This is a genomic window from Oceanobacillus luteolus, assembly GCF_023715655.1.
Classification (GTDB): domain Bacteria; phylum Bacillota; class Bacilli; order Bacillales; family Amphibacillaceae; genus Oceanobacillus; species Oceanobacillus luteolus.
In genome coordinates, this window is sequence record NZ_JAMBON010000005.1 from 57,672 (window position 1) to 115,342 (window position 57,671).

The window sequence follows — 57,671 nt, forward strand, 5'->3', positions numbered from 1 at the left end:
TATCGCCCGAAGCCCATCGGCAATTGTAGTTGATACCGGGATCTCCGTCAGCTCCCCATTTTTTAATGATAGATACGTATCATTTGCTGTTTCTGGTTCTACACCGATTACTTTTACATTTGGCTTACTCTGCTTTATTGCAGTCAATACGCCGGAGATCAATCCACCTCCGCCAATTGGAACGACAACCACATCTGTCTCTGACAGCTGCGCTAATATCTCTAAACCGACTGTACCCTGCCCTGCCATGACAAGTGCGTCATTATATGGAGGAATAAACACACCATGATTCTGTTCTGCTACCTCCTCAGCCTTTATCAATCTTTCTTCGGATGTTAGACCATGTTTTGCAACCGTTCCACCATAGGCGTTTATCGCTTTCAATTTACTTTCCCTTACATCTTCAGGCACTACAATAGTTGCCGGCACCCTTAATTGATTTGCAATATAGGCAACTGCCTGTCCGTGATTGCCGCTGGATGCCGTCGTGATAAATCTAGCTTTCCCCTTTACTGCCTTTTTCACTTTATTCGTCGCGCCACGGATTTTAAAGGAGCCAGTCTTCTGAAGATGTTCCGCTTTAAAATACATGTTATTGCCACAGATTTCACTTAGCTGTGTGGAATGCAAAATTGGCGTTTCATGGATAACATCTTGTATCTCCTGTTTAGCTTCTAGGATCTCTTTTAAACCAATCATTAGTAAGCCTCCCTTTGCCAATAAGTAATTCGTATTTTTACCCTCTTTAAATCTATGTTTCTAAAATAATGATATTGTATATGTCACTCAAATAATTTTTGAGTCGTTTATATCAATCTAACATATAATCTTCTGAAAACAGCCAAAAGTGATATAATAAAGAGTACAGCTTCATATTATTCCTAGAAAGGGGTTAGGTAACAATGAATGAAAAGATTACCGTACTTAACTTTGATAACACATATCAAAAACAAGCCTTTCTGCACAAGGAAAATGTTGATTGGGTGGACCTGCAATCGATTGCCAACACAAATCTTTTTTGTGAACGAGCTACATTAAAGACAATTGAACATAAGATTTCCCACCTGAGAAATAACATCACTCTGATTGGAAATGGAAACTACCACTACATCACCTATCTGCTGTTAAAACAAGTTCAAAAACCTTTTACCCTAATTTTATTTGACCATCACACCGATACATTAAAAAGCCCTAGTGAGGATCTGATTTCCTGTGGTTCATGGGTACTTGAATCCCTTGAAACTAATCCCTACTTGCAAAAAGTTTTGATTATCGGGGTCAGTGAAGAAGGAGAAACACAAATCCCCCCTTCCATAGAAGGAAAAGTACGTCTTTATACAAAACACCATCTCCGCTTGAATTTCAAGCGTGCACTCCACTCCATCAACCAAGAAATTCAAACCGACGAAGTTTACCTTAGTATCGATAAAGATGTCCTCGATAAAAAAGACGCAATAACTGCCTGGGATCATGGGAATATGCGTTTACGTGAGCTCTTGAGAGTCGTTAAGGAAATTATTAAAAACAAAAACATAAGTGGAATCGACATTTGTGGGGAGTATCCTTCAAATTCAGATGAGTTCGGACTAGAAACTAAAGAAGCTAATGATAAAAACAGTTTTGCGAATCGATTTATGCTGGAGTATATAATCCGATGGCTGCGGCAGGCAAACCATTCTTCTGAGGTTTTACATGCTTAATCATTTAGTGCTGAGAACTAAATATAATTCTTAACCGACTTTAATACCTGATTATTTCCATTCTCAAAAATAAAGGATTTCCCTCCAACAAAGAGAATCTATACTTTAAAGGAGGGTTACAATTGGAACAGGAAATAATAAACAAAGGACAAAAAAAGAGACTAACCAAAAGGAAACTATTCTTGTTTATTATCGGAGGAATTATTTTAGTTTTACTCTGCATGCTCTTATTCGCAAATATATACTTAAATCGCTCGGTAGCACAGGTTAAAGGCACGATTAATCTTCCAATTTTACAAGATGAAGTCACCGTGTTGACGGATTCACACGGAGTACCTCATATACGTGCTCAAAATGAGCAGGATTTATATATAGCACAAGGGTATGTTCAGGCGCAACATCGAATTTTCCAAATGGAATTATCCCGAAGACAAGCATCTGGAACGCTAAGTGAAGTAGTCGGTGAGGCCACAGTAAATCAAGATAAATATTTCCGGACATTGGGCCTAAGGCGTGCTGCTGAAGCGTCGTATGAGATTTATTCAGAAGAAAGCAAGCAAGTCTTACATTGGTTTGCTGATGGTGTGAATATGTACATTGAAGATGCGAAGAAAGCAAACCGTCTGCCAATTGAATTTCAGTTAATGGATGCCGAGCCTGCAGAATGGACACCGATTGATTCACTTACAATTGGAAAGTTTATGGCGTTCGACCTTGGCGGGAACTGGGAACGGCAAGCATTTAATTACTATGTGCTGAGCCGTTTCTCGGAGGAGAAGGCGTACGAGCTGTTCCCTGTTTATCCCGAAAACCGCCCAACAATCATCAAGGATGAAGAAATCGACATTGCCAAGAGCTTTGAACATGCGGTGATTCCTCATGAATTCAATGGGAGTAATAATTGGGTCGTAAGCGGAGAAAAATCTGCATCGGGCGAACCGATACTTGCAAATGATCCGCATTTAGGATTGGCGACCCCTTCCATTTGGCTTCAAATGCATTTGCAAACAGATAATTTAAATGTGAGTGGAGTAATTTTTGCAGGTGTACCTGGAATTATTTTGGGACATAACGAGGACATTGCATGGGGCGTGACCAATACAGGACCAGATGTACAGCAGCTCTATTTGGAAAAACAAAATCCAGAAGCACCAAATGAATTTTTGTTTGAAGATGAATGGGAAGAAGCGGAAGTAATTCCAGAACCGATTCACGTTAGAGATGGAGAAACGATTGATTATGAAGTTGTCGTGACACGGCATGGACCTGTCATCTCCGAATTTGCAGAGGAAAGTGGTTGGGGGACGGTTCTGTCCTTACGCTGGACGGCACTCGAACCGACAACGGAACTCGAAGCAATTTTAGAGATGAATAAGGCGACCAATTGGCAGGAATTTGAAAAAGGGCTCGAAAAGTTCCTTGTGCCGGCGCAGAATTTTGTATTTGCTGCAAAAGATGGAACAATTGCTTATAAGGCAAACGGAAATATTCCACTTTATAAAAACCCTGGAGATGCCCTCCTCCCTCTTGAAGGTTGGCTTGCAGAAAATGAATTGAACGAGTACATCCCATTTGATGAACTGCCTACTGTGGTAAATCCGGAGAAGGGTTATATTGCTACAGCGAATAACAAAGTTGTAGGTGATGACTATCCATATCATATCAGCAACGTCTGGGCACAGCCGTACCGCTACGAACGAATTTCCGAGGTGCTGGAGGAGAGAGATAAACTGACAATAGAAGATATGCAGAATTTACAAATGGATCAAATGAATCTACAAGCAAGGGAATTTGTTCCTTCTTTTTTACAATTAATCGAGGATAATGATTTATCGGAAAATGAAGAAGCAGCTTTGGAAATTATTGCATCTTGGGATTATGAGGATGATGCTGGTGAAGCAGCACCTTTAATTTTCCACCAATGGATGTATGAAGTGGAAAATGTATTATATTCGGGACATTCGGGATTTCCAAGCTCAATGATGAATATGTTCACTGCGAGAGGACAAACGACGGATAAGATCATAAGAAAAGGAATCGTTGGAGAAGAGTCGATTTGGCTGGATGAAAATGGCGGATTGGAACATGTGTTGATTGAATCTTTAACCCAAGCCGTCCAAAAGCTCGAAGTGGAATTTAGAGAAGATTTTTCTGCTTGGAAATGGGGAGATTTTCACCAGGTGGAATTCCGACATCCGCTATCAAGCATTCATCCAGTATTGGAGTTTTTCTTTAATCGAAAGGACCCTTTGCCGATCGGAGGAAGTGCAATAACCCCGATGGCAGCAGCTCATAATCGTGATACAGGAGAAGTTGAGCACGGTGCTCCTTGGAGATTTGTAATTGATTTAGCTAATATTGAAACTGGATATCACATCAACGGCCCTGGACAAAGTGGTCATTTCAGAAGTGATGCGTATCATGATAAAATTAACGATTGGGTGAATGGTATGTTTTATGAAACCCGATTGAATGAGGAAGAAGGGAAAGTATTGCGGTTTGCAAAATAATGCCATTGGAAAAGGGATACTCCTTCAATCTGGAGTATCCCTTTGATTTTCAGTAACATATAAGTTTATTTTTATTAATCCCGATTGTTTCGGGTGGGAAATTCTTAAGATTATCAGCTATAATGGATAGCTTTTAGAAAACGCAGCATGTATTCAAAGTTAAAGAATTTCACTTTACCGCGGTATATGTTCCACTGGATGTTCTCTGACTTAAGCAACACAAGCCCTACCTGCTCTTGCGTCCTTGCGACCCCTTAGTCGCTCCAGTTTGAATAAGCATCAACAAAAACATTGTAGAATGCCAGAATTACTTAGTTGTTACTAGACTATTAATAATATCATTCACTATATCATTTGTCAAATTAATCTTAGATACTCTTTTTTTCTAGACAAAGTAAATCATTCCATCAACCTCCCGGCAGATGAAAATGATCTAAGCATTGGCTTTTCATATGAAAGTTTTTTATGCTCGGACGATATGGATGAGTGGACATATGACCTTGAGCAACGGGAAGCCTTTGAAAATGACAAGATAGAAAGATTTTATGGACACGTGGAATACGCACACAAACAGATGGTATTAAAACATAATGATATTTGTTACAGCACTTCTATTTTCACAGAGGATGGGTACCATGAATCTGATAAAAGACTGTTTGAATTGTTGGCAAATACGTTTAAGACAGAAGAAGAAGGAGCTTATGACCCTATTTATTCCGGGGTCGGAGGCAAGAGGCTATCAAGGCGGAGATAACCGTTCAAAACTGCGGGAATTGCAAATTACGAAGCTTGATATTTCTTCTAATTCAAGTTCCAGAGGGCACGTGAGAACCCCTTGCGTTACCCCTCACTTCTGAATCCTACTCCAGAGGGTACATGAGAATTTCTTACGTTACCCCTCACTTCTGAATCATGCTCCAGAGGGTACATGAGAACTTCTTACGTTACCCCTCACATAGAAATATTGTTCCAAAGGGAACGTGAAAACTCCTTGCTTACCTCTAACTCCAAAATTCTGTCCCAGAAAAAGATCTGGCTCCAGAACATCATAAAATATCAAACCAAAATCCCTGCCCTCTCCAATTCCCTGCAAGCTGCTTCAATCTTCTCTATTGAATCCGCTTCTAACGTATGAAGATGCAAACCTTCCGTTAACGATGATAAATGAGAGGCTTTTGGATCTTGCAGTTTTTCATAAAACAAGTCTACCTCTTTTCGATTGCTCACCATGATCGAGGCTGTTAAGTCACCATATACCGGATGCTCCACACTCACATCCTTGACCGTAACGCCATGATCAACAATCATATACAACTCTTCTAGTGTTTGCTCTGGAGTATGTCGGACCACAATCGTCCGTCGTTGTACACTATCCTCGGCCTTCTCCCTTAAATAAACATATCCTTGACTCGTAGCGATAATTGGTTCGTTTTTCGCTTTTAGGATGGAAACATCTTGAACAATAACTTGTCTGGAGACATTCGCTTTTTCAGCAAACTCTGAAGCTGTAATTGGTGTGGATGCACTTTCTAACGTTGTGATAATTAACTTTTGACGTTCTTGGGGCGACATTTTTTTCATATTTTTACACTTCCTTATGGTTATGCCATTCTAAAATTCTACCATGTGCATGTAAAATTTTACTTGATATAATATTAAATCTATGTAAAGATAGTTGTCAAGACATCTAAATATACACCCAAATAAACACCCATGATTTCATTGTGAAAAACTTCACAACTAACTCGATTTATAAGGAGATATAAAGATGAATCAACTAAAGTTAAAGAAAATGCTAGAATCATTTTTACTAGAAGATATTGGTGATAATGACTTAACAAGCAACTCTATCTTTCCTATCGAACAACAAGGTAAAGGGATTTTCATTTCGAAAGAGGATGGAATTATTGCAGGACTTGAAATCATCCAAGCTGCTTATCATTTGCTCGATCCACAAATCGAAGTTAAATTGCATTTTGCTGATGGAGATAGGGTCAATCAAGGAGATACGATTGCGGAAGCTTTTGGTCCAGTAAGACCTATCCTGACAGGCGAACGTGTCATTTTAAATTTACTCCAGCGGATGAGTGGAATCGCCACATTAACGAAAACATGTGTAGAGACTTTAAATGATCCCTCCATTCAAATCTGTGATACAAGAAAAACAACGCCTGGCCTAAGGATGCTGGAGAAATATGCAGTCACCGTTGGCGGTGGGAAAAATCATCGTAACGGCTTATATGATGGTGTCATGATTAAGGATAATCATATTTCTTATTGCGGATCCATTACAAAAGCAGTTGAGCGAGTACGTGAATCTGTGGGCCATATGGTAAAAATCGAAGTTGAGACGGAAACGCGGGATGAAGTGTTAGAAGCCGTTGAAGCAAATGCAGATGTCATTATGTTTGATAATCGCAAACCTGAAGAAGTGAGGGAATTTGCCAAACTTGTTCCACCTCAAATTATAACCGAAGCTTCTGGAGGGATTAATCTATCAAATCTAGCATCTTATGCCAATACCGGAGTTCGATATATATCTTTAGGTGCATTGACGCACTCGGTTAAAGCGCTAGATATTAGTTTACAAGTCAAAGAAGGAAACAAAAAATAATTTCCGACTTACAGGAGAGCTAGAACATGAACAAAAAAACATTCATATCTATTCTTTTACTGCTATTCCTATCTATTCTAGCTGGCTGCGAAGAAGAAACAGAAGGTTCTGATTCGAACGGCATCACTACTACTATCAAGGGCGGTCGGACAGGTGGTGCATGGGCAGTATTTACAGAAGGAATTGCCGAATCGGTCCGTCGTGAAAATGATTCCTCCTATATTACAGTGGAACCTGGCAGTATAGTAGAGAATCCTCCCATGGTAGGTCTCGGCAGGGTTCCATATGGTTTGTCTTATGCGATGACCGCCTATGCTGCTTATCGAGGAGTAGAGCCATACGATCAAGCTTTTGAAGATATTCGTGCGGTTAGTGTTGTTATTCCAGCTAATTATTATCAATTCTTTGTGAGAAAAGATGTGCCATACGATTCACTTCATGACATTGTGGAAAACCAAATACCAATTCGTTTGGCTGTGAACCAAAAAGGATCAGATGCTGAGCTGATCACCCGGGAAACATTCCATCATTTTGGGATAACCTATGAAAATATCATTTCATGGGGAGGGTCAGTCGATTATCTGTCCGGGTCAAAGGCGTTTGAAATGATGGCGGATGGAAGAATTGACGCTGCTGGAAATGCCGAGTCTGCACCTTCAGGTAATATTATTGAAGCCTCTACAACCATCGATTTAAAAATGGTTTCCTTGGATAAGGAAACTATTGAAACGGTATCCGAAAAACTCGGAATGGAGCCCAACACGATTCCTGCTGGGACCTATGACTTTCAAAAAGAAGACATTGATACGGTCAGTACCCCAGCAATTCTTATCGTTCATAAGGACGTTTCTGACGAAGAGGTGTACGCAGTTACAAAGAGCATCTACAACAACTTGAATTATTTACAAACCGTACATGATGAATTTAAAGAATTGACAGAGGAAAGTATGATAAACGTTGGAGAGCTCCCTCTCCATCCAGGAGCCGAGAAGTTTTATAAAGATATCGGAATACTTGCTAAGGATGAATAAACATCTTATTTTGCCAAGAAGGAGTTAGTTCCTTATGAACATAAAAGGATTTGTTGTAGGTTGGTTTGGTTATGGATACCGACGGCAATTATCATCATTCCACATAAAAATATTCAGCTGCACGGCCTTCATTTTATCTATATACCAAGTCTGGTCTGTAATCTGGGGAAAACTAGATCCGTTGAACCAGATGGCCATTCATCTATCTGTAATATTGGGCCTGACATTTTTGATGTACGGCTATTCAAGAAAACATAAAATCAAGCAAGCACCCACTCTATATGACTATGCCGCTGCACTGTTAGCATTATCTTCAGGAGTGTATTTTTCAGCTCAAGCAGAACGGATTTCAGTAAGGATTCCTATCCTAGACCCATTAAGTACACTTGACCTCTTTTTTGGCGTTATTTTTGTGGTCTTAACGATAGAAGCTGCTCGAAGAACGATGGGATTTCCAATCATTGCAATTGTGTTTATTGGCCTTGGTTATAGTATATGGGGACATCATTTTTCAGGTTTATGGCACCATCGTGAATTTTCCATTTCAGAGATCATTAATGATGTAGCCTATACCTATAATGGAATTTGGGGATCTCCACTCTCAGTTGCTGCAACATTTGTGTTTATGTTCCTTTTATTTGGTGCATTTTTGAAGCATGCCGGTGCGGGTCAATTTTTCTTTGATCTATCGGCCGCCATTGCAGGAAGAACAAAGGGAGGTTCAGCTAAAGTAACAGTCTTAGCCAGTGCATTCTTTGGTTCCATTTCCGGGAGTCCGACAGCCAACGTCGTTACGACTGGGTCCTTTACTATTCCAGTACTCAAAAAAAGTGGTTACAAACCCTCCATGGCAGCAGCAATTGAAGCAGCTGCATCAACAGGAGGGAGTATTTTACCGCCAATCATGGGGTCTTCCGCTTTCTTGATGGCGGCAGTTACACAAATCCCCTATGGAACAATCGCGATAGCTGCCGTCATCCCTGGGATCCTTTATTATGTATCCTTACTTGTGATGGTCCATTTGGAAGCTGTACGATTGGATTTACCAACACCTGAGGAAGAAAGTATTCCACGATTAAAAGAGGTATTGATAGAAGGTTGGTATTATTTTATTCCATTAATTGTTTTAGTGTATTTTCTCATGAGTGGATACAGTGCATCAAGGACAGGATTTTACAGTATTCTTGCAGTTATTCTTGTCAGTTGGTTCCGTAAAGACACACGGATTGGATTCAAAACAGCATTCCACGCGATGGTCGACGGCGCAAAGTCTTCCATTCCGGTAACCGCTGCCTGTGCCGCAGCAGGAATGATTATCGCAGGAATCATGTCTACAGGTCTCGGTGGAAAGCTGACAAGTATTGTTCTAGGGTTCACCGACGGACTACTCGTCCCTACCCTATTTTTAGTGATGCTCATTTGTATTGTTTTGGGGATGGGAATGCCAGTAGCAGCTGCCTACATATTGACAGCCATGTTGGCGGCTCCAGCTTTAATCGGATTAGGTGTCTCACCACTTGCAGCACATTTGTTTATCGTGTACTTTTCTATTTTTTCTGCAATAACACCACCAGTTGCAGTTGCAGCCTACGCAGCTGCAGGAATTGCAGATGAAAATCCGAATACTGTCAGTATCGAGGCTGTTAAGCTAGGAATTGTTGGTTTTATTATCCCATTTATGTTTGTTTTGAAACCAGCTCTACTGATGGAAGGTTCATGGACGGAAATTATAATAGCAACATTTACCGCAACACTAGCAATTATTGCACTTGCAGCAGGAACAATCGGATTTCTGAAAACAAGCACTACCATCTGGGAACGGATAATATTAATTGTAGCTGGCTGTATGTTCGTATACCCTAGTTTCTTATTGAATGGAATCGGAATCATTTTATTGATTACAGTATTCTTGTTCCAACTGAAACGAAGGATCGGAAGTTCAGTTTCTAAAGGAGCACAAAATATACCAAGAATTTAACAAGATGTGTTTTTAAGCTGAGAGAAATTCCAGCCTCTCCTCAAAATCCCACCTCAGTTCGTTTAGTTTACGAACAGGTGGGATTATTTTTCATAATATGACCATATACAACGAACATCCATCTCCCCCTAACTATCCTTTTTATTCTTCTAAATTCTTTTATCTATTTTACAAAATTAACTTTACACGAAGGAACAAACGTTCTATAATAATGTTAATGTTTTCTGATTCTTTCATAACTTCTAGTTTTTACGCCCCCTTTTATGGAGTTCATTCGATTATGATTATAAGGACCCATAAGAGGAGGAGTGTATATTCTTGAAAAAGCAGAAATTTACCTTCGAAGAGATATATGAACAAAATGAGCGGAGGATCCATTACCATTTGCACAGGTTGAACATACGAGATCACCATCAAGAGTTTTATCAGGAGGGGCTTATTGCTATGTGGAGTGCATATAAAAACTATCAGCCAGATAAAGGTCCACTATCCACCTACTTCAATTATATGATCCGCAATCGTTTAATCGATCTCATTCGAAAAGAAAGTCGCAGGTTGGAAAATGAGAAACTGGCAACATCGGAGGACGAAGGTGCAAATGATACGGCTACGTATCATCAAGTAAGCGAAACGACTCAGTCTCACATAACCACTCATCTAGACAGCAACATGGATGATTATATGTGGAAGCAAATAAGAAACATACTGACGGAAAAACAGTGGAAATGGGTACGATATTACATTATTGAAGATATGACACTAAAAGAGATTGCTGAGAATGAGGGTGTTTCCATCGAAGCGGTAAAAAGTTGGGCAAAGGAAGCAAAGAAAAAACTGCGGAATATCGATATGAAAAAGATGATTACAGAAAACCTGAATTCCTAGTTTCACAAATTGATATTCTCCAACAGTCCCTTTTGCCTATTTCTTAGTATCCAATACGGGAAAACAACCTACTACATCCTTACCCATTATGTACATTTACATTTACATCCAATGTTGTTAATATTTCAAATAATAATGTTTATATTGGGGGAAGAATATACCTTTTTCAGCAAATATCCGACAAACAAATAAAAGGAGAATCAGCATATGGCAAAGCTTGTAAACATAGGGATGATCCAAATGAATGTAACACTGGGTGATGTTCAAGGAAATTTAGAAAAAGCAGCTCAATTCGTTGAGGATGCTGCTGAAAAAGGAAGTCAGATTATCTGCCTGCCAAAACTATTTTCCACTGGTTATCATTTGAATTATCTAGGAGAAAAAACAGTGGAACTGGGTTTAACATATTTTCAGGATAGTGTGCAATTTTTATCCAACGTAGCACGTAAAAATAAAGTATACCTCATAGCCCCTATCCCTGAAGAAAGGGAAATAAAAGGCGTTCTTTATAACTCAGCTTTATTATTTAATGATGAAGGCGACCTGGAAGGATCCTATGCTGCACCCCATTTACAGGGGGAAGAAGCGATATATTTTCGGGAAGGCAATGAATTCCCAGTATTCGAAACGAAGTATGGAAAGATTGGAATTGCTATGTTTTACGATGTTGGATTTCCAGAAGTGAGTAGAATCCTCAGCCTAAAAGGAGCCGAAATGATTTTTATTCCTGGAGCTTGGAAGGCCCAAAACATGGATATGTGGGATTTGATTTTGCCGCAGCGAGCACTAGAGAACTTAGTATATACTATTGGTGTGAATCATATATCTGATGATCACGGACTGGAGCTATTCGGCAAAAGTAAAATATGTAATCCGAGAGGTAAAGTGATTAAAGAATTACCTGTGAATGAGGAATTTATATCAAATACGATGATAGATTTAGATGAGGTATACAAACATCGGATCAAGATCGATTATTTAAAGGACAGAAAACCATATCTTTATGAAGAATTAACACATACACAAAATGAGTAAAACGCTTGAACCATAAAGAGCCGAGTCATTTAATTCTCGGCTCTTTAATTTGAATGGATTAGTTTAATAGCCAGCCAGAGACGGTGTTCAACTCCAGTCTAACAGTTTATTATACATATACTATTTTTCTTAGAGAGAGAAATATGTTACTACCCATTATTTTAGAGTCTTATTTTATATCCATGTATTTAACGAAATCTTTTGTTTCGGCTACATAATAACTGGGTAACGATAATTAATCTATTCTAAACTAATCTGAGGTGAATCAATATGGATGAGCATAAAGAGATTGAAAGAACGGAAAAGAAAACGGATTCAAGCAGAGTTGCAGTTGCCTTTATAAAATATGCCGCAATCCTGATCATCTTCTTTGGCATTCTATGGTTTGTTATTAACTATATATTATAGTTTCAAAAAATCACCACTATTAAACTAGTGGTGATTTTTCGGAACTTGTTGAGATAGAATGCACCTATACTTAAACAATTTGATAAACACGCGCTTCATAAGGACGAAAAGTCATTGCATCAAATGTTTCAACACCAAGTTCCATCTCATAGTTACTTAATAACAGTTTCCCTTGTTTCCCAACCAATTTCTTAGGGGGTTCAACTTCTGCATTATGTCCAAATAAATTCGTTAGGATCACATAAGTCTGTTCTTTTGAAGTGCGCAAATAAGCAAAAATCTCATCATGTTCCTCTAAAATGAGCTTATAGCTGCCATATATAAGAGTTTGGTTCCCTCTGCGCAATTCTATTAACTTTTTATAGTAATGAAAAATAGATTCAGGATTTTTCAATTCCGCTTCTACATTAATTTCTGTATAATTTGGGTTTACTTTCAACCATGGTGTTCCGGTTGAGAAGCCACCGTTCATCTCACGGTTCCATTGCATCGGTGTTCGTGAGTTATCACGGCCACTCTTCCAAATGATTTTCATTACCTCTTCATGACTCTTCCCTGCAGCCCGCTCCTCTTTATAGAGGTTTTTAATCGCAACGTCATTATAATCTTCGATAGATTCAAAACTAACATTCGTCATGCCAATTTCTTGTCCCTGATATATAAACGGTGTCCCTTGCATCAAGAAATACATTGTTGCAAAGCTTTTCGCTGATTTTTCCCTTAACGTTGTATCATTTCCCCATGTTGAAACGGAACGAGGTTGATCATGGTTCTCCAGAAATAACGCATTCCATCCAATGCCATCGAGACCTGTTTGCCATTTGCTCAGAGTTTGCTTGAGACCATGAATATCGAGTCCCCCTGTTGCACTTTTCCCCCATAGATCTAAGTGTTCAAATTGGAAGATCATATTAAAATAACCATTTTCTTCGCCAACCCATGCGTCAGCCTGCTCTACAGAGACTCCGTTTGCTTCTCCAACGGTCATGATGTCATACTTGTCGAATGTTTCTTTTTTTAATTCTGTTAAAAACACTTCAATTCCAGGACGATTCATGTGGCCTTCATAGGAAGGGACATACTTCTTCTTATCAGGATTCGGCATATCAGGGAAACCGGGAATTTTTTTTATATGTGATATTGCATCTACACGAAAACCATCTATCCCTTTATCCAGCCACCAATTCACCATTTTGTACAAATCTTGACGTACACTCGGATTTTCCCAATTTAAGTCAGGCTGTTTACGTGAGAAGACATGCATATAATATTCTCCCGTCTCCTTATCATATTCCCAAACAGAGCCGCCAAATATGGACTCCCAGTTATTAGGTGCCTTGCCATCCTTTCCAGGGTGCCAAATATAATAATCACGGTATGGATTATCCTTGGATGACCGAGATTCGATGAACCACTCGTGCTCATCCGAAGTATGGTTGATGACAAGATCCATAATCAATTTCATCCCACGCTTATGAACTTCATCCAGTAATTCGTTAAAATCCTCCATCGTTCCGAATTCAGGTGAAATTCCTTGGTAATCACTTATATCGTAGCCATTATCATCGTTCGGTGACGGGTAAATTGGTGATATCCAAATCACATCAATTCCCAACTGCTGCAAATAATCCAGCTTGGTTATGATCCCTTGAATATCTCCAATACCGTCTCCATTTGAATCCATAAAGCTTCTTGGATAAACTTGATAAGCTACTGCTTCCTTCCACCAATTACTTCTCATGGTTTTCCTCCTAAAGCTGTACTGTTTATTATTTTTATTACTCGGTAAACCAACAGCTAAATGCGTACCTTAAGGTCGTTTATACGAACTTACCGAATCCCGGTAAATCACCTTATGCGGGATGATGATTCGCTTTACCGGTTCTGATTTGTCTACCGTCTTTTCAATTAGAGCCTTAGCTGATTGTACCCCAAGTTCGTATATTTGAATATCAATCGTTGTTAATGCAGGTCTGGTGATCTCCGATAAATAAACATTATTAAAACTTACTAATGAAATATCCTCTGGAACACGAATTCCCGAATCTTCCAGCATGCCCAAAACTCCTAGGCTGATTAAATCATCACTGATGACAATTGCTGTCGGACGCTGTTTCAATGCGAGTAAACTTTCCACTGCTTCCCGTCCTGCTGATTTAAGAAATTCAGTATGGATGTGATAATCTTTTACGTCCTCTAATCCAGCTTCCTGCAGAGCGGTTTCATAGCCTTTCTCCCGATCTATCGTTACAAACAAATCACGCGCCCCACCGATAAAAGCAATCCGTTGATGACCTTGTGCTATAAGGTACTCTGTAATTTCCTTCCCTGCAGAAAAATTGTCGTTATCGACATGTGTTATCTCGTTCATATACTCGTACGGCTTCCCAACAATGACAAAAGGAAATTCGTTTTCCCTCAGGAAGTTGGTTATACGATCATCCATCCGTGAGTAGAGTAAGATCATGCCATCAACATATCTGCCATAGACCATCCGCTCTACTTCTGCAAAAATCTCATCCTCAGTTTGTCCGCTGGATAGCATCATCGTATATTGCTCTTTGTGAGTGACGGATCCAATCCCACGTAGTATTTCAGGGAAAAATGGATTTTGTAATGCCTTATCAGCAGACGATGGCAGAATGACACCAATCGCTTTGGTCGACTGGGCAACCAAATTCCGTGCGTGGATATTCGGATGATAACCTAATTCCTTCATCGCTTTCCGTACTTTCTTTTTCGTATCTGAACTTATCCTTGGATTATCGGCAATCACTCTAGAAACCGTAGAGGGTGACACACCTGTTGCCTTTGCTATGTCTTTAATTGTTACCATTATTCTTTACACCCTCCTTTCCAAATTTCACTCTGTGTCATAAGCATTCCTGGCTCGAATTATCCTTTCGTTGCCCCTGATGTTAAACCGGAGATCAAATAGCGTTGTAGCAGAAGGAAAACCAATGCAATCGGAATGGCAATTAATATGGCTCCTGCTGCAAAACGGGTAAAGTTTGTTGAAAATTGATCATTGATAAAACTATATAGTCCGAGTGCCAACGTATAGTTTTCCGGACTTGTAAGTACAATCCTTGGTAATAAGAAGTCCATAAAAGGTGCCATAAAGTTAAACAAAGCAACGACCGCTAAAATAGGCTTTGCTAATGGAAGCATGATGGTCCAGAAAACCTTCAAATGCCCAGCCCCATCAATCTTCGCCGCTTCATCCAACTCTTTTGGTATCGTATCAAAGTAACCTTTTACTAGCCATGCATTAAATGGAATTTGACCACCGAGATAAACTAGCAGCAATCCCCATAGTGAATCCGTCAAGCCAATCGTATTCAACAGAATATAAATCGCTACCATCCCCATTAATGCCGGGAACATCTGCAATAATAAAAACAGGTATAAACCATATTTACGCCCTATAAATTTATATCGAGAAAAGGCGTATGCAATAAGCGACGTTATAATAACTGATCCAAGTGAATTTAGAATGGCAACGATTAAACTATTTTTATACCAGAGTAAATAATCACTCCGTGGATCCGTAAACAGCCATATATAGTGTTCTAATGTTGGATTAGATGGAAATAAATCTGTCACGAGCATATTTGTCCCGGGGTTTACACTCATCATAATAGCCCAAAATAATGGATAGCCGATAATGATAAACATAATCAGGAAAAATAAATAGATTAACGTTACTTCAATTTTAGATTTAGTTTTTCTATTCATCAGTAACGTTCCCCCTCATCTTTAAATGCTGCCGTTCTTCTAAACTGGAAGAATGCAAAGCCCATCACGATAAGTCCCATGATAATTGTAATCGCTGCAGCCATATTGTAATTATTTGTTTCAAACGTCAATTTATAAACCCATGAAATTAAAATATCTGTACCTCCAGCATTTTGTCCACGAACAGCTGGATTTCCTTCATTGAACAGATAAATAATATTAAAGTTATTAAAGTTACCTGCATATTGCATGATAAGAAGAGGTGCAGTGGCAAATAGAACATGTGGAATCGTAATAAGTCTTAGCTTCTGCCATCTGGTTCCGCCATCCACATCTGCTGCTTCGTACATATCAGCAGGAACACTTTGAAGTACCCCGGTAAATAATGCAAAGATAAAAGGAAAACCTAACCAGGTTTGAATCATGATTAATGCAATCTTTGCCCAAAATGGATCGGACAGCCAAGGTATCATTATTTCAAAATGACTTAGTATATCTCGGTTGATCGCACCAAATGTGGGATTGAAAAGTGCTGAAAAAATTAAGATAGAAACGAATGCAGGCACAGCCCAAGGTAAAATAAGTACGGTTCGAATTGTTCGCTTAAATTTAATTCGCTTATCATTAACGAGTAAAGCTAAGAAAAAGCCGAGAATGATTTGTAATGTCGTTGCAACGACTGTCCAAACAATCGTCCAAGTAAATACACTTAAGAATGTATTCTTCCATATATCGATATTAATGAGATCTGTAAAATTAGCAAACCCTACCCAACTCAATAGGTTCCTAGGTGGAGAATTATACTGATTATAATCAGTAAATGCTAATGCAAGCATAAATAATAGTGGCAGTACAACGATGAAAAGAAGCATTACCAAACCAGGCAAAATCAAAAAGTATGGAAAACCACGATCATAAAAGTTAGAAATCCCTTCTAACAAAGTGGGAATAGGTTTTCCTTCTTCTCTAGTTTTTGCATCTTTTCGTGCATCTAAAATATTGTATGCATAAATACATATCCCAAAGAAAAGGACTATCAATGAAATGAGACCTTGCAATAATAATTGAATGGAATGATGTTCACGAGGTATGGTTCCAAGAGTAAATAAACCCCAAATCCCGATATCTATATAGTCCCAAGTAGTAACCAAGAAAGAGATTGAAACGATCAGCAGTATGAATCCCTTTAATAATCTTCTATTATATAGTTGGCCTAATCCTGGAACCAAGACGGATAATAACGTAGCAATATTTCGAGGTGCGCTTAGCCCAGTTTTCTTCTCCGCTTGATTATTCGTCATTTCTATTTCCCTCCTAAAACGAGTAGCTTAAAGACAGCAGCATTTCTCGAAAATAGTATATGGGAGCAAAGAGCCCCCATATACCAGATCCATGTACTTTACTGGTTCGCACCAGATGCTTCAATATTGTCATTTATGGATTGGACAGCCTCATCTAGTACTTCGTCCACCGGCTCCCCTTTAGAGATAAAGCTTAAAGCATCATTGAATGGAGTCCAGACTTGCTGCATTGCCGGTACATTCGGCATCGGCTCACCATAGTTTGTTTGCTCTGCAAATGCGGAATAAATTTCATCATCGGCAATGACTGGATTTTCAATTGCATCATGTCTTGGAGGCATTTCACCTGCCACTTCATAATAAATCATCGAGTTCTCTGCATTTGTAATGTATTTCATTAGATCCTGTGCCCATTCTTTATTCTCAGAGTAGTATGATAGCATGTAAGATTTTACTCCAACAAAGGATTTAGGACGCTCTCCATTATCAAGGACTGGTAATGGAACAACACCGAGATCATCACCTAATGCTTCAGCATATTCACGAGCCATCCAAGGTCCATTAATTACCGTCGCTACTTTTCCTTCTTTAAATAATCCATTCATAATATCCGGTGTTAAATCTTGTGGAATGTAACCTTCATCAAACCATGTCTTGACTAAATCTCCACCCTGCTTTGCACCTTCATTCGCAAGCCCAATATCGGTAATATCGTAGTTTTCTCCGTCATTTGCAAAGACGTATGCTCCATATCCGGAGAAAAATGGGTAGACGAAATATAGATTAGCAGCTTCCATCAAGAAACCATATTTATCTTGTGATGCATCTGTAAAGTCAGCTGCGAGGGACATGATCTCTTCCATCTTTTCGGGTTCTGTTTCAACTAAAGATTTGTTATAATACATCGCATATGTTTCCATGACAGCTGGGAATCCCCAATAATCACCGTCAAATGTAACAGCTTCTTTTGCAATATCTGTATATTCGGATTCTGCTTCACCCAAATCAACGGGGTCAACTAATCCACGAAGTGCTAAATCTCCAATTCTATCATGCGGTTGGAAAATGATATCTGGACCATTACCAGCTGGACCTTCCACATCTAATTTTTCAACTTGTTCCAACATGTCCACTGGGACAAGCTCAACTTCTATTCCTGTTTCTTCAGTATATTTATTTGTAATTTCCTCCATCGCCGTTTGTTGCTTCTCTTCTGCATTCATCCAAAGCGTTAATGATTCAGGCTTCTCCGGCATGTCCCCTTCTGATGCGCCCTCTCCACTGGTATCTCCATCAGTCGGCTCTGCGTCGTCTGGACCGCATGCTGCAAGTAACCCAACAATCAACAATAAAGCAAAAGCATAACGTAACCATTTACTCATTTCATTGACCTCCCCAAAGTTTTGATATCTCAATGACGCATGCAACATTAGGCAATCGTTTGCACAATCATTGTACTTTAAATTATACACACCTTTACTGAAAGCGCAATCATATTTTCGTTTTTTCATAACATTTTCTTACCTACTATCTATAATGACGGTTACAAACCTATCAAATTAGTGTTAAACTATTAAATAACATCGATGATTTATCAGGAACTAGAAATATAACTCTATCTAATCAAATGCACAGATACGTGCAAACGTTTGAATAATATAGGAGGTATCTTCATTGTTAAAAGAAGCAATCTATCACCGTCCAAAAGATAACTTTGCATATGCATATGACAAAGAAACATTACACATTATGTTGCAAACGAAAAAGAATGATATGGATTCTGTTGGACTTATATTTGGGGACCCTTATGATTGGGCTGATGGAAAGTGGATGACTAAAACAGTAGAAATGATAAAGACAGGATCATCGGCTTTGCATGATTATTGGTTCGTCGCTGTAAAACCGAAATTCCGCCGAATACGGTATGCCTTTCGTTGTATGGATGCAAATGAAACATGTTATTACACGGAGAGTGGTATTTATTCTGCCGCACCTGAGGATATATCTCATTATTTCTGTTTCCCGTATATGAATCAGGTTGATGTCTTTCAAGCTCCAAGCTGGGTAAAGGAAACGGTATGGTATCAGATTTTCCCGGAGCGATTCGCAAATGGAGACCCTTCCATAAATCCTGAAGGCACGCTGCCTTGGGGCTCAACAGCACCTACACCAACCAACTTTTTCGGCGGGGATTTCCAAGGTGTTATCGATCATTTGGATCATCTCGTTGAATTGGGAGTTAACGGCATATACTTCACTCCAATTTTCAAAGCATATTCGAATCATAAATATGACACCATCGATTATATGCAAATCGACCCACAATTTGGTGATAAAGAGACGTTTCGCCGGCTTGTAAAAGAATGCCATAAACGTGGAATACGTGTTATGCTTGATGCGGTGTTTAATCATAGCGGCTATTATTTCCCACCTTTTCAAGATGTGTTGAAAAATCAGGAGAAGTCAGCTTATACAGATTGGTTTCACCTTCGGGACTACCCTGTAAAACCAGAGCCGATACCAAATTATGATACTTTCGGTTTCGTTGGTTCGATGCCTAAACTGAATACAGAAAATACTGAGGTAAAAGCCTATCTGTTAAAAGTTGCACGCTATTGGGTGGAAGAATTTGATATTGACGGCTGGCGCCTCGATGTTGCGAATGAAGTCGACCATCAGTTTTGGAGAGATTTCAGAAAAGAAGTAAAGGCTGTGAAGCCAGATGCTTATATTTTAGGAGAGATTTGGCATGACTCGATGCCTTGGCTTCGTGGCGACCAATTTGACGCAGTGATGAACTATCCCTTTACAAATAGTGCCATCGATTTTTTCGCTAAGCGTGAAATGACAGCCGAAGACTTTGCAAATTCTATAACCAAAGTACTTCATATGTACCCAGCTAATGTAAATGAAGTGCAATTTAATTTACTGGACAGCCACGACACACCACGTATTCTGACACTAGCAGATGGGGACATCGATAGGGTGAAACTTCTCTATCTATTCCAACTATCTTTTATCGGAACGCCATGTATTTATTATGGAGACGAGATTGGGATGTCTGGTGGTCAGGATCCAGGTTGCCGAGCATGTATGATTTGGGACGAGACGAAACAAAACAAAGAATTATTTACATTTGTTAAAAACTTGATTGAACTGCGTAAAAACGTTCCTGCTTTTGGTAATGACGGTACTTTCAAGATTTTAGCTTTTGATAATCAATCCAATACGTTAATTTACCAAAAACAAAGCCATAACCGAAAGATCCTTTTTGCCATCAATAATAGCTCGAAAAAACAAGCTGCACATCTACCTGATTTTCAAAAGTCTTCTTGCAGTGAACTGCTCATAGGAAAAGATAGTGAAGCTGCTTATCATAGAGTACCGTTTGAAATGGAACAGATTGAAGTTCCCTCTATGGGCTTTCGGATATTTGAATATCGACTATAAATAAAAGTTCAATATCAACAATAAAACACCACCTCTAGGATACTGAAACCTCGAGGTGGTGTTATAAGAAACATAATTTCTACAATCCGCTTATTTTTTATTTAGAGTGATTAGTATCTCAACCCGTCTATTCTTCTGACGGTTTTCTTCCGTTGAATTTGGAACAGCTGGTTTATACTCTCCATATCCTTTCGCACTAAACATCGTCGGATCCAGTTTTTCATTTTCAAGCATAAGCTTCATGAAATTGACGGCCCTAGCGACACTAAGCTCCCAGTTCGAAGCATATGAGCTGTTCGAGATCGGAATATCATCCGTATGTCCACTAACAATGACTTCATGCGGCGGATCGAAGTAAAGAAGCTCTGCAACCTCTTCCGCTGTCTGCTTTGCATGCTCTTTTACTTCGGAACTGCCTTTATCGAAAAACACATCGTCGACAATAGTCAGCTTCAAGCCTTCCTCTGAGAGTGCTGTTTGGAATTTTTCTTCCAACTCATGCTCCTCGATATAGGTGTCGATGCTCTCTTTCATTTGCTCTAATGGTGGTCGATCAGAAGTCCCTTCATCAGGAACCTCGCTTTCATCAGAATGTTCTTTTGGAATAGGTTTTTCATCGGATTCATTATCGTTCACCGGTGTCTTTCTAGGTAACTCCTCTTCCAGTATTCCAGCACCACCTAGCGAGAACTCACCACGAAATACTTGTGCCAGCTTCTCATATTTTTGGGAATCCACTTCACTGGCGGCAAACAAAATGATAAATAGTGCGAGTAGAAGGGTGAGCATATCAGAATAAGGAAGTAGCCAGGATTCACTAATTTCCGTCCGCTTTTTCTTTTTTCTCCTACTCATATGAATTCTCCTGTTTCAACTCGCCCGCTTCCTTCTCAGAAAGGAAAGCGTTCAGTTTCTCCACCATCATGGAACGGGAATGACCATAAGCCAACGAAACGATACCTTCTATAATCAACTCTTTTTGTTGTACTTCCTTTTTAGACTTCTCCCGTAATTTGTTCGCAAAGGGATGCCATAACACATACCCCGTAAAAATCCCCAACAACGTCGCAATGAATGCAGAAGAAATCGCATATCCCAAAGCATCTGTATCAGACATATCAGCTAATGCCGCAATAAGTCCTACTACTGCACCTAGTACCCCTAATGTTGGAGCATATGTACCAGCTTGCGTAAACACGCCTGCCCCTTCCTCATGCCTTTCTTCCATTGCTTCTATTTTCTTTATCAGAACATCTTTTATGTACTCTGTTTCCTGTCCATCCACCATCATTTGAATCCCACTGGATATGTAAGGGTCATTGATGGATTCTATTTCTCTTTCCAATGCGAGCAAACCTTCTTTCCTTGTCAGATCAGCCCACTCACCAAATTGTTGAATCAATGCTTTGTTGTCCAATTTCTGTTCTGTAAATAATATCCGAAAAAATGACGGGACTTTTCGAATCGTGCTTGCAGGGAAAGCTATCATTACTGATGCTACTGTTCCGAGAATAATTACAAGGATAGCCGCCAGATTGAATAAGGCTGATAAGCTCACACCTTTTAATATCATCCCTAATCCAATTGCAAGTAAACCAATTAGCAATCCGATTATCGTCGTTAAATCCAAAGATATCCACCTCAATTGCGATATATTTTAAGTTTGATTGTTTTCCAATTAACAACCCGGTCTTTTGCCCTATATCTTTTATCGGGATAATTCGGTGGATATCAAGGTATATTTTAAACGTAGAATGTTCTGTATTTTGAGAAGTATATCGATGCAAAGTTTATTTGTCTTTATTTAAGACTTTCACTTACATGAAATGGATAAAGAACACCAACTAAAAAGTTGACGTTTCCTTAACCTACTTTATAACTAGATCAGCAATATGTTTTTCTAATCTGTTATTAAAGTCTTCCATTACTTCGAGCCATACTCCGGTTATACAGTTTCGTAACAACAAGTAACCCAAGCATAGCACCGGATACACTACTGACTAGAAAAGCTGGGATAAAAGCAAATGCACCAACAGAAGAACCCATAAAAACATGGGCAAACGGAACCGCAAACAATGCGCCAATTATGCCGCTTCCGATACCTTCACCTACAGCAGCAAGTGACCTCTTCTCCGTTTTTTTATAAAGTACTCCAGCCAAGAACGCCCCAACCATTGCACCTGGAAACGCCAGGAATGTTCCAAGTCCGAGCATATTGCGTAATAAACTGATCATAAACGCAATGACAACAGCCGGGCCCGGCCCCAATGCAACAGCCGCCATGACATTGATGGCATGCTGCACTGGATACGCTCTTGCCACTCCTGCCGGGAACCAAATCAATTGCGCGCTGATTGTGCCAATCGCAATAAAAACTGCCATGGTAGTGATCAAACGTGTTTTATTCATCCTTTCACCTCCACTTTATAGGGAACCAAAGAAATAAAAAAGCCAGATCCATAGGACCTGACGGCAGAAAAAAGTATGAGAATTTACCTCACTACTTCCCTCCGCTGGTACTAACCAGATCAGGTCGATAAGAGTCGGAAAGAATAGCCTTTCCTCTCAGCCCGCATTGTAGGCACCCCTAGTAGTTTTAAAGCTTATTAGATTCGTGATAAGCTTACCAAATGTAGTGAGTATGTCAACTATGAAAATTCGCATATATTAGATTAATGGTCGTCTACTCGAGTAAAAAGTTCTCATCATAATAAAAATACAAAACTAGCTAAAATCATTAACCTTAATTACACTTGACAGATATAATAATCTTCGTTAAATTATAAATAATAAAATAATATGAGCTGCTTAATCTAATTGACTCTGTTGCATAAACAGAGCAACCCATTAGATAAAACCAGTAATATTGTGTGGATGTATGGCATGAAATGCTGTTCTTCTTCCCTTATTACTGGTTTTTTTATATTTTGTATTTAATCTAGGAGGTATCAAAATGGAGTTACAAAAATTAATTGAATTAGACAAGAAACATTTTATCCACCCAACATCATCTATTCATCAACAACAAGCAAATGGTCCGAAGGTGATTATCGAGAAAGGTGATGGAATTTATTTAACGGACAAAAATGACAACGTTTACATTGATGCAATGTCTTCACTTTGGAATGTGAATGTTGGACATGGGAGAGAAGAATTAGCAGAAGCTGCTGCTGAGCAAATGAAGAAACTAGCATTCAGTTCTACTTTTTCCACCTTCAGTAATGAACCTGCGATATTACTAGCAGAAAAAATTAGCTCGATCGCTCCAGAGGGGTTAAATGCAGTCTTCTTTACTTCCGGAGGTTCGGAATCGAATGACACCGCAATTAAACTAGTAAGGCATTACTGGAGAATCCAAGACAAACCAGAAAAACGAAAAATCATTGGACTTAACCGCGCATATCATGGGGTGGCAGCTGCATCGACTAGCGCTACCGGTATCCCTGAGTTTTGGAGCATGGCCGGTAAAATGATGGTTGATATTTATCATGCCGATAACCCCTATGGAAATGGAACAGCAAAAGCAATAGACTCCCTACGTGCAGTAATTGAAAAAGAAGGACCTGAAACAGTCGCTGCTTTCATTGCTGAGCCGATTCAAGGAGCTGGTGGAGTACTTATCCCGCCGAAAGAATACCTTAAAGAAGTTCGGAATCTTTGCAATGATTATGGAATATTATTTATTGCCGATGAAGTCATCACTGGATTCGGACGAACTGGAAAATGGTTCGGAATTGAAAACTTCGGTGTAACGCCTGACGTCATTTCTTTTGCAAAAGGGGTTTCCAGTGGCTATATCCAACTTGGAGGAGTGATTGTATCTGACCATATCCATGAAGTTCTGAAAGAAAAATCTGCCGGAACATTATTCCATGGTTACACCTATAGTGGTCACCCTACTGCAGCAGCTGTAGGACTTAAAAATATTGAAATTATAGAAAAAGAAAAACTTGTAGATAATTCAAGAGCGATGGGAGAAGTCATGCTTGAAGGGTTTAACAAGTTGAAAAAAGAACTGGATATTGTCGGAGATGTCCGTGCTGTTGGTTTACTTGGTGCCGTGGAACTTGTTGAAGATCCTGCTACAAACAAACGTTTTTCCAGTGATTTACAAGTAGCACCTAAGGTCATTGAAGCATTGCATCAACGTGGCGTCATCTGCCGGGCCGTAACGTATGAAGGAACAGACATCATTTGCTTCTCCCCTCCATTAATCATAAACAAAGAACAGGTAGAAACAATGATCGAAAAACTGCATGAAGCAATTAAAGAAGTTAGAAACGAACTGTCAGCAACATTAAATTAAAGAGCATTTTATGGGAGGAATATCATGGGTAACTATCGTGTTGCAGTAGATGTCGGAGGCACCTTTACAGATGTATTTGTTTTTGATGAGAAGTCGAAAGAAATTTTAGTCGCAAAGACTGCTTCAACTCCTGCCAACCCAGAAAAAGGAGTCATTAATGGAATCGAAGCTGCCAATATTTCCGGAGAAGATATATCCGTTTTCTCCCATGGTACAACAGCTGGTACGAATGCCTTAATTGAAAGGAAACTGCCTAAAACTGCTCTAATCGCCACAAAGGGATTTCGTGATGTTACTGAGATTCGCCGAGGTACAAAACTAGATTTATGGGATGCTTATAAGGACGTGGCAGAACCTTATATAAAAAGACGAGATCGCTTTGAAATTAATGAGCGGATCGACTATTCGGGAAATATCCTTGTTGAAGTTGATGAGCAAGAAGTAATTGAGCTTGCGAAAAAGCTAAAAAAGAGAAATGTAGAATCGATTGCAATTAGCTTTATGAATGCTTATGTCAACGGAGATAATGAACGGAAAGCAAAAGAAATTTTGCAACGTGAACTCCCAGACGTATATATTTCTACATCAAGCGAAGTGTTGCCGGAGATTTTCGAGCACGAGCGGACAAGCACTACAATTATCAACTCTGTCCTTGGACCGAAAGTAAGCAAGTATATTGATGTTTTGCAGAATCAAATTAAAGAAAAAGGCTATGACGGAGAGATTTTAGTGCTTCATTCTGGTGGCGGAGTGATGACATCGGAAAACGTGCAAAAATACGCAGGTCGCCTTGCCAGTTCTGGAATAGCGGCAGGAGCGATAGCAAGCAAACATATTGCAGAATTATGTGGTTTTAAAAACGCGATCGGGTTGGACATGGGAGGAACGAGTACAGATATTTCCCTCGTCTATGATGGCGAACTTAAAACTACAAAAGAATGGTATATCGAATATGGCTACCCGATTGGTTTCCCTAGTATTGAAATCATGACAATTGGTGCTGGTGGCGGCAGTATCGCGCGAATTGATGAGGGTGGTTCATTACGCAACGGACCTGAAAGTGCAGGTTCTGAACCGGGGCCGGCCTGTTACGACTTAGGTGGAACAGATCCAACGAACACAGATGCCAACTTAATTTTAGGCCGTTTAAATGAATCGTTACTAGATGGCAAAATGACGTTAAATAAAGAAGCTTCCAAAAAGGCTATTCAACCAATTTGTGAAAAGTATGGTTATAGCGAGCATGAAGCTGCAGATGCCATCCTAAAAGTCGCTAACGCTAACATGTCTGATGCACTCCGGCTTATTTCCGTCCGTAAAGGATATGACCCGCGAGATTTTGCGTTAGTTGCTTTTGGCGGAGCAGGTGCTCTCCATAGTGCTTACTTAGCTAAGGAACTCAGCATTCCAAAGGTAATTGTTCCAGCACATCCAGGTGTTGCGGCAGCACTCGGTTGTTTACTTGTCGATTTCCGTCATGACTTAACAAAGACATATGTAGCAAACACAGATGATGTTGATATAGATACAATCGAACAGGAATTTTCGAAAATGGAAATCGAAGCTATTAAATTATTAGAAAAAGAAGGCATTGGAAAAGAGTCTATGAATCTAATTCGCCATTTGGAAATGCGTTATATCGGACAATGGCGCTCGTTAGAAATCACGGTTGGTAGAGATCTTACTTCTTTAGAAGCTGCACTTGAAAGTTTCCATAAAGAACACGAGCGTGCGTATTCTTTCTCCAATCCAGATCAAGGTGTTGAAGTTTATGGGTTCCGAGTTGAGGCAGTCGGAGTAGTGCCAAAGCCGGAATTACCAAAAGAAAAACCAGTTGGCTCCTTGAACGAAGCATTGAAAGAATATCGGGATGTGTACTTTGAAGAAGTTGGAGGATTCATAAATACACCGATATATGACCGTCCAGCTGTACCAGTTGGTTCACATTTAAATGGACCGGCAATTGTGGAGCAATTGGATTCCACAGTGGTCATTCCTCCAGAATTTACAGCTGAAGTTGATGAGTATAAAAATATAATTATTTCATTGAAAAGTGTGGTGGAATAAATGGAAACAGTATTTAAGACAAAATTGGATCCTGTGACGTTTGAAGTATTGAAAAACGGCTTTGTAAACCTAGTTGACCAAATGTCAGAGCAGATTCTTCGCACTTGTTATTCCTTTGTTATTTATAACCGTGACTTCAGTTCAGCACTATGTGATGCTAATGGCAATACAATTATGCAAGGTACGCAAGATATCGCTGTCCACGTTGGAACACTTCATTTGACTGCGAAAGCTGTTATTGAAGATTTCGGTGATGATATTCATCCAGGGGATGTTTTCCTAGTAAACGACCCGTATCGTGGTGGTACACATTTTAATGATGTTCGCGTCATCCGCCCTGTTTTTCATGAAGATAAACTGATTGCTTTTATGCAGTCTAATGGACACTGGGCAGATATGGGCGGATCCGTTCCAGGTTCTTTTGATGTAAGTTCAAGAGACCATTATGGAGAAGGTGTACGTATCCCACCAGTACGTGTTTGGAGTAAAGGTGAATACTTGCACGATGTGGCAAATTTACTTATCTCCAATATGCGAGTTCCGGAAGAAAGACTTGGAGACTTGCGTTCACAGGCTGAAGCTACTAAAGTCGGCGAAACAGAGCTGATCCGCCTTGTTGAAAAGTATGGAGTCGAGACAGTCTTGACTGCTTTTGATGAAGTTCAGGATTATGTCGAACGTCTGACACGGGCAAAAATCAAAGAACTTCCTAAGGGCACTTGGGAAACGGTTGATTACATTGATATGGACCCTGAACTTGGAGATGGATTAATCCCAATCAAAATAAAAATGACTATCGAGGAAGATGAAATATTTTATGACTTGGATGGAACCCACGATGCAATTAGTTGTTTTCTAAATTCATCTTTCGGCGCTTCTTTATCTGGCTTATATGCAGGAACAAAAACGTTTTTCCCTGACATTCCTTTAAACTCAGGATTTTATCGTGTCGTTAGGGCCCATCTTCCTGAAAACTCGGTTGTAAATGCAAGTTGGCCTGTTGCTGTTACCGGGTTCTGTTCTGGACCATATGAAAAAATTATGAATGCTTGTTTTGAACTATGGTCCTACGTGATGCCTGAAAGGGCTCTAGCCTGCTCCTTCAACCTTGAATATTTATTAATCGGTGGTTGGGATAAACGTGACCGTTACGATAACTTTTTCATGTGGTATGACTGGATGGCTGGTGGACATGGTGGCAGAAGTGACCGAGATGGTGCGAACGCGATGTCACCAGTATTTGGAGCCGGTTTAAGTGTCCAACCGTGCGAAGGCCAGGAACGATTGACTCCCGTTGTGACTTCTTACCATCAAATCATTACAGATTCAGGTGGACCTGGTGAGTTTCGTGGTGGGTGTGGAGTAGAAAAAGGCGGTACGTTAACCAATATTGAAGATACGGTTATGTCCGTTTGCTGTGACCGTTCACGTTCAGTTACATGGGGAATCTATGGAGGTCTCCCTTCCAACCCACACGGAAACTGGCTGAATCCAGGAACGGATAAAGAACAATTCCTTGGCGCTTTCTTCTCCAATATCAAAGTAAAAGAAGGCGACAGTTTTTCCAGACCATCAGCTGGTGGCGGCGGACTGGGTGATCCATTAAAACGACGTACAGAAGCTGTTTTAGAAGACGTTATTGATGGATACGTTTCGGTTGAACGGGCTAAAAAAGATTACGGTGTCATCATTAAAGAAATTGATACAGAATTAGATTTATATGAAGTATTGGAAGATGAAACTGCAAGCGAAAGAGAATATATCCGAAATAACCGTAAAAAATGGCTCCGTGAAGATATCGATACCGTCCATGAATTATATAAAAACGGTGAAATCGACGAATTAGACTTAATTCGTAAATATGGAGTACTTGTTGATTTTGCAAACGGAAAAGTTTTATATAAATCCACCGGCCAGTTTAGAGAAATGCTGGAAAAACGTTCGGCAGCTTATTGGGATTAAAGTTAGAACAGATTCATGGTGAGATTTTAAGGATAATCTCACCATGAACTTCAGTAAGGGGGATAATGCATGGATTCGGATCAACAATTACTTAAACTGTTAGGTAACAAAGATGTCCTAGCACTCGCTTTTGGTGCAATGATCGGTTGGGGTTGGGTTGTAACTACCGGTATTTGGATTAATGAGGCTGGATCATTAGGGGCAATTTTAGCATTTGTTATTGGTGGAATAATGGTCGTGTTCGTAGGCCTTACCTATGCAGAGTTGGCTTCAGCAATGCCACTCGTTGGTGGAGAACTTGTTTATACTTATAAAGCAATGGGCAGGGTAATGGCTTTTATTACGACTTGGGCAATTGTTTTTGGGTATGTATCGGTCGTTGCATTCGAAGCTGTGGCCTTGCCAACAGTATTTGAATATTTAATACCGAACTTCAGCCAAGGATATTTGTATACAATTCAAGGCTGGGATGTAACCATTACATGGGCTGGTACAGGAATCATTGGCTCGATCCTCATTGCTTGGATAAACTATCGCGGCATTAAGCTCACCTCTTTTATCAACATGGTTTTAACATTATTAATTATTATTGCAGGTATTTTATTGATTACAGGGAGTGGGTTTTCTGGAACTACGGGAAACATGCAACCATTCTTTGAAAATGGCTTTGCTGGATTATTGACCGTAGTCGTCATGACTCCATTCATGTTTGTCGGTTTTGACGTCATCCCCCAAGCAGCCGAAGAAATCAATTTGCCGAAAAAACGTATTGGACAGCTATTAATCTTCTCTGTTGTGCTGGCAGTGATTTGGTATGTAGCAGTAATCTTCGGTGTGTCACGGGTAATGACCCCTTCCGAATTAGCTGCGACAAACTTAGCAACTGCAGATGCAATGGGGAAAGCCTTTGGCGGTAGTCAACTGATGGCGAATATTCTTGTTTTGGGTGGAATCGGCGGTATTTTGACAAGTTGGTTAGGTTTTTATGTTGGTGGAAGCAGAGCAATCTATGCGATGGCTAAAGCGGGTATGTTGCCAAAGTTCCTAGGAGAGTTGCATCCCAAATATCGGACTCCACATAAAGCTATCCTTTTGATCGCCATCATGTCAACATTTGCTCCATTACTCGGGCGCCCAGCCCTTGTTTGGTTTGTTGATGCTGGAGGTATCGGATTAGTTATTGGATGGTCTATGGTCGCACTTTCCTTTGTCATCCTGCGTAAAAAGGCACCTGAAATGAAGCGTCCGTTTAAACTTCGAGGTGGAACACTACTTGGGTGGATTGCGACAATCTCCGCATTTGCTATTGCGACTCTATACTTACCAGGAATGCCTTCCGCTTTAGGTGTACCGGAATGGATTATAATTGGAGTCTGGTTTTTAATCGGGGTTATATTTTATAATTACTCGATGAGGAAATATGGTAAAGATAGTGCCGACGAGCATTTAAGGAGAGAAATAGACCGCATTGCTTAAGAGCGTATTAGCCCAGAAATGGTCAACAAAAAAATTATCTATACAAATAATTAAGAATATACTATAATAAGAGCAAGGAAATCATGTTAAGATGCATCCACGTCTACCTCACATGATTCTTTTTTAAAAAAATTAGTTAACTGCCTAAACTGTTCCAAATCCCTACCAGGATTGTTCCAACAGTCGGAAGCCAGTTCAAATGAATTTACAGTCTACTGTAACTCATTTGATCTGGCTTTTTTTAATCCATATGAAAGGAGGTATAGAAATTGACTTCAGCTCTATCGCATATTAAAATCCTTGATTTGTCACGGGTGCTCGCCGGTCCATATTGCACGATGATCCTAGGAGATTTAGGTGCTGAAGTATGGAAAGTTGAAGCACCAGGTGGCAGTGATGAGACCCGTAAATGGGGTCCTCCTTTTCAAAAAGACGTCAGCGCTTATTACTTGAGCGCGAACCGTAACAAGAAAAGTATAACCGTTGACCTGAAAACCGAGGAAGGAATTGACTTCATCAAAGAGCTCGTTAAGGAAAGTGATGTCATCATTAATAATTTCAAGACAGGCACAATGGAAAGATTCGGACTCGATTATGATACTCTCTCGAACATAAATCCCGGGATTATCTATTGCTCAATCACTGGTTTCGGGGAGACTGGGCCTTATAAAGATATGCCTGGCTATGATTTTATCATTCAAGCAATGAGTGGATTAATGAGTATAACAGGAGATGAAAATTCTGGGCCACAAAAACTTGGTGTTGCCATTACCGATGTTTTAACTGGCTTATACGCATGTATCGGGATACAGGCCGCACTGCTTGAGAGAACAATATCAGGCAAAGGACAGAAAATCGACATGTCCCTTTATGACAGTGCTGTTAGTTCATTAGTCAATATCGGTAGTAATTATCTCATGTCAGGGAAGAACCCCCAGGCACTTGGAAATCATCATGCTAATATCGTCCCTTATCAAACTTTCAAGACACAAGATGGCGAGATTGTCATTGCAGTTGGTAATGACAACCAATATAAATCTCTATGTAACATCCTGGAAAGACCTGAACTAGCTACAGACGAAAAATACTTAACCAATCCGGATCGGGTTAAGCACCGGGAACAGCTAGTACCATTATTACAAGAGGCATTTCTGGAAAAAACATCAGATTATTGGCTGACAAGATGTAATGCAAATAACATTCCATGCGGCCCGATACAAAATATAGAAGAAGTGGCAAAAGACCCACAACTAATTGCACGAAATATGTTTATCAGCGCAGACCACCCAACTGCCGGACCAATTAAAATGATTGGCAGTCCATTGAAATTATCAAGAACACCTGTAACATACCGACACCACCCACCAAATCCGGGTGAACATAATCAGGAAATTAAATGGAATATCAACAATAAAATTGAGGAGAGATGATCAGATGAACTTTGAATTTTCAGAGGAACAAAATATGCTTCGTAAAACAGTGAGGGATTTTACCGATAAGGAAATCATGCCATATATTGCTGAATGGGACCGGGAAGGAAAATTTGATCCAAGCGTAATTGAAAAGCTTTCTGAACTTGGGCTCATGGGAGTATGTATTCCCGAGGAATATGGCGGCAGTGGAATGGATTACAACGCACTAGCAATTGTTTGTGAAGAATTAGAGCGCGGTGATACAGCATTCCGCACAGCTGTATCCGTCCATACCGGATTAAACAGCATGACACTGCTCCAATGGGGAACAGAAGAACAAAAACAGAAATACCTCTCACCTCAAGCAACAGGTGAGAAAATTGGTGCATTCGGGCTGACCGAACCAGGCGCTGGTTCGGATGTTGCAGCAATGGAAACAACTGCAGTAAGAAGTGGTGACCATTACATTTTAAATGGACAAAAAACTTGGATTTCCCTCTGTGATATCGCAGATCACTTTCTCGTCTTCGCATACACAGGCAGCAAGTCGGAAAAACATAAAGGAATTTCAGCTTTCATTGTGGAGCGCACATGGGAAGGATTTTCATCAAAAGCCATTAAAGGAAAACTAGGCATCCGTTCTGGAAATACGGGTGAAATATTCTTTGACAATGTAAAAGTGCCGAAAGAGAACTTACTCGGCGAAGAAGGTGAAGGTTTCAAGATTGCCATGTCTGCGTTGGATAACGGACGCTTCACCGTGGCGGCCGGAGCTGTCGGTCAAATCATGGCTTGTATCGAGGCGAGCGTTAACTATTGCCACGAGCGAGAAACATTCGGAAAAGAAATCGGCAGACACCAACTCGTTCAACAAATGATCGCTAAGATGGAAGCAGGACTCCAAATGAGCAGACTTCTCGTGTATCGTGCTGGTGAATTGAAAAACCAAGGAAAACGCAATACCCGAGAAACTTCCCTGGCAAAATGGCAAGCATGTGATTTTGCCAACCAAGCTGCGGATGATGCGGTGCAAATCCATGGAGCTTACGGTTATTCGGATGAATATCCAGTGGAAAGATATTTGCGTAACTCAAAAGCACCTGTCATCTATGAGGGTACGAGAGAAATTCATACGATTATGCAAGCGGAATATGTGCTTGGTTATAGGAAAGATAAACCATTAAATAAAATGCTGCCGGCCTGGAAGGTTGAAGCCGTTAAACAGTAAAGAGAAACCGGGACAGGGACGGAATAAGTGCCTGTCCCCTATCCTACTTTGTTACAGGAGGGTAAGAGGATGAACATAGAAAACCAGACAAAAAGTATATTGATTGACGGCGTGTGGAGAGATATTGAAGAAAGAACGGAAACTATTTATAATCCCGCCACATTAGAACCAATCACTAAGGTCGCTTATGGTGGAAGACAGGAAGCAGATGAAGCAATTCAAGCTGCAGCTAAAGCAATTCCTTCTTGGAGTGAAATGACAGGCCGCGAACGTTCCGGAATCTTGTATAAAGCTTCTGAACTAATGAACGAAGATGCCGAACGGCTTGGAGAAATATTGACACTCGAACAAGGGAAACCTCTTTCTGAAGCTATCGGTGAGGTAAAAGGGGCTGCAGCTTTTCTATTATGGTATGCAGAAGAAGCAAGCAGAGGATACGGGGAATGGATTCCTCCTTCCAATAAATCAAAACGGTTACTCGTCATTCCGAAGCCAATTGGTGTAGTTGGTGCAATCACACCATGGAATTTTCCGTCTTCCATGATTACAAGGAAAATTGCTCCCGCTCTCGCAGCAGGATGTACAGTCGTATTAAAACCGGCTCCGGAAACTCCCCTATCTGCGATTGAAATCATGAAGATTTTACAACGGGCTGGACTTCCAGATGGGGTCGTTAATTTAGTTACTGGAGATGCCGAAGAAATTGGTAAGGCAATGCTCGAAAATAAAGATGTCCGGCTGATCACGTTCACAGGATCAACAGCTGTAGGAAAATATCTCATGCAGGAAAGTGCAAAACACGTGAAAAAGCTCTCCCTTGAGCTCGGTGGTCATGCACCGAGTATCGTCTTTGAAGATGCCGATATCGAAAAAGCTGCCACCCTTGTCTTAGGAAGCAAGTTCAGGAATAATGGACAAACATGTATTTGTACGAATCGTCTGTATGTACATGAGTCAATTGCAGAAGCGTTCACTACAAAGCTTACCGAGAAGGTAAACGAATTAAAAATCGGTTCTGGTTTGGAGGAGGATACCCAGCTTGGGCCGTTGATTAATAAAAAAGCAGCTGAAAAGGTGCACGCCCACTTGGAAGACGCTGTAAATAAAGGAGCAGAAGTAGTATGTGGTGGTGCACCGTGGGACGGTGACTTGAAAGGGTACTTCTACGAGCCAACGATTCTATCAAATGTTACGAATGACATGATGATTATGAGCGAAGAAACATTTGGACCAATTATCCCTATCCAGACGTTTAATGATGAAGATGATGTAATCCGGGCTGCAAATGATTCGGACTATGGATTAGCTGCGTATATCTTTACAGAAAATACAAATCGTGCCATTCGCACTTCTGAAAAGTTGGACTACGGGATTGTAGGGGTAAATGACGTATTTCCTGCCACACCAGAAGCCCCTTTTGGTGGTATCAAGCAATCAGGTATCGGCAAAGAAGGCGGTCATCACGGAATGAGTGAATTTCTTGAAGAGAAGTTTGTATCAATCGGGATAGACTGACCACCGTAGATTGATTGTAAGTCCTCTAAACAACTTTAGAGGACTTACAATCTTAAAACGTTTATCTCATATTTTCGTACTGCTTGTACAAGTCTTTCAATGCGGAAGCCAGTGCGTTACCCGCTTTTCCAAGATAATGTTCTTTTACTGCTTGGACAGGTTTGTCAATTCCATCCTGTAAACTATGTCCTTTCAACAAATGCTGGACAAAGTCACGTCCATGCTCTGTTGCCAGGGTACAACTTGCGGTCACAATCACACCATATTTTTTATCTATTTCAGCAGTGATCGTCAGTGTTTCATAAATATTTTTTGCTGCCATTCCAGAAGGAAGTCTGGAGTGTCCTGCAATAAAGACTGTGTTCATATTCCTTCACCCCAAATTAATTTTGAATTTTCTTTACTATAAATATAGCATGATTTTTTATTACAATATAGTTTATTCACCGTATGGAATCATCGAAATTTTGAACCCTGCCACCCCAGTTCTTTCCTAATAAAATCCATCCTGTAAGCATTTTTCCACTGTTTCGTACATAAACTTGAAATAAATACCATTAGAACATAAGCTCTGAAAACCATTCCTAACATCATCATTGCAGAAGCATCAGGTTCGTTATTACTGAATGTTATCTCTTTTTAAACAACCGAAATGGCATCAAACGTATATATGGATGAAAATCCATTGCATTTTAAATTCAAAACAGTCCTTTATTCATAATAAATTGTAAAATTTATCGCAACTATATAACTAACTCCTTTGACCTAATTGTCGAATACACTTCCTTAATCTTACATTTTTCTCCACTTAATTAATGTAAATGACCTAGTTATAATTTCCTGACAATATATATTCAGTTCATAAACATCCTGATTTTTACCTCCATTCGTCAATAATCACTATTTTTAGTATAAATAGTAATAATTGTAAATATTTAATATAATCTAGTAAAAACAGGTTGTATTATAGGTAGCTATTTTGCCTTTATAAGTTGAAGGGAGGAAAGAAAGGATGGAGAAAGATAAAATTTCTGAAAAAGATCAGAGTGAATACACTTGGGCAAAGAAATTTATCGCTGAAAATGAATTGATTTTCCAAAATTATTTATTGCAGTCGTTCTTGCTGAAAAAGGAAAATTATTCGCTGCTGAATCAATCCATCCGTTACCCAACATCTGATGCTAATAAGGCTTTGGACCGAGCATTCCAGGAACACTTTGCTGAACTGAGATTAATCAGTCAACTCTCTAATGAATTAAGAAGGCATGCCATCCGTTATGATCAAAAAATCAACCTGTACAGAAACAGGCAACCGCTTATCTTGGACCAGCCCATTAATGAAGAAGAGACGCCAAGTCCATCTCTAGTAGATATCATTAAAAATGGTGACACATCTCCTTTAGACCAAGCTTTGAAAAACAGCTTAGACTTGGAAGCACATATTGAAGATCCAGCACTTTATCAAGCGATCTTATCTCTTACACCCCGGCAAAAACACATTTTAACCGCATCTTATCTGCTGAATATGTCAGATACTGAAATCGCAGCTAAAGACGGGGTCTCCCAGCAGTCCATTTCAAAAACAAGGAACAAAGCCTTGGAAATTTTGAAACAAAAATTAATGGCAGAGGAGGGAGAACATGGCTGAATTCTATACGCTTACCAGTCTGATTCCGTTACTGGAAAATGTTGGTTTCCCTTTGGTCGTAACCTTAATCCTGCTAATCCGTTATGAAGTTAGGATGGAGCGCTTGGAAAAGCATTCAAGGGATCTGACAGACACCATCAATAAATTAAGGAGGGATATTTCATGACTCGACTCATCGAACTAACCAAAAAAGTCCAGAAGCATAATGATATCAAATCACTGGAAATTGTTCTTAATTTATTCGAGCCAAAAATCAAAGCCTCTCTGAGACAAACTTCTCCTCAAGAACAACATGATCTTTATCAAGAGCTGAAAATAAAAGTCATTGAAATTGTAAGAAAATATGATATTAACGACACATGTGGATTTTGGGAATTTACAAATAGGTTAAAGGAACAACATGCACTTGATTGCAAGGATAAAGAAACATCTTGAAAATAAATATTTACAGGGGGAGTAGAGACAATTTTATATGATTATAAAAATCATCTTCCATCCACCAGTAAGTCCCGTTCCCTCATATCCTTTAGGGGAACGGATACATAACCATAATCTTTTAACCGCCCACATTCTCCATGCATAGAGTACTGTTCATCCTCTTTTTCTCATTCATGTCTTCACTTTTTTTAGTTACCCACTATTCTTTGCAAAACTTTAGGGAGAACCACCGGCTCTCCCCTGCCATGTGCTTAACTTTCCTGCGCTACTTTAGTCGAGCTCGGTAATTGATAGTGTTGTGCCATCTCCACTGCACTACCCGCTTCTACATATCCCCACACATCATCTAATGTTGACTGGGCAGTCGCCTTAAGGATGCTTTTTACATCATTTGGGCTAAGATTTGGATTGGCTTCCAACATGAGAGCGATGACTCCCGCACATATAGGTGTAGCCATTGAAGTTCCTGATAATTGAATATATTTTTCATCAATGATCTGGTCTGGCAGTTCGGATTCCAACCTTGACCCAGGTGCCAACAACGAGATGATATTTGTGCCAGGTGCATAAATATCGGGCTTTACAAACGAGTCAATGGACGGCCCTCTACTCGAATAATCCGCTATATGATCGTCTGAACGGTCTACTGTATTTAAGTCATCTGTTGATCCAACCGTAATAATAAAAGGATCAATCGCAGGAGTACTGATTGTTTGTTGTTGCGGACCGCTATTTCCTGCCGCTGCACATACGACAATTCCATTATGCCATGCCATTTGAGTTGCTTGAGCCAAAGGATCATCTCGGAAGGACTCGTAGGCCGGTGCTCCAAGCGAAAGGGAGATAATTCGAATCTCATGCTCTTCTTTATGCTCGATGCACCATTCCAACGCTTCGATTATCGTTGAGAGTCTGCCACTACCCTGCTCATCTAAAACTTTCAAACCGACAATCGAAGCTCCAGGTGCAGCACCAATATATTTGCCATCTGCAAAACTGCCACTGCCTGCTGCAATCCCTGCACAATGCGTCCCATGACCATTATCATCATATGGTTCGTTCTCTCCGTTAACAAAATCATGGAAAGCTATCATTCTATTTGATGGCTGAGTCACGTCTTCATGCGGGGAGATACCTGTATCAATAACCGCTATGGTGACTCCTTCCCCGGAAAAACCTAATTCTTCCTGAACTTGAATTGCACCGATTTGATCAGATGCAATATCAAGGAAAGAGGTGACCATCCGATCATAAAATATTCGTTCTACCGCTTCATGTTCTTTAATTTGTTTTATTTTCTCTGGTGTTAGATATCCCTTCATTCCATTTATACTGTGTAATTCCCTACTAAGATGATTATGGGAGGCGTCATTACATCTTTGCAGAAGGTCATTTCGTTTTTCTTCGTCGCAATTCCCTTTCAGGTATACGATAATTGGAATTTCATTTCGATCCCCATTTGAGCTGTTACGTAATTGTTCCACCAAGCCAGGATCAAGTTTTCTTCCAGCACCTTCAAACCATAGTTCTTTGTTATTACTCATTTTAACATCCTCCTTGTTTTGATGAATGGTATATCGGACTCCTTGTCCCCCCTCCCTATTTGGCCTTGTTGAACGCATGAAACATGTGCAATTTTCCTGGCACAAGAAAAAGGATACCTATACGTGTAAAGGCATCCCTTTGGAATAAATAACAACGTCAAAGCTAAAATTATTTAAATGTCACATTTTTGTAATATAAGCAAAACAATTTGATATTTAATCCGGATTGTTCAAGGTGACTATTAAACCAGCATTTCCAATAACTTAAACATGGATAGCTGAATCTAATAAAATGAATAATAACGTATACATGAAACCAAAATAACGATAAAGCTTTTATTAAAATACTTTATTGGAATCATGATAAAGGAGGTTTTTAAGTGAATAAACCGTATCGTTGTCCAAGTTGCAAAACAAACAGATCACGCTTTAATATCATTGAGCAAGTGGCCACCCCTGTTAAGCTCGACGCTACAACCGGAGAAGTCCTGACGGAATATACGGATGGAAATACAGAATCATTTCATCATCCATATAACGGACCAAAATTCAGAATTCAATGTGGCGTTTGTGGACTGATAGAAAATGAGAATATGTTTAAACAATTCGCTGAGTATGGAGGAAATTAATAAATACTGCAATTCTTGAACATGGACACCAAACACCATATGATAAGTAAACAAACACACAGAATCGTTGTTTCCTGTGTGTTTGTTTCGTTGTATAAAAATTAAACCGTTGCCTTCATTTCCATGTTCCCTGAATCATCGTCTCTTCTTTTTTGAATAAAGTAAATACCGAGAACAAGTAGAGCACCTATTGCACTACTTACGAAATCTGGAATAATCAGGATAATTCCGGCAGCAAATAAAATAAGTCTTTCCCAAAGATAAGAATCCCGCATGAAGTGGCCAATTACAGAACTGCTGACAGCCATCATTCCGAGAAGCGCAGTTATTAATCCTATAATTAGTGGAATCACCTCTACATTTACTAATACGAGTATTTCATTGTATACAAATATATACGGTACGATAAATGCAGCGATTGCCAACTTAACAGCAATGACTCCACTTTTGAACGGATTAGCTCTCGCAATCCCCGCTCCGGCATATGCCGCAAGACAAACAGGTGGTGTAATATCCGCTGCAATTCCAAAATAGAATACAAACATATGTGCAGCGATAGGAGCGATACCGAATTCATTGATCAGTACAGGAGCTGCAACCGTCGCTGTAACCACATAATTCGCTGTTGTCGGCAACCCCATTCCAAGAACAAGGCATGCAATCATCGTAAAGAATAAGGCGAATATCAATATCCCCCCGGACAGTGCTATAATTCCAGAGGCGAACTTTGCACCAAGACCGGTGATACTGACTACCCCTGCAATAATGCCAGCTGTACCAACCGCTGCAATTACCGCCAAAGCTACACGTGCCCCTTGTTCAAGAACATATATAAGCTTCTTCAGGTTCATTCGTGACTCTTTATCAATAAAACTGACGATAAAGGCTCCAGCAATCCCCATGATTGCGGCTCTTTGCGGGGTAAAACCTATCATAATCGTCCCGATTATAATCACAACCGGTAAGAGCATATACCAATTTTGAGCCATAAGTTTCCGGAAACTTGGCAAATCTGCTTTAGGCAAACCGTATATTTTTAATTTTTTTGCTTCAAAATGAGTTCCGATAAAGATACCAGTAAAATAAAGAATGGCTGGAATAATTGCGGACAGCATAATGGTCGCGTAGGATACACCTAAATACTCCATCATGATAAATGCGGCTGCCCCCATTAGTGGTGGCATAATTTGTCCACCTGTAGATGCCGATGCTTCTGTTGCCGCTGCGAATTCAGGTTTAAATCCTGACTTTTTCATCATCGGAATGGTGAAAGATCCGGAGGCAACTGTATTACCTACTGAACTTCCAGACACCATTCCTTGCAATGCACTAGCAGTAACCGCAGCTTTAGCCGTTCCACCAGTAAATCTTCCTGTAAGTGCAAACGCAAGGTTATTAAAAAACTCCCCGATTTTAGTATTCACAAGAATTACTCCGAAAAACAGGAATAGAAAAATAAACTTTGCAGAGATTTGTATCGGTGTGCCGAACACACCACTTTCCTTATACCAAATATCAGTAGCAAGTCTTTCGAAAGCAAACCCTGGATGAGATAGGATTTGCGTAGGAACAAAATTACCGAATAAAGCATAGAGCAACGTAATTGATGCAACAATTACAATCGGAACACCTACTGTTCTTCTTGTCGCCTCCAACAATAACAAAATTCCGAGTACTGAAATGATCACATCCATGGTGCTGTAACCGGAAATTCTACTCTGTAAAATTGAATCAAAGAAAATAATTTTATGATAGGTCACATACATTGCTGTAAATGCTAAAATAACATCATACCATGGTACTGTCTTTTGTTTTTTATGCCAACCTTTCTTTGCAGGAAATAGTAAAAATATAATACCTAAAGCTGTACCTAAATGAACAGCACCCTGCATTTGGGAAGGAAGTGTACCGAAGTAACCTGTATAAAGATGAAAAAGGGTTAAAGAAACACCTAAAAATGTTACTACCCAAGCCCACCGGCCAATTTTCTTCCGATAGTTTTCTTCTTGACTATATTTCTCTAATATTTCGGTAGTATTCAGCTCCTTGTTTTCATTCATTCCAACACTTCCTTTATTAGTACTATAAGTTGTTAATCAAATTCCTCTAAAAATAAGAGTTTAATAGTAGGAAAGGGATCTACTAAATTTAAGATCCCTTAACTGTAATTATTTTGCTAAATCATCCATACTCTCAATTCCTGTATTTTCGCGAGTGATAATCTGAATAACTTCCGGATAGATGTGCCCAATAAATGCAGCATTCTCCACCGCTTCTCCTTCAAAATCACCTTCCCCATTCACAGCAGCTTGAGCAGGAACATGCACCGTCATCCCTAAATCAATGTTTCCATCGCGGATACCTACCATGTTCTCGATTGAAGCACCAGTTTCTGTGTTGGTGATATTTATACCATCAATATGGTTATTCCAAATATTGGCCATCTCTCCGCCAAGTGGATAATAAGTACCTCCTTGACTTCCCGTTCCTAAGATAAGTTCAGATTTTTCTTCAGATACATTCAACTCAGCCACCGGGTTATCAATCGTTAATCCTTGTTCTTCATAGTAACGCTTTGCTCCCGGGTGGATCGGCAGGCCCTCTGCTCCATTTAGTGCATTTTCCAATGTCATATGGGCAGATTGAGCATGGGTATTTTCATTTGCATTCTCTACCATGCTCTTAGCAAGTTCATATCCGAGTTCTTCAGAAATCGTGTCTGTACTTGCCATCAAGATCGCATAAGCAGTTACCGTCTCCACATCTGAATCCATGAAGTCATAGGTCCCATTTGGTATCGTATAACGACGATAACCACTATTTTCTTCAATATGTGCGATTGCTTCATCGGATAATCCAAGCAATTTTACATCTCCAGCAGAAGCTTGCAAACTCTCAATACTTCCGGCAGGCAATCCTAGAATTCCAATGGATACATCGATGTTTCCATCCTGCACTCCATCCGCCGCATCACCAAAACCCTCTTGATAAGCTGTGTAGTCATCTTCCCCTATTCCATATGCCTCTAGAATTAATTTGGAGGCTGAATTTGTTTCACTAGCAGGTGGTCCAATCGCAATGTTCTTTCCCCCACCGCCACATGCAGCGAGAACTAACAAACTTACCATTACAAGCAGAAACAACAGTCTCTTTTTCAACATTCATGACTCCCCTTTGCTATATTTTTATATTTACTACTATTAATTAAACTTCTTTAAATGTCAGTGGAATCATTGGTGTGCTGAAGAAGTTATTGAATAACCAGCATTGAACACGCTTTCATTTCTTGGTGTAAGAAAGGTAGAGGTGAGTAAAGATTATAGAACGCAAAAATAAAATACACTTTTCCGAATATAGGTCAAAAATAGATTATTCAGATAAGGTAAAACTATTTTAACACAGGTGAATTTTTTCTACAACAACAATTGTACATGCAGTGACTTATAGAGGACAATTAACACGAAATAAAAAACCTCATCTGAAATATATTTTCCAGACAAGGTTTTATTCTTAAATCATTACATATTTATTAATCCACCAAACATTGCGATCAGCAACAGACTTGCCAAACCTACCGAAACTGCCGCGACAAACCCAATATAAAACGGCTTCAGCCCAAGTCCTTTAAACATCTTAAAGTCAGTGGTAAGCCCGACTCCAGCCATCGCCATACCTAGTAGGTAGGTGATTCCAAATGAGCTTAGTTCAGTATATAAGGCATGCCAGGTATCTTCTCCAATAATTCCAAATGCGTTACCTGACGCAACCAATGTTGCATCACCTATCGTCCGGAGAACAGAAAGAAGTAGAAACCCAATTACAAACAATGGGATAAAAGTATACCATTTTGGTAAACTGACTGTATTGTCCCTATCCACTTTATTCCCCTTCGATTTCGCTAAAAACATATAGGATACTAATGGAATGATTACAATGATGAACAAATTTCTCGTAAGCTTCGTTACCGTAGCCGCTTCAACCACTGCCTGTGATTGAAACATCTGGTCATATATTAAAGCTGCTCCTGTCACCTGAGCTGTGTCATGAATGGCAGTTCCTAAAAATAATCCTGCTTTAATCGGATCATCTGCAAATAAAAAATTTGCAAGAAAAGGATAAATCAGCATTCCAGTCAAACCAAATATGGTGATGTTGGCTACCGCATAAGAGATTTCATTTTCCTTCGCCTTGATTACTGGAGACGTAGCCATGATTGCACTGACTCCACATATTCCCGTACCACTCGCTATTAACGTTCCTAACCTTATGGATTGATTCATCTTATGAGTCAAAAATAACGTAATGCCTAGACCGACCGTAATACATACAGCAATAAGCGGAATTCCAATTGCACCTAGCTTTAAAGCCTCCATCAAACTTAACCGAAGACCGAGTAATATAATACCGGCCCTCAATAAATACTTCATAGAAAAAGAGATTCCTTTTGAAAACAAACCTGGGACTTTTATTAAATTTCGTACAATAATTCCAAGCAGTATAGCAACAAATATTCCAGAAACAGGAGATTTGCTGTCTGCTTCTAATACTCCAATCCCTTTGAGCACCTCACCAATCAAGTCGGCACCAACCATACCTAATAGCATAATAAACAGACAAAGGATAATTCCTGGTAAAGTGTCCTTAAAAAAGTTAGATTTTTTCTGTGCATCGTCCAAACCGCTTATTCCCCTTTTCTATTTATAAATACATATCATAACTCTTCATGTTATCAGAGGCACTGCTAGTTTTCAATATTCGAAAGTGAGACACAACTTCTTAAGAACAAGAATAAAAGCAGCTACGTAAAAAGATAGCTGCTCCTCTTGGTGATAATAGTGGGCCACCAATTTATTTCATATCTCTCACTTTTCTCTCTAAAAACTCATAAAACTCGTGCTTTAATTCCTCATTTTCTAAAGCCATTTCCACCGTTGTCTTCAAAAAGCCCATCACATCTCCAACGTCATGGCGTGTACCTTGGAAATCATAAGCATAAACTTTTTGCTCTTCATTCAGCATTTGAATAGCATCGGTAAGTTGGATTTCTCCCTGTGCACCAATATGCTGTTTATCCAGGTGATTAAATATTTCAGGGGTGAATATGTACCGACCCATGATTGCTAAATTTGACGGGGCTGTTCCAGGTTTTGGCTTCTCTACAAAATGATTCACCTCGTAGAGACGATCCTCCTTCGTGCTTGGATCGACGATACCATAACGATGGGTTTCATGCTCACCTACCGTTTGCACACCAACAATGGAACTTTGCTTTTCATCAAATTGATCGATTAATTGTTTTAAACCTGGAGTATCGGCTTCTACAATATCATCACCAAGCAATACAGCAAATGGCTCATTACCAATAAACTTTCTTGCGCACCATACGGCGTGTCCTAAGCCCTTGGGTTCTTTCTGGCGGATATAATGCAGTTCAATGTTGGAAGCTTGGTTCACTTTCTCCAGCAAATCAAATTTTTCTTTATTTAACAAGGTTTGTTCTAGCTCGTAATTATGGTCGAAGTGGTCCTCAATCGCACGTTTCCCCTTACCGGTTACAATAATGATATCTTCAATTCCAGAAGCAATTGCTTCTTCTACAATGTATTGGATCGTCGGTTTATCCACGATCGGCAACATCTCTTTCGGCATTGCTTTCGTAACAGGCAAGAATCTCGTTCCTAATCCTGCAGCTGGGATGATTGCCTTTTTTACCTTACTCATGTACTCTCCTCCAGACCATTCTAATTGATATCTTCATATGTTTTCCTTCAATTGCTATTTACAAAATAAGTATCTCAAATATAGAGGAACGATTCAATACTGACGATAAGCGAATTACTTAAGAGTTAATTCTCCTTCTGTATTCTGCTGTTTTGGAGTTAATAGTATAGTAATGATATCCTCCAACTCTAAAGAACTGCGATGGCGCTACTCGAATTTCCATAGGTCCCAGATGAAATTCTTCAATAGTTTTTTCCAGGTTTGAGATGGTCAATATGGGTTCCACTAGTTGTTATCCCCTTTCTCTTTTGAATGAGAAGCTAAAATATCTTGGATGATTTCTTCGATTTCCTCGATGCTGTAGTCAAAACTAAGAGCAGCTTCTACAGCGCTTTCCATTATTTTTCTTACAGTAGAGACTTTAACTTTCTTCTTTTGTCCTTCTGATATGTCTGCAACAAACGTAACTTTACCTTGTAGCGTTTGAATAAAGCCCTGTGCCTCCAAATCTTGATATGCCCTCCTTGTAGTAATACTGCTGATTTCCAGTTGCTTGGATAATGCACGAATAGAGGGAAGTGCTGATCCCGCAGCTATATGACCACCGGCAATCAAAGCCTTTATTTGATTGACAATCTGATGATAGATTGGTTCTCTTGAATCCTTTGATAATTTTATAGGAAGCAAAGAAATACGCTCCTTTCCATTAGAGATAGTCTACCTCATATAAGTGTTCCGTCATTTTATTGCTCCAATAACGCAGCCCCACAATCGCCAATATAATAGAAATGATTCCAGAAGCAATACTCCATCGATCAGCCAAAATTGCACTCCAACCTACGATGCTGTTCTCGAAGATATATGGGAAAAACAAAATGACAGCGATTCCTAAAATGACAAGTAGAACGGATAAAACGGAAATCATTTTACCTGATGGTATTTTGTATACTACCACTTCCAGGGAAAGCGCCGCTAAACCTCCATAAATTCCAAACGATAACCAAATCAGTGCAAAAGCTATATAACTGCCGGGTTCCAATATCCCCCTTATATCTGGATTAAAAAGGTATACCATCAGCAGCATGTATAATTGAAAAGGGATGGAGCTCAAGAAATAGATGAAGAGTGTTTTCCAAACAACAATCTTTCCATTTATCGGCAAATGTAAATTCATGACAACTGCAGGAAACCCCCACATGTCACCGCTTATCTTTTGAAATTGCATGCCTTTCGCTTTAAACCAAGTAGGCCCAAAGATAAATAGCAAAATGAATAACAGGTCTAAAATAGCAAATTTACTATTACCCAGAAGGTCAAAACCCATAATAATCAGAACCGTATAAAATGTAAAAAACAGCAACAAATTGATAAAGTTTCTTTTTGATACTTTCAGTCCCGGTTTTGCTACGTGCAATACCGTTTGCATTGTTTCCTTCACGATGTAATCTCCTCCGCCTCAGGTGTTATAGTGTGTATATCTTTATACACACTTTAACGGTTAAGTGTACAGGTCAAGGGTAATTTTCAGATAATAAGGAGTTGAATCGGAATCATCATTGGGAAAGCCTTGCTACCTGCGAGTTCCTTCCATTAAAAAAGTCTCCCGAGAATGGACTAACCATGTCTCCGGAGACCTTTCAATGTGTTAACTATTCTTTTATTCAACTACAAACGATTTCTCCAACCGCTTTAGCCGCAACAAGCATACAATCCTCATCCATATCGAACTTCGGATGATGATTGAAATAAGCATCCTCCACCCCTTTTGGTTTACAGCCTACGTAAAAGAAACAGCCGGGGATTTTTTCAAGATAATAAGCAAAGTCTTCAGAACCAGAAAGCATTTGGAATTCCTTAACTTCCTTAATCTCCGGAGCATCGGAATTCTCTAACGTAGCAACCACATGAGCAGTTGCTTCCGGGTCATTATATAACGGCGGATAATCAGGAACATACTCCAACTCGCATGTCACACCAAATTGAGCTTCGATACCTTTAACAATCCGCTCCACTTCCTCTTGAATGACTTGCTGTGTCTTCGATGTCATATAGCGAACGTCACCTTCCAGCACCACACTATCCTTGATTACGTTGAACGTTCCCTTTCCGTCAAAAGAACCAATCGTAATGACACCCATCTCAAAAGGATTAATCCGGCGACTGATAACCGTTTGGATTGCTGTCACAAAGTGTGACCCCGCTACAATGCTATCATTGGCTAAATGTGGCGAAGATCCATGTCCACCTTTACCTTGAATCGTCAGCTTGAAACATGACCTGCCTGCCATAGCATATTCACTTCGATAACTGACTACACCAGTTGGGTGGAATGGAAAAAAGTGGACCCCATAAACATTCTCGACATCATCCAACAGACCGGATTCCATTATGCTTTTTGCTCCGCCGGGTGGAGTTTCCTCTGCATGCTGATGGATGATTTTAACCGTTCCAGATAAGGAATCTTTCAATTGGATGAGACAATCGGCAAGTACGAGCAAGTAAGCAGTATGAGCATCATGGCCACAAGCATGCATGACCCCATCATTTTTCGATTTAAATGGTACATCCGTTTCTTCTTGAATCGGCAGTGCATCGAAATCAGCTCGGAGTGCAATTGTTTTTCCTGGCTTGCCCCCTTGGATAGTAACGATGATTCCGTATCCGTTGCCCACATTGGTATGTAACTCCACATCTTTCCCTTCATAAAAGTCAGCAATATATTGTGCTGTCTTTTCTTCTTTATAAGATAGTTCCGGATTTTCATGTAAGTAACGACGGATTTCAATCATTTCATCTTTACGACTTTCCAACATGTCCATTAGTTGCTTTTTCATTTACATCCCTCACCTATCCTATTTTGATTAGTCACATGAATCTGTATTTTCTATTATCTCATAACAACCAGTAATTATAGTGCCATTGCCAACAAAAGTTACTTCATTTTCTTTCGATGTTTACTTCATCACTTTCATGTAAATAATGTGAATGCCTTAAAAATAATTCAACGGAGGTAAAAACATGAAAAGATTAACTCTACTTTTCCTTTCTCTTGGGCTGTTAATTTTCACGCATACCAAGCAATAGGTACAGAAAATGACCAAGATACATATGCAGTGGATGAATCAAGCGTTGAAGTATCTACTGACATTATGAAGGAATCAGCTTCATCGCTTACGGTTCCGTTAATCAATACCAAAGGAGAAACAATCGGGGAAGCGAAACTGGAACAAAAATCGGATGGTGTGAGCATTAATTTGGAAGCTTCCAACCTATCGCCAGGTGTCCATGGATTCCATATCCATGAGAAAGGGCTATGTGAACCACCTACATTCGAATCAGCAGGCAGCCATTTTAATCCGACAAACGCAAAGCACGGATTTGAGAACCCAGAAGGACCTCATGCTGGGGACCTTCCGAATATTGAAGTAACAGAACAAGGAACTGTATCAGCAACTGCGCTCGCAGAGATGGTTACATTGGAAAAAGGTAAGGAAAATTCGCTCTTAAAAGAGGGGGGAACTTCTTTAATGATTCACTCTAAAGCAGATGATTATAAAACGGACCCTGCAGGAAATTCCGGTGAACGGGTTGCTTGTGGTGTGATTAAGGAATAAAGTGAAAGAATCCCGAGTATTTGTTACTCGGGATTTTAGTTGTTCTTAAAGGTTGTGACTCCCGGTTCATAGAAACTCAAGAATAACAGCAACTATGATAGAATAGCATATAACATATTTGAACATCGTAATTGCTGTTTTCATCATAAACCGGGGGGGTGCAAATAATATTGAACAAAAATCCTCGTGTTATTTATCTCATCGTTTTATTTGTCATGCTTATATGGGGGATAAATGTCTCCGCGCTTAAAGTGATTGTAGAAAACTTTATGCCAATTACCATTACTTCTCTTCGTATTTTTACAGCTGGAGTAACGGTCATGTTAATTTTGGGAGTCACAAAAGCATTACGGCTGCCCAAAAAGAAAGAATGGTATTTTATAATGGGGGGTGCAGTGTTCAGCGTCGTCCTCCATCATTACTTTTTAGCAGCTGGTTTGACGTTGACCAGTGCCACGAACACGGGACTGATTCTGGGAATGGGTCCGGTATTGACAGTCATTTTTGCCACAATCATCTTAAAACGAAAACCATCGCGTCTCCAATTCGCAGGTTTTATCCTTGGATTTATTGGAGTGAGCTTCACTGTTTTAGCTGGCAGCGGAGGTATCATGACAATCAATCTAGGAGATTTCTACATATTATTATCAATAGTTTCTCAAACTCTTAGTTTTATAGTGATCAAGCGGGCAGCAGAAACCATGGATTCCAGATTGTTGACAGGCTACATGTTAGTCGTTGGCTCTGTCGCTCTATTCTTTATAAGTTTATTGCAAGAACCAAATGGAATAGCCTCTCTAAAGCAAGCTGACTATACAGTGTGGCTCATCTTCCTATTTTCTGCTTTAATTGCTACTGGAGTTGGTCATATGGCGTATAATCATGCCATCAGCAGACTAGGACCAGCAGAAACATCCATATTTTTGAACTTGAATACATTCTTTTCTATTATGGGAGCAGCTCTATTCCTGAATGAGGCCATTTTATTATCTCATTTTATTGGACTAGTATTTATTGTTTTTGGGGTAATCTTCGGCTCAGGCGGACTCGAGGCATGGATGTTGCAAAGAAGAAGAAGGAGAATGTGAAAGTGTGTAATATAGTTCTTATCTAAAAAAATTCCCCCGAACAGGCTCATACCATGTCTCGGGGGAATCTCTTTGATTGTACCGTTAACTCAAATGCTTACTTTAGCTTCATCGCCTTAGCCATAATTTTTGGAAGATCTGTGTTATCCAGGAATCCAACAAACTTCTCTGCTTGTGGACCATATGCATAAACAGGGATGTCTGCTCCTGTATGGTTCGTGCTTGTCCATCCGATATTCGCGCGATCACTCACTACCGTGTTGATTGCAAAAGCTGCATTGCTCGCATCTTGAATCGCTTGAACCTCTTCATTCGTCAAGTCAAATCCAGTATATTTCGCAAGTACTTCACGTACGTTGGAACGATCTTCATTCAATTGAGCAGCCATAAAATCACCTGTAGCCGTTACATCTTGTAAAACAGCTGCATTGAGCTCCATGGATCCTTTGGAACCAGTCGTCATTCCACCAGTATCGTGGTCACCAGCAACGACTACAAGCGTTTTACCATCTTCTTCGGCAAATTCAATCGCTTCCTCCACTGCCTCTTCAAATGCTGCAACATCTGACATTGCATAACCAGCATCATTCGCATGTCCTGCCCAGTCAATTTGGCTGCCTTCAACTACTAAGAAAAATCCTTTTTTGTTTTCTTCTAAAATATCAATAGCAACTTCGGTCATTTCTGCAAGGCTTGGCTCTTCCGTTTCATCACGGTGAAGTTCCGGAGCTAGAGCACCATTTGCGAATAATCCTAACAGTTTTTCACCTTTTCTAAGTTTGATATCCTTGTTTTCTAGTAATTCATCTCGAGTTTCAACAAATTCATAACCTTGTTCTTCTGCTTGTTTGATCAAATCAAGCTCCTCTTGATTTCCACCTTTAGAGACTGGTAAGAAATTGTCTTTACCTCCACCAAGTATGACATCTACTTCATTAGCAAGATACTGTTCCGCAATTTTAGTTTCATTATTACGGCTTTCTACATGAGAAGCGAAAGACGCTGGTGTTGCATGTGTAATGGTAGATGTTGCGACTAGACCAGATGCTTTCCCGTTTTCTTGGGCTGCCTCAAGAATCGTTTGAAGCTCATTTCCCTCAGGATCTAGACCAACTACACCATTATTTGTTTTATTTCCAGTGGCCATTGCTGTACCTGCTGCAGCGGAGTCTGTGATATCAGAGTTAGCTGAATATGTAGTGAACATCCCTTTTAAATGCGCATCCCAAACCGCGTCTTCCCCTTTATAAACGCGATAGTTACTTGCGTAGTCAGAGCTGAATCCATCCGGAATCATATAAATGACATTTTCTACTTTTTTATTATTTCCCTTGTTTCGAGCATGTTCTGGCTTGGCATCGACCGCCCCTAAACTTAAACCAGAAAGTACGAGCCCTGCACTTAGTGCAACTACACCAAGTTTTTTACCAAGATTGTTGAACAAATTAACCTCTCCTCTCAAATTTCAACTACAATTTGAGTATAACTAACTAATATTGAAATCTAGTTAAAGTCTAGTAAATCTAGCATAAATTTTTTTAGGCAGGAATCACTAGTCGAGATTTTTGCCTTGCTAAAGTTGCAGGACTTGATACCCCGCTCCTTTACTGTTCTTCGCACAAAAAAACCTAAGAAGCATAAAAAACTTACCTCTTAGGTTTAATTCTAAGTATTTATTTTTCCATGTTCGCTACTAAACGACCTGTAACTTTATTTTCTTCCAGCATCTGAATACCTTCAGGAATTTCATCAAAACTTATTTCAGTTATTTTAGGATTCACTTTTCCACTAGCAAACAATTCATAGATTTCTTCAATATCTTGTTTCGTACCACCATTACTTCCAACCAATGTTGCTTGCTTAGTAATCAATGATGTGACATTGATCGTTGTTTCTAGTTTCCCCATCCCGACAAGAACTACTTTACCTTGGAAACCAATAGATTCTAGTGCTTCTCTAGTGGTTACATCAAAACCAGCAAAATCAATAATGACCTCTGGTTCATATTGTGCAATTTCTTTTACATTTTCAAATGTACCTGCAGCACCTAAGCTTTTAGCTAATTCACGCGCATTTGGGTTCAAGTCAACCGCATATACAGTAGCTCCTTTTGCAACAGCAGCTTCTAATGCAATCTGACCCAATCCACCAATACCAATCATACCGACTGTCATGCCTGCTTTTACTCCACCTTTAGTGAATGTTGCATGGTAAGACGTCATTCCGGCATCTGTACCAGCTGCTGCTTGTGCAAACGAAACACCTTCCGGGATTCGGACTAAGTCTTCAGCCGGTGCTAAAACCTTTGTACCGAAGCCTCCATCATATGCATAACCTGGAGCCATTTTACTTGGACCAGTAGGACAGACAGCTACTTTATCACCAACTTGGTAGTCTGTTACACCTTCACCAACTTCACTGATGACACCTGCAACTTCATGCCCCATAATGACAGGAAGTTCACCAAGTAATTCTTTCCAACCTGGATCTCTTAAAACACCGACATCCGAGTGACAAAGACCTGCCACCTTTGTGTCGATAACTACTTTACCTGCTTCAACTTTCGGATCTTCTTTTTCCACCAATTCTAACGGTTCATTTGTTTCTACAAACTGCCAACCTTTCATGATGATTCCTCCTTAAGTTGTTGTATGTCTACATCTATATTATAAACCTTAAAGAGGATGGCCTACTGAAATGGAATGACAATTTATTGAACTTGGCCTGTCTATGAAGCAATAAGTGGATAATTAATCAAACCTCTTCCAAAACATTACTCACTTGCTTAATGATCAAATCAGAGAGTTCCTTATATCCTTCTTGATTAGGATGGACCATATCTGCCCACAAATCTTTTTTTCTACCTAGTTCTTTCGTATTCACACGAATAATGGCAAGCTTATTCATGCTTGAATTCCAATAGTTGATTAGAACCCCCGTCAAGCCAAAAAATTGATAGTCCTTTTCTAAAGAATTATACAAGTTATTCACGACGATGGTTATGGCTGGATTGATTGCTTCAATGTATTCGATGATATGCTGTAAGTTTTTTATATAATTGGAGCGGACTTTAAAGAAGTTTTTTAAAACGGCACGCGCGCCATCTTTGTGGAAGTGTTGCAGAAGATCGTTTCCTCCAATATTGATAAATACAAGATTGGAATCTTGCAGTTGCTGGTCGTACAATTTTTCATTGATCAGCTTTTGAAGCAAGCCTTCCGAAGTCAGGTGAATAATCCCTTCATTCTCTACATTGACTTCACCAAATTTACTTTCAAGATGCTCTCTCAGGTAATTTGTAATGCCTCCATTCGGGGATCCATATCCCTTTGCCACCGAATCACCTAAAATGAGGACTCTTCTTATATGTTTTGTATTGGTTCTTGCTTGTTCCATGTATTTATTCAATTTCTTTGCTTGCCTATACTTATTGATCCCAACATAAGCTGCTGCAGCCAACAAAATTGGAGAGGTTATCAAACGGGTCTTTTTTGGTCGTCTTTTGCCAACATCATGGTGTATTGAATTTACTTTATCGTTCAAAGAGTGACCTCCTTTTAATGCGTGGGGGCTCCCCACAACCAATTATTATTACGATTCCTCAATTGTAACACTTTTATTTGAAGATTTTAATCGTGAGGGATTAAACAAAACTTAATATATTATATGCATCCGACAGTATTTCGTCCTGTCACGTGACCATGTGAAGCTTCAAAGCCGAAATAAAATCCATGACGAACCAAATATTTATTTTTTTGTTAAAAAACAAAAAATAAATTGACAATTTAACTACCTCGGTAGTAGTACGTTGTAAAGGGTAAGAATAATGGAAAAAGAGAGAATATTAGACGCATTGCCAGAAGGAATTCTCTTATCTCCAGCTGGTAGTTTTAGAATAACATTTGTCCTATTCATTATAAAATTAAAAACAGGTTATAATCCACGTGCGCTTCTCCCCTCTTCTTCGCACCATTACTTAAATATAAAACAATAGTTACCCTGATTTAAAAAGGGATTCCACGGAGGAATGTCAAATCATGTATTAGAAAGAAAAAACAAGAGGAGGTCAGACAATGAAAGTTGCAGTTATAGGGGCAGGAATTGTAGGGGCTTGTGCCGCATTTTATTTATCCCAAAGCAATGACTGTGAGGTTATTGTAATTGATAAAGCTCTTGAAGGGAAAGCAACACTGGCAGGTGCAGGAATTATTTGTCCTTGGATCTCGAGATATCATGACCCTGATTGGTTTGTCATTGCAAGCAGAGGTGCCCAGTATTATCCTGGCTTGATACATTCCTTGAATCAACTCGGAGAAACAGATACTGGTTATAAACAAACCGGTGGAATTGCAACAAGTAAAGACATAAATGTTTTAAATAACCTGGAAGAAAAAGTGGCTAAAAAAAGAGAAACATTTCCAGTAATCGGCGAAATTAAACTTTTAGAGGCTCCAGAGGCACAAGAATATTTTCCAGCACTAGCTGATAACTTACATGCACTCTATATTTCCGGAGCTGCCCGTTTAGATGGACGATTATTAGCTGAAGCTTTAGTACGAGGAGTGAAGAAAAATAAAGGTAAAGTAATAGAGGAGCAAATACGTTTAGAAAAACACGACAACCAAATTAAAGTATCAACCAAACAAGGTGCTATACAAGCTGACCGTATTATTGTCGCAGCCGGGGCTTGGACGAACGATTTGCTGAAGGATATTGGTGTTTCCATTCATGTGAATCCTCAAAGAGGACAGATCATCCATCTATCTGCCGATGAAGACACATCCAATTTACCTGTCATTCTCCCCCAAGAAAGTAGCCATTATATTGTTCCTTTCGAAGATTCACGCATTGCTTTTGGCGCAACCCGAGAGGACGGGACTGGTTTTGACTACCGGATGACTGCGGGAGGTCTTCAAGAAGTATTAAATGAAGGATTAAAAGTTGCACCAGGTTTAGTCAATCATACAGTAAAGGAAATCCGGATTGGCTTCCGCCCGATGAGTCCAGATAATAAGCCTTACTTGGGTATTATTCCTGAATTCGAAAATGTTGTTGTTGCAACTGGATTAGGGGCTTCTGGATTGACAATGGGACCTTATATCGGATCTTTAGCAGCGAAGATAGCGATGGATGAGGAAATTGAGATTGATTTAGACCCTTATAGGTTGAATAGATAATAAAATCCAATTAAATGGAGATATTAATCAAAGTAAAAAAGCTAGGATTTCTAATTTCTTTGAAAATCCTAGCTTTAATTTTGAATTCTTTGAGCGTATACACATACAGGAGGTTTTTCGTTTAGTTACAATTCTACTCTTTCGCCAATTCAACTAATACCCTATTATTTTCTATCCCCTCTATTGTCTCCAGTTTCACGCCCCCCTCCCTTCTTCTATCTAACAACATCACACGACAATTGAATAATTTTGGTTGTTTTTGAACGGTTTTGATGGTATTATACAGATAAAGGAGGTTATTATGTTAACAGAAGAGAGACATGCTTCCATATTAGACCTGCTGAAACAGAAAGGAATCGTTAAAACAAAAGAATTAATGGAAACGCTTCAATGCTCTGAATCTACAATTAGACGGGACCTCGATGAATTAGAGAAAAATGGATTGTTACGGCGGGTCCATGGTGGCGCTAAACGTATCTATCGATTGGATGATGAATTATCAATTCAGGAAAAATCACTCAAAAACGTTCATGAAAAGGACGCGATTGGTCAAACTGCTGCTTCTTTTATAGAAAATAACGATGTGATTTACGTGGATGCTGGTACATCAACACTTTCTATGATTGATTTTATTGAAAGCGATGACATTACCGTTGTTACAAATGGGATACAGCATGCATCCCTCCTTGCAGATAAAAACATACACACGATTCTCGTTGGTGGAAGGATAAAACCTTCCACAAAAGCAATTATTGGACCAACGAGTCAAAAAGAAATCAGTGATTACCGCTTTAACAAAGCTTTCTTAGGAATAAATGGAATTGACATGGAATATGGCTGTACGACACCTGATCCGGATGAAGCAGCTTTAAAAAAATTAGTAATCAAAAATTCCTCCAAGGCTTATATGTTAGCCGACCACAGCAAATGGGGGAAAATCAACTTTGTTAAAGTATGCGACTTGGAGGAAGTGACAATCATAACATCACAATCGAAAATAAATCTTCAGGAATATAAACAGAAAACGAATGTTTTGGAGGTGGAGCGATGATTTATACGGTTACTCTCAATCCGTCGATTGATTATGTGGTTCAAGTTGAAAATCTTCAGTTAGGTGAACTGAACCATAGTTCAAGTAACTTTAAGCTTCCCGGCGGTAAAGGAATCAACGTTTCCCGTATCCTTCATCAATTGAATACAGATACGACTGCACTCGGCTTTATTGGCGGTTTTACCGGCGAATTTATCACCAACTGGTTACAACAAGACGGGATTCGTACAGATTTTATAACAATCGCTGATGATACCAGAATCAACATCAAATTGAAATCCGATTCTGAGACCGAAATTAATGATAGAGGTCCTACTATACGTGAAGAAGAAGCACAGGCATTGTTAAAAAAAGCGGAAAACTTCACGGCAAATGACATAGTTATTTTGTCAGGCAGTATGCCTCCTTCCTTGCCTTCTGATTTTTACAAACAGCTGATTGAGCGTTTTTCAGCTGCAAATGTTCAATTTGTCATTGACACGACTGGAGAAGGATTAAAATCATCATTGCCGTATCAGCCATTCCTCATTAAACCGAACGTAAAGGAGTTGGCGCAATTCTTTAATGTAACATTAGAAAGCAATGAAGCAATTCTTCATTACGGTAAACAAATGATAAATCTCGGAGCACAGCATGTCATTGTATCTATGGCTGGCGATGGTGCATTGCTCTTTACAAAAGATGCGATTTATCAAGGAATCAGCCCGAAAGGTACTGTTAAAAATTCTGTTGGTGCCGGAGACTCAATGGTAGCTGGATTTATTGCTGAATACCATTCATCCGGTAATATAGAGTCCGCATTCAAAATGGGACTCGCATCTGGAAGTGCGACAGCCTTTTCGGATGACTTAGCGAAGAAAAACGATATTTTACAACTACTAGAACATGTCGAAGTTTCACGCCTTTAAAATTTGATAAAGAAAGGTGATTATCATGAAAATAACCGATGTCTTAAGAAAAGATATTATGATTATGGACTTGCAGGCAACAACAAAAGAACCCGTAATTGATGAGATGATACAAAGTCTCGTAAATACTGGAGTGATTACAGACCGCAGAAAATTTAAAGAAGCAATATTAGAACGTGAAGCTCAAGTTACGACAGGTCTCGGTGATGGAATCGCGATGCCGCATGCGAAGAGTGCTGCAGTTAAAGAGCCTACCGTTCTATTTGCTAAAAGCAATAAGGGTGTGGATTATGAATCTCTGGATGGAGAGCCTTCGTACTTGTTTTTCATGATTGCTGTTCCAGAAGGCGCCGACAATACCCATCTAGAAACGTTGGCTTCCCTCTCGAAGTTATTAATTGACGAAGCATTCATCGATCAATTGAAAAAAGCAATAACACCCGATGAAGTACATGCGCTATTCGAAGACGCAGTATCAGAAGAAGACGTGCAGGAAAAGGCTGAAGAAACAACTGCTAATGCGGAAAACAGCCAGAAAACACCGTTCATCGTCGCCATTACCGCTTGTCCAACGGGGATTGCGCATACCTACATGGCTGAGGATGCCTTAAAGAAAAAAGCAGCTGAACTGAATGTGGATATCCGCGTAGAAACTCAAGGTTCTGAAGGAGCAAAAAACGCACTGACGGCTGATGAAATTGAACGTGCAGAATCTATTATCATCGCTGCCAGTAAACAAGTTGATTTAAGCAGATTTACTGGTAAACATGTGTTGCAACGACCGGTAACGGACGGAATTCATAAAGCCGAAGAACTCATTACAAAAGCAATGAACCAAGAAGCTCCGGTTTATCATGCTGATCAGGTGAAAACTTCTGAAACTGAAGAAGAAAAATCCTCTTCAATTTGGGGTAGAATCTACAAGGATCTGATGAATGGTATCTCCCATATGCTGCCATTTGTAGTTGGGGGTGGGATTTTACTCGCCATATCATTCTTATTTGAAAGTATGCTAGGCAGCGAAAATGAGATTTTCACCTTCTTAAATTCAATTGGTGGGAATGCATTTAGCTTCCTTATCCCGATTTTTGCTGGATTTATTGCAATGAGTATTGCCGACCGACCTGGTCTCATGCCTGGAATGGTAGCTGGTTTAATTGCCGTGAATAGTGATGCAGGTTTCCTCGGTGGTTTGGTTGGAGGCTTCCTTGCTGGTTATATTGTCGTTCTACTCAAG

At 39.7% G+C, this 57,671-nt stretch carries 50 protein-coding genes and 1 riboswitch (2 of these 51 cut by a window edge); of the genes, 28 read left to right on the forward strand and 22 right to left on the reverse strand.

What is annotated here, in order from left to right; translation table 11 throughout:
- Positions 1-699 carry the 5' portion of a threonine/serine dehydratase family protein gene (locus M3210_RS05635; protein WP_251512310.1) on the reverse strand. Its footprint begins 228 nt before the window's first position, so the window shows 699 of its 927 coding nt (coding positions 1-699); its start codon is at positions 697-699; its stop codon lies beyond the left edge, outside the window.
- Positions 700-902: 203 nt separating this feature from the next.
- On the opposite strand from M3210_RS05635, the gene M3210_RS05640 reads away from it, so the two are divergent.
- From M3210_RS05640 to M3210_RS05650, 3 genes are all read left to right on the forward strand, one after another.
- A complete protein-coding gene (locus tag M3210_RS05640; RefSeq protein ID WP_251512311.1) occupies positions 903-1,700 on the forward strand; it encodes an arginase family protein in 798 nt (265 codons plus the stop codon).
- Between the two features lie 221 nt (positions 1,701-1,921).
- Entirely contained in the window at positions 1,922-4,210 is a 2,289-nt protein-coding gene (locus M3210_RS05645; protein ID WP_251512428.1) for a penicillin acylase family protein, read from the forward strand.
- A gap of 478 nt (positions 4,211-4,688) precedes the next feature.
- Positions 4,689-4,964: a hypothetical protein gene (locus M3210_RS05650; RefSeq protein ID WP_251512312.1), complete on the forward strand. Its 276-nt coding sequence runs from the start codon at positions 4,689-4,691 to the stop codon at positions 4,962-4,964.
- Between the two features lie 302 nt (positions 4,965-5,266).
- On the opposite strand, the gene M3210_RS05655 is transcribed toward M3210_RS05650, so the two are convergent.
- A complete protein-coding gene (locus M3210_RS05655; RefSeq protein ID WP_251512313.1) occupies positions 5,267-5,791 on the reverse strand; it encodes a transcription repressor NadR in 525 nt (174 codons plus the stop codon).
- Positions 5,792-5,978: 187 nt separating this feature from the next.
- On the opposite strand from M3210_RS05655, the gene nadC reads away from it, so the two are divergent.
- From nadC to M3210_RS05685, 6 genes are all read left to right on the forward strand, one after another.
- The gene (gene nadC, locus M3210_RS05660) at positions 5,979-6,824 is read left to right on the forward strand and encodes a carboxylating nicotinate-nucleotide diphosphorylase (RefSeq protein WP_251512314.1); all 846 of its coding nucleotides are present in this window, start codon (positions 5,979-5,981) and stop codon (positions 6,822-6,824) included.
- Positions 6,825-6,850: 26 nt separating this feature from the next.
- Complete coding sequence (locus tag M3210_RS05665; RefSeq protein WP_251512315.1) at positions 6,851-7,855, forward strand: TAXI family TRAP transporter solute-binding subunit; 1,005 nt, start codon at positions 6,851-6,853, stop codon at positions 7,853-7,855.
- Between the two features lie 34 nt (positions 7,856-7,889).
- Positions 7,890-9,833 carry a TRAP transporter permease gene (locus M3210_RS05670; protein ID WP_251512316.1) on the forward strand — a complete coding sequence of 648 codons (1,944 nt, stop codon included), beginning with the start codon at positions 7,890-7,892 and terminating at the stop codon, positions 9,831-9,833.
- 318 nt (positions 9,834-10,151) lie between these two features.
- The gene (locus M3210_RS05675) at positions 10,152-10,718 is read left to right on the forward strand and encodes a sigma-70 family RNA polymerase sigma factor (protein ID WP_251512317.1); all 567 of its coding nucleotides are present in this window, start codon (positions 10,152-10,154) and stop codon (positions 10,716-10,718) included.
- Between the two features lie 207 nt (positions 10,719-10,925).
- Positions 10,926-11,753 (forward strand): nitrilase-related carbon-nitrogen hydrolase, encoded by an 828-nt coding sequence (locus M3210_RS05680; protein WP_251512318.1) that lies wholly within the window; start codon positions 10,926-10,928, stop codon positions 11,751-11,753.
- 270 nt (positions 11,754-12,023) lie between these two features.
- Positions 12,024-12,161, forward strand: a complete 138-nt coding sequence (locus M3210_RS05685) for a hypothetical protein (RefSeq protein ID WP_251512319.1) — start codon at positions 12,024-12,026, stop codon at positions 12,159-12,161.
- A 70-nt stretch (positions 12,162-12,231) separates the two neighbouring features.
- Here M3210_RS05685 and M3210_RS05690 read toward each other — a convergent pair whose 3' ends face one another.
- The 5 genes from M3210_RS05690 to M3210_RS05710 form a co-directional block, all read right to left on the reverse strand.
- On the reverse strand, positions 12,232-13,902 hold the full coding sequence (locus M3210_RS05690; RefSeq protein WP_251512320.1) for a glycoside hydrolase family 13 protein: 1,671 nt from the start codon (positions 13,900-13,902) through the stop codon (positions 12,232-12,234).
- 69 nt (positions 13,903-13,971) lie between these two features.
- Positions 13,972-14,997, reverse strand: a complete 1,026-nt coding sequence (locus M3210_RS05695) for a LacI family DNA-binding transcriptional regulator (protein WP_285853592.1) — start codon at positions 14,995-14,997, stop codon at positions 13,972-13,974.
- 59 nt (positions 14,998-15,056) lie between these two features.
- Positions 15,057-15,899, reverse strand: a complete 843-nt coding sequence (locus tag M3210_RS05700) for a sugar ABC transporter permease (RefSeq protein ID WP_251512321.1) — start codon at positions 15,897-15,899, stop codon at positions 15,057-15,059.
- The gene (locus tag M3210_RS05705) at positions 15,899-17,200 is read right to left on the reverse strand and encodes a sugar ABC transporter permease (protein WP_251512322.1); all 1,302 of its coding nucleotides are present in this window, start codon (positions 17,198-17,200) and stop codon (positions 15,899-15,901) included. The genes M3210_RS05700 and M3210_RS05705 overlap by 1 nt, the downstream gene beginning before the upstream one ends.
- Positions 17,201-17,298: 98 nt before the next feature.
- Positions 17,299-18,582 (reverse strand): sugar ABC transporter substrate-binding protein, encoded by a 1,284-nt coding sequence (locus tag M3210_RS05710; protein ID WP_251512323.1) that lies wholly within the window; start codon positions 18,580-18,582, stop codon positions 17,299-17,301.
- A gap of 292 nt (positions 18,583-18,874) precedes the next feature.
- Here M3210_RS05710 and M3210_RS05715 point away from each other — a divergent pair, with 292 nt between their 5' ends.
- Entirely contained in the window at positions 18,875-20,650 is a 1,776-nt protein-coding gene (locus M3210_RS05715) for a glycoside hydrolase family 13 protein (protein ID WP_251512324.1), read from the forward strand.
- Between the two features lie 90 nt (positions 20,651-20,740).
- On the opposite strand, the gene motB is transcribed toward M3210_RS05715, so the two are convergent.
- The 3 genes from motB to thiW all read right to left on the reverse strand — a co-directional run bounded on the left by motB (position 20,741) and on the right by thiW (position 23,059).
- Entirely contained in the window at positions 20,741-21,505 is a 765-nt protein-coding gene (gene motB / locus M3210_RS05720) for a flagellar motor protein MotB (protein ID WP_251512325.1), read from the reverse strand.
- Positions 21,498-22,280, reverse strand: a complete 783-nt coding sequence (gene motA, locus M3210_RS05725; protein WP_251512326.1) for a flagellar motor stator protein MotA — start codon at positions 22,278-22,280, stop codon at positions 21,498-21,500. Before motA ends, motB begins: the two co-directional genes overlap by 8 nt.
- 281 nt (positions 22,281-22,561) lie before the next feature.
- Positions 22,562-23,059, reverse strand: a complete 498-nt coding sequence (thiW, locus tag M3210_RS05730; RefSeq protein ID WP_251512327.1) for an energy coupling factor transporter S component ThiW — start codon at positions 23,057-23,059, stop codon at positions 22,562-22,564.
- Positions 23,060-23,138: 79 nt separating this feature from the next.
- A riboswitch (TPP riboswitch) is annotated at positions 23,139-23,249 on the reverse strand.
- Between the two features lie 354 nt (positions 23,250-23,603).
- On the opposite strand from thiW, the gene M3210_RS05735 reads away from it, so the two are divergent.
- The 7 genes from M3210_RS05735 to M3210_RS05765 all read left to right on the forward strand — a co-directional run bounded on the left by M3210_RS05735 (position 23,604) and on the right by M3210_RS05765 (position 34,616).
- Positions 23,604-24,956, forward strand: a complete 1,353-nt coding sequence (locus M3210_RS05735) for an aminotransferase family protein (RefSeq protein WP_251512328.1) — start codon at positions 23,604-23,606, stop codon at positions 24,954-24,956.
- Between the two features lie 24 nt (positions 24,957-24,980).
- Positions 24,981-27,023 carry a hydantoinase/oxoprolinase family protein gene (locus M3210_RS05740; protein ID WP_251512329.1) on the forward strand — a complete coding sequence of 681 codons (2,043 nt, stop codon included), beginning with the start codon at positions 24,981-24,983 and terminating at the stop codon, positions 27,021-27,023.
- Positions 27,024-28,985 (forward strand): hydantoinase B/oxoprolinase family protein, encoded by a 1,962-nt coding sequence (locus M3210_RS05745; protein ID WP_251512330.1) that lies wholly within the window; start codon positions 27,024-27,026, stop codon positions 28,983-28,985. It abuts the gene before it with no gap.
- 69 nt (positions 28,986-29,054) lie between these two features.
- Positions 29,055-30,461, forward strand: coding sequence for an APC family permease (locus M3210_RS05750; RefSeq protein WP_251512331.1), 1,407 nt, complete (start codon positions 29,055-29,057; stop codon positions 30,459-30,461).
- Positions 30,462-30,730: 269 nt separating this feature from the next.
- Positions 30,731-31,891 carry a CaiB/BaiF CoA transferase family protein gene (locus M3210_RS05755; protein ID WP_251512332.1) on the forward strand — a complete coding sequence of 387 codons (1,161 nt, stop codon included), beginning with the start codon at positions 30,731-30,733 and terminating at the stop codon, positions 31,889-31,891.
- Between the two features lie 4 nt (positions 31,892-31,895).
- A complete protein-coding gene (locus M3210_RS05760; protein WP_251512333.1) occupies positions 31,896-33,101 on the forward strand; it encodes an acyl-CoA dehydrogenase family protein in 1,206 nt (401 codons plus the stop codon).
- Between the two features lie 69 nt (positions 33,102-33,170).
- The gene (locus M3210_RS05765) at positions 33,171-34,616 is read left to right on the forward strand and encodes an NAD-dependent succinate-semialdehyde dehydrogenase (RefSeq protein ID WP_251512334.1); all 1,446 of its coding nucleotides are present in this window, start codon (positions 33,171-33,173) and stop codon (positions 34,614-34,616) included.
- 61 nt (positions 34,617-34,677) lie between these two features.
- Here M3210_RS05765 and M3210_RS05770 read toward each other — a convergent pair whose 3' ends face one another.
- Positions 34,678-34,983 carry a DUF3870 domain-containing protein gene (locus tag M3210_RS05770; protein WP_251512335.1) on the reverse strand — a complete coding sequence of 102 codons (306 nt, stop codon included), beginning with the start codon at positions 34,981-34,983 and terminating at the stop codon, positions 34,678-34,680.
- A gap of 645 nt (positions 34,984-35,628) precedes the next feature.
- On the opposite strand from M3210_RS05770, the gene M3210_RS05775 reads away from it, so the two are divergent.
- Genes M3210_RS05775 through M3210_RS05785 form a run of 3 tightly spaced genes read left to right on the forward strand, consistent with a single transcriptional unit; the run spans position 35,629 to position 36,699 of the window.
- Positions 35,629-36,264: a sigma-70 family RNA polymerase sigma factor gene (locus tag M3210_RS05775; RefSeq protein ID WP_251512336.1), complete on the forward strand. Its 636-nt coding sequence runs from the start codon at positions 35,629-35,631 to the stop codon at positions 36,262-36,264.
- Positions 36,257-36,430, forward strand: coding sequence for a YvrJ family protein (locus M3210_RS05780; protein WP_251512337.1), 174 nt, complete (start codon positions 36,257-36,259; stop codon positions 36,428-36,430). Before M3210_RS05775 ends, M3210_RS05780 begins: the two co-directional genes overlap by 8 nt.
- Positions 36,427-36,699, forward strand: coding sequence for a helix-turn-helix domain-containing protein (locus M3210_RS05785; protein ID WP_251512338.1), 273 nt, complete (start codon positions 36,427-36,429; stop codon positions 36,697-36,699). The genes M3210_RS05780 and M3210_RS05785 overlap by 4 nt, the downstream gene beginning before the upstream one ends.
- A gap of 254 nt (positions 36,700-36,953) precedes the next feature.
- Here M3210_RS05785 and M3210_RS05790 read toward each other — a convergent pair whose 3' ends face one another.
- Positions 36,954-38,246: a S8 family serine peptidase gene (locus M3210_RS05790; protein ID WP_251512340.1), complete on the reverse strand. Its 1,293-nt coding sequence runs from the start codon at positions 38,244-38,246 to the stop codon at positions 36,954-36,956.
- Between the two features lie 380 nt (positions 38,247-38,626).
- Between M3210_RS05790 and M3210_RS05795 the strand changes: the two genes are divergently transcribed.
- Complete coding sequence (locus tag M3210_RS05795) at positions 38,627-38,875, forward strand: DNA alkylation repair protein (protein ID WP_251512342.1); 249 nt, start codon at positions 38,627-38,629, stop codon at positions 38,873-38,875.
- Positions 38,876-38,976: 101 nt separating this feature from the next.
- Here M3210_RS05795 and M3210_RS05800 read toward each other — a convergent pair whose 3' ends face one another.
- The 7 genes from M3210_RS05800 to M3210_RS05830 form a co-directional block, all read right to left on the reverse strand.
- A complete protein-coding gene (locus M3210_RS05800; RefSeq protein WP_251512344.1) occupies positions 38,977-40,935 on the reverse strand; it encodes a TRAP transporter permease in 1,959 nt (652 codons plus the stop codon).
- Between the two features lie 108 nt (positions 40,936-41,043).
- Positions 41,044-42,036, reverse strand: a complete 993-nt coding sequence (locus tag M3210_RS05805) for a TAXI family TRAP transporter solute-binding subunit (protein WP_251512346.1) — start codon at positions 42,034-42,036, stop codon at positions 41,044-41,046.
- A gap of 357 nt (positions 42,037-42,393) precedes the next feature.
- Positions 42,394-43,551 carry a YeiH family protein gene (locus tag M3210_RS05810; RefSeq protein ID WP_251512348.1) on the reverse strand — a complete coding sequence of 386 codons (1,158 nt, stop codon included), beginning with the start codon at positions 43,549-43,551 and terminating at the stop codon, positions 42,394-42,396.
- A gap of 172 nt (positions 43,552-43,723) precedes the next feature.
- The gene (gene galU, locus M3210_RS05815) at positions 43,724-44,596 is read right to left on the reverse strand and encodes a UTP--glucose-1-phosphate uridylyltransferase GalU (protein ID WP_251512351.1); all 873 of its coding nucleotides are present in this window, start codon (positions 44,594-44,596) and stop codon (positions 43,724-43,726) included.
- 285 nt (positions 44,597-44,881) lie between these two features.
- Entirely contained in the window at positions 44,882-45,283 is a 402-nt protein-coding gene (locus M3210_RS05820) for a GntR family transcriptional regulator (RefSeq protein WP_251512353.1), read from the reverse strand.
- A gap of 19 nt (positions 45,284-45,302) precedes the next feature.
- Positions 45,303-46,034 (reverse strand): hypothetical protein, encoded by a 732-nt coding sequence (locus M3210_RS05825; RefSeq protein WP_251512355.1) that lies wholly within the window; start codon positions 46,032-46,034, stop codon positions 45,303-45,305.
- 223 nt (positions 46,035-46,257) lie between these two features.
- On the reverse strand, positions 46,258-47,430 hold the full coding sequence (locus M3210_RS05830; protein WP_251512357.1) for a M20 family metallopeptidase: 1,173 nt from the start codon (positions 47,428-47,430) through the stop codon (positions 46,258-46,260).
- Between the two features lie 279 nt (positions 47,431-47,709).
- On the opposite strand from M3210_RS05830, the gene M3210_RS05835 reads away from it, so the two are divergent.
- A complete protein-coding gene (locus M3210_RS05835) occupies positions 47,710-48,210 on the forward strand; it encodes a superoxide dismutase family protein (protein ID WP_251512359.1) in 501 nt (166 codons plus the stop codon).
- Positions 48,211-48,380: 170 nt separating this feature from the next.
- Positions 48,381-49,298: a DMT family transporter gene (locus M3210_RS05840; protein WP_251512361.1), complete on the forward strand. Its 918-nt coding sequence runs from the start codon at positions 48,381-48,383 to the stop codon at positions 49,296-49,298.
- Between the two features lie 97 nt (positions 49,299-49,395).
- On the opposite strand, the gene M3210_RS05845 is transcribed toward M3210_RS05840, so the two are convergent.
- The 3 genes from M3210_RS05845 to M3210_RS05855 all read right to left on the reverse strand — a co-directional run bounded on the left by M3210_RS05845 (position 49,396) and on the right by M3210_RS05855 (position 52,841).
- Entirely contained in the window at positions 49,396-50,742 is a 1,347-nt protein-coding gene (locus M3210_RS05845; RefSeq protein ID WP_251512363.1) for an alkaline phosphatase, read from the reverse strand.
- Between the two features lie 229 nt (positions 50,743-50,971).
- Positions 50,972-51,925 carry a zinc-binding dehydrogenase gene (locus M3210_RS05850; RefSeq protein ID WP_251512366.1) on the reverse strand — a complete coding sequence of 318 codons (954 nt, stop codon included), beginning with the start codon at positions 51,923-51,925 and terminating at the stop codon, positions 50,972-50,974.
- Positions 51,926-52,052: 127 nt separating this feature from the next.
- Positions 52,053-52,841, reverse strand: coding sequence for a GDSL-type esterase/lipase family protein (locus M3210_RS05855; RefSeq protein ID WP_251512368.1), 789 nt, complete (start codon positions 52,839-52,841; stop codon positions 52,053-52,055).
- A 283-nt stretch (positions 52,842-53,124) separates the two neighbouring features.
- Between M3210_RS05855 and M3210_RS05860 the strand changes: the two genes are divergently transcribed.
- From M3210_RS05860 to M3210_RS05880, 5 genes are all read left to right on the forward strand, one after another.
- The gene (locus M3210_RS05860) at positions 53,125-53,292 is read left to right on the forward strand and encodes a hypothetical protein (RefSeq protein WP_251512370.1); all 168 of its coding nucleotides are present in this window, start codon (positions 53,125-53,127) and stop codon (positions 53,290-53,292) included.
- A gap of 79 nt (positions 53,293-53,371) precedes the next feature.
- Positions 53,372-54,475 (forward strand): NAD(P)/FAD-dependent oxidoreductase, encoded by a 1,104-nt coding sequence (locus tag M3210_RS05865; protein WP_251512372.1) that lies wholly within the window; start codon positions 53,372-53,374, stop codon positions 54,473-54,475.
- Positions 54,476-54,776: 301 nt separating this feature from the next.
- On the forward strand, positions 54,777-55,526 hold the full coding sequence (locus M3210_RS05870; protein WP_251512375.1) for a DeoR/GlpR family DNA-binding transcription regulator: 750 nt from the start codon (positions 54,777-54,779) through the stop codon (positions 55,524-55,526).
- Positions 55,523-56,434 carry a 1-phosphofructokinase gene (gene pfkB, locus M3210_RS05875; protein ID WP_251512377.1) on the forward strand — a complete coding sequence of 304 codons (912 nt, stop codon included), beginning with the start codon at positions 55,523-55,525 and terminating at the stop codon, positions 56,432-56,434. The genes M3210_RS05870 and pfkB overlap by 4 nt, the downstream gene beginning before the upstream one ends.
- Before the next feature lie 25 nt (positions 56,435-56,459).
- Positions 56,460-57,671, forward strand: partial view of a PTS fructose transporter subunit IIABC gene (locus M3210_RS05880; protein WP_251512379.1) — the 5' portion only. It continues 666 nt past the right edge of the window; only the first 1,212 of its 1,878 coding nucleotides appear in the window; the start codon lies at positions 56,460-56,462; its stop codon lies beyond the right edge, outside the window.

What these genes read in the sequence shown, in the direction of transcription:
- M3210_RS05680 (WP_251512318.1), top strand. Translation starts at nt 10,926, where the DNA reads ATGGCAAAGCTTGTAAACATAGGGATGATCCAAATGAATGTAACACTG.
- nadC (WP_251512314.1), top strand. Translation starts at nt 5,979, where the DNA reads ATGAATCAACTAAAGTTAAAGAAAATGCTAGAATCATTTTTACTAGAA.
- M3210_RS05745 (WP_251512330.1), top strand. Translation starts at nt 27,024, where the DNA reads ATGGAAACAGTATTTAAGACAAAATTGGATCCTGTGACGTTTGAAGTA.
- M3210_RS05805 (WP_251512346.1), bottom strand. Translation starts at nt 42,036, where the DNA reads ATGTTGAAAAAGAGACTGTTGTTTCTGCTTGTAATGGTAAGTTTGTTA.
- galU (WP_251512351.1), bottom strand. Translation starts at nt 44,596, where the DNA reads ATGAGTAAGGTAAAAAAGGCAATCATCCCAGCTGCAGGATTAGGAACG.
- M3210_RS05850 (WP_251512366.1), bottom strand. Translation starts at nt 51,925, where the DNA reads ATGAAAGGTTGGCAGTTTGTAGAAACAAATGAACCGTTAGAATTGGTG.
- thiW (WP_251512327.1), bottom strand. Translation starts at nt 23,059, where the DNA reads ATGAATAAAACACGTTTGATCACTACCATGGCAGTTTTTATTGCGATT.
- M3210_RS05800 (WP_251512344.1), bottom strand. Translation starts at nt 40,935, where the DNA reads ATGAATGAAAACAAGGAGCTGAATACTACCGAAATATTAGAGAAATAT.
- M3210_RS05695 (WP_285853592.1), bottom strand. Translation starts at nt 14,997, where the DNA reads ATGGTAACAATTAAAGACATAGCAAAGGCAACAGGTGTGTCACCCTCT.
- M3210_RS05770 (WP_251512335.1), bottom strand. Translation starts at nt 34,983, where the DNA reads ATGAACACAGTCTTTATTGCAGGACACTCCAGACTTCCTTCTGGAATG.
- M3210_RS05670 (WP_251512316.1), top strand. Translation starts at nt 7,890, where the DNA reads ATGAACATAAAAGGATTTGTTGTAGGTTGGTTTGGTTATGGATACCGA.
- M3210_RS05640 (WP_251512311.1), top strand. Translation starts at nt 903, where the DNA reads ATGAATGAAAAGATTACCGTACTTAACTTTGATAACACATATCAAAAA.
- M3210_RS05705 (WP_251512322.1), bottom strand. Translation starts at nt 17,200, where the DNA reads ATGACGAATAATCAAGCGGAGAAGAAAACTGGGCTAAGCGCACCTCGA.
- M3210_RS05865 (WP_251512372.1), top strand. Translation starts at nt 53,372, where the DNA reads ATGAAAGTTGCAGTTATAGGGGCAGGAATTGTAGGGGCTTGTGCCGCA.
- M3210_RS05740 (WP_251512329.1), top strand. Translation starts at nt 24,981, where the DNA reads ATGGGTAACTATCGTGTTGCAGTAGATGTCGGAGGCACCTTTACAGAT.
- M3210_RS05765 (WP_251512334.1), top strand. Translation starts at nt 33,171, where the DNA reads ATGAACATAGAAAACCAGACAAAAAGTATATTGATTGACGGCGTGTGG.
- M3210_RS05860 (WP_251512370.1), top strand. Translation starts at nt 53,125, where the DNA reads ATGGAAAAAGAGAGAATATTAGACGCATTGCCAGAAGGAATTCTCTTA.
- M3210_RS05690 (WP_251512320.1), bottom strand. Translation starts at nt 13,902, where the DNA reads ATGAGAAGTAATTGGTGGAAGGAAGCAGTAGCTTATCAAGTTTATCCA.
- M3210_RS05710 (WP_251512323.1), bottom strand. Translation starts at nt 18,582, where the DNA reads ATGAGTAAATGGTTACGTTATGCTTTTGCTTTATTGTTGATTGTTGGG.
- M3210_RS05750 (WP_251512331.1), top strand. Translation starts at nt 29,055, where the DNA reads ATGGATTCGGATCAACAATTACTTAAACTGTTAGGTAACAAAGATGTC.
- M3210_RS05650 (WP_251512312.1), top strand. Translation starts at nt 4,689, where the DNA reads ATGGATGAGTGGACATATGACCTTGAGCAACGGGAAGCCTTTGAAAAT.
- M3210_RS05655 (WP_251512313.1), bottom strand. Translation starts at nt 5,791, where the DNA reads ATGAAAAAAATGTCGCCCCAAGAACGTCAAAAGTTAATTATCACAACG.
- M3210_RS05645 (WP_251512428.1), top strand. Translation starts at nt 1,922, where the DNA reads ATGCTCTTATTCGCAAATATATACTTAAATCGCTCGGTAGCACAGGTT.
- M3210_RS05760 (WP_251512333.1), top strand. Translation starts at nt 31,896, where the DNA reads ATGAACTTTGAATTTTCAGAGGAACAAAATATGCTTCGTAAAACAGTG.
- pfkB (WP_251512377.1), top strand. Translation starts at nt 55,523, where the DNA reads ATGATTTATACGGTTACTCTCAATCCGTCGATTGATTATGTGGTTCAA.
- M3210_RS05780 (WP_251512337.1), top strand. Translation starts at nt 36,257, where the DNA reads ATGGCTGAATTCTATACGCTTACCAGTCTGATTCCGTTACTGGAAAAT.
- M3210_RS05665 (WP_251512315.1), top strand. Translation starts at nt 6,851, where the DNA reads ATGAACAAAAAAACATTCATATCTATTCTTTTACTGCTATTCCTATCT.
- M3210_RS05830 (WP_251512357.1), bottom strand. Translation starts at nt 47,430, where the DNA reads ATGAAAAAGCAACTAATGGACATGTTGGAAAGTCGTAAAGATGAAATG.
- motB (WP_251512325.1), bottom strand. Translation starts at nt 21,505, where the DNA reads ATGAGTAGGAGAAAAAAGAAAAAGCGGACGGAAATTAGTGAATCCTGG.
- M3210_RS05785 (WP_251512338.1), top strand. Translation starts at nt 36,427, where the DNA reads ATGACTCGACTCATCGAACTAACCAAAAAAGTCCAGAAGCATAATGAT.
- M3210_RS05790 (WP_251512340.1), bottom strand. Translation starts at nt 38,246, where the DNA reads ATGAGTAATAACAAAGAACTATGGTTTGAAGGTGCTGGAAGAAAACTT.
- M3210_RS05870 (WP_251512375.1), top strand. Translation starts at nt 54,777, where the DNA reads ATGTTAACAGAAGAGAGACATGCTTCCATATTAGACCTGCTGAAACAG.
- M3210_RS05700 (WP_251512321.1), bottom strand. Translation starts at nt 15,899, where the DNA reads ATGAATAGAAAAACTAAATCTAAAATTGAAGTAACGTTAATCTATTTA.
- M3210_RS05685 (WP_251512319.1), top strand. Translation starts at nt 12,024, where the DNA reads ATGGATGAGCATAAAGAGATTGAAAGAACGGAAAAGAAAACGGATTCA.
- M3210_RS05775 (WP_251512336.1), top strand. Translation starts at nt 35,629, where the DNA reads ATGGAGAAAGATAAAATTTCTGAAAAAGATCAGAGTGAATACACTTGG.
- M3210_RS05735 (WP_251512328.1), top strand. Translation starts at nt 23,604, where the DNA reads ATGGAGTTACAAAAATTAATTGAATTAGACAAGAAACATTTTATCCAC.